Here is a 55,472-nt window from a genome sequence, read left to right on the forward strand (position 1 = left end):
CTTGTTGTTGTGTGGTGTGGGTGTTTTTTTTTATATTTTTAGCGAGTCTGCGTCATTTCAACAAACACTCCCATAACCCTCACCCCCCCCCGGCGGGGGGGGGGTGGGGGCCGCCCCGCCCGGGACCACGCGCTGCCGCGTTTGATGTCGGACGATGCGGACAGCGCAACCGAAAGGGGGCCGAATGAACTGGCTTGAAAACTTGCGGCGCAGTTTCCTTGACTGGCAAGCCATGGCGGACGTGCTGCCAAGCATGATCACCATCGGATTGAAGAACACCTTGATCCTCGCGGCCGCATCCACGGTGCTGGGTGTCGTGCTCGGCATGATCCTGGCAGTCATGGGCATCTCGCAATCGCGCTGGCTGCGCATTCCGGCCCGGGTCTACACGGACATTTTCCGTGGCCTTCCGGCGATCGTCACGATCCTTCTGATCGGCCAGGGCTTTGCGCGCATCGGCCGTGAAATCTTTGGGCCTTCGCCCTTTCCGCTCGGCATTCTGGCCCTCAGCCTGATCGCCGGCGCCTATATCGGCGAAATCTTCCGCTCGGGCATCCAGAGCGTCGAGCGCGGGCAAATGGAAGCCTGCCGGGCGCTCAGCATGAGCTACGGGCAGGGCATGCGCCTGATCGTCATCCCGCAGGGCATCCGCCGCGTCCTGCCGGCGCTGGTCAACCAGTTCATCGGCAACGTCAAGGATTCGAGCCTCGTCTACTTCCTCGGTCTGCTCGCATCGGAGCGCGAGATTTTCCGCGTCGGTCAGGACCAGGCGGTGGTCACCGGAAACCTGTCGCCATTGCTGCTGGCCGGCGTGTTCTATCTCGTGATCACCGTGCCGTTGACCCACGTGGTTAATTACATCGACAACTCGCTGCGGGTCGGAAAGCAAAAGGCAGGCCTCGTCACCAGCGGCCTTGCCGAGGTGAGCGAACTGGAGAGCGCCGTCGGCAGCCCGCTCTCCGAGGCCAGCCCTGAAGACAGCTCGGCGCTTTCACGCTTCAAGGGTGGTAGTCTCGCCGTCACCAATCTCGACATGGCCTATGGCGATCTCGATGTCCTGAAGGGCGTCAGCCTGACGGTCAAGCCGGGCACGGTCACCTGCGTCATCGGTCCGTCAGGGTCGGGCAAGTCGACCTTGCTGCGCTGCCTTAACCGCTTGGTCGAGCCCAAGGGCGGTGACGTGCTGCTCGATGGCGCGAGCATCCTGGCGATGAAGCCCGAAAAGCTGCGCCGGCGTGTCGGCATGGTGTTCCAGCAGTTCAACCTGTTTCCCGACCACACAGCCCTGGAAAACGTCATGCTGTCGCTGACCAAGGTCAAGGGCCTTCCGGTGCGGGAAGCCGAGCGCATCGCCGAGGCGCGCCTCGCCGATGTTGGCCTTGCCGCACGCAAACACCATCGTCCCGGCAGTCTTTCCGGTGGCCAGCAGCAGCGGGTGGCAATCGCCCGTGCACTGGCAATGGACCCTGAGGTGATCCTGTTCGACGAGGTGACGAGCGCTCTCGATCCGGAACTGGTGAAGGGCGTTCTCAACCTGATGGCTGACCTCGGCCGACGTGGCATGACAATGGTCGTGGTGACCCATGAAATGGGTTTTGCCCGCAAGGTCGCCGATCAGGTCATCTTCATGGATGAGGGCCGTGTCATCGAGGCCGGCACGCCCGCTGCGATCTTCGACACTCCCAAAAGCGCGCGCTTGAAGCACTTCCTCGCCGAAGTGCTGTGATCCGCATCGCCATCTGGCCGATATGCGTGGAACGCCTTCGGTCGCTCAATCCACTCTCTACACAGTGAAAGAACATCTCATGGTTACATCGCATCCGGTCTCGAAGGTCGTCGTTGTCGGAGGCGGCATTTTCGGTGTCTCCACAGCCGTTCATCTCGCGCGGCTTGGCATCGAAACGATCCTCGTCAACGATGGACCGCTTGCCAAGGGGGCGTCGGGCCGCTCGCTCTCCTGGCTCAATTCAGCGCGCAAGCGGTCGGCTGAGTATCATCGCTTGCGCATGATCGGTATCGACCGCTACCGGACGTTGTCGGCGAGATATCCGGATGCTGCGTGGCTGCGTTTCGATGGCGGCCTGACATGGGATGCGGACGACGCCTCGAACCAGATTGCTGATGTCTTCGCCCATGAAAAGGATCTCGGCTATGACGCACAGCACCTGACCGCGGCCGCCATAGCGGCGGTCACACCAGGCGTTGCCGCAGGCGCCGTCACGCCGCAGGGAGCCATTTTCAACCCAGGGGAAGGCTGGGTCGACCTGCCATCGCTGATCGATGCATTAATTGCGGAGTTCGTGGAGCGCGGCGGGCGACTGGTCACCGATGCCGGCAGGGCCACGGTCACGGTTGTCGATGGTCGTGCCACTGGCGCCACCACGACCAGCGGCATCGACTTTCCTGCCGATGCAGTCCTCCTGGCGACCGGCAGTGATGTGCCGCGAATGGTTGCGGCCACAGGCCACCATATCGAGGATGGGACGCCGATCGCGCTGCTGGTCAGGACCAAGCCGGTCGATTTGGCTCTTCGGGCCGTGCTCAACACGCCGCGCGTCGCCATCCGCCCGACGCCGGACGGAGCCCTCGCGCTCGATTCCGCCTGGTCGGAAGAAGAGGTAATCATCAATGCAGACGGCACCTATGGGGTGAAGGGCTCGACGATTGATGGACTTCTTGAACAAGCCGCGAAGGTCCTCGAGGGACATCCAAAGCTGGAATTGGAGAGTTATGGTGTCGGCCCCAAGCCGATTCCGGGCGACGGCGAGCCGGTCTTCGGCTTGTTGAAAGATATCCAGGGATACTACGTCGCCTTCAGCCACAGCGGCGCGACGCTTGGCCTGATCGCCGGTGAACTCATTGCCGACGAGATCGCCACCGGAAGAGAGCACCCGCTGCTTGCCAAGTTCCGCCCAAGCCGCTTTGCTTAGGCTTTCGGAATTGTTTCGTGTGGCCATCAGCGACATTTCTGCGGTCTGCCCTTTGAAAATCGGCGACCCGCTTGCCATATTAGCCCGATTGGGGCATAAGAGCGCCATAGCCGGGACGGAACGACTGGATGGTTCCGAGGCGGTGTTTGGTCATAAAGCGGAGACTTGCCACTTGCGTGGATCAAGAATCGGTTTTATGTAGACGAAACAGACACGCGACGCGTGGAGCTGGGAAACCGGCTTTACGCGTCTGATTTGCATGGGCGAAATGATTGCGCTGATTCGGCGCGAAATTCGCTCAGGCGGTACGTCCCGGCCAGCGGGATCATCCAGGAGACCCGGCCAACGGGTCTTGAAGACAGAGCGGCATATGGCTTCGAAAACCACAAATCCTTTCGTCTTTCTCCAGCAGGTCCGCGCGGAGACCGCCAAGGTGACTTGGCCGTCGCGGCGCGAAACGATGATCTCGACGGTGATGGTTCTGGCCTTCGCAGTGATCGCGATGATCTTTTTCTTCACCGCCGATCAGCTCATGGGCCTTGCGGTCGAACAGATTCTGGGCATCGGACGCTAAGTCCGGCGATTACGGAGAAGTCTTGAAATGACCGCGCGCTGGTACATCGTCCACGCCTATTCGAACTTTGAAAAGAAGGTCGCCGAGGATATCGAGAACAAGGCCAAGCAGAAGGGCCTGTCCGCCGACATCCACCAGATCGTGGTTCCGACCGAGAAGGTCGTCGAAGTTCGCCGCGGCCGCAAGGTCGATGCCGAGCGCAAGTTCTTCCCGGGCTATGTGCTGCTGAAGGCGAATTTGACCGACGCTGTGTTCTCGCTGGTCAAGAACACACCGAAGGTCACCGGCTTCCTGGGTGACTCCAAGCCGGTGCCGATCACCGAGGCGGAAGCGCAGCGCATCCTGAACCAGGTGCAGGAAGGCGTCGAGCGGCCCAAGCCCTCGGTCACGTTCGAGATCGGCGAAGCGATCCGCGTTTCGGATGGTCCCTTCGCGTCGTTCAACGGTTTCGTCCAGGAAGTGGACGAGGAGCGGGCGCGGCTCAAGGTGGAAGTTTCGATCTTCGGGCGCGCCGTGCCGGTCGATCTGGAATTCGGACAGGTCGAAAAGGGCTGATCCGAAATCCCTGACGCCGGTTTGGCGATCAGGGGAGGCGGCGCGGAAGCGCGGCCTGAGAACGGTGGGAGACGAATGCGGCTTTAGCCGGCCGCATGGATCGCACCACCAGACTGCAACCGCCGGCATGACCGGCATAGACAAAGGCAGGAAAAGAGATGGCTAAGAAAATTGCAGGCCAGCTCAAGCTCCAGGTGAAAGCGGGATCGGCTACGCCGTCTCCCCCGATCGGCCCGGCGCTTGGTCAGCGTGGCATCAACATCATGGAGTTCTGCAAGGCGTTCAACGCGCAGACCCAGGAAATGGAAAAGGGATCGCCGGTTCCGGTCGTCATCACCTACTATCAGGACAAGTCCTTCACCTTCGTCATGAAGACGGCGCCGGTGAGCTACTTCCTGAAGAAGGCAGCGAACCTGACGTCCGGTTCCAAGGAGCCGGGCAAGGTCAAGGCCGGTACGGTTTCGCGTGACAAGGTCCGCGAGATTGCCACCGCGAAGATGAAAGACCTGAACGCAAACGACGTCGAAGCGGCCATGCGCATGGTCGAGGGCTCCGCCCGCTCGATGGGTCTGGAAGTGGTGGGCTAAGATCATGGCAAAGATTGCAAAGCGTGTATCGAAGACCCGCGAAGGCATCGATCCCAACAAGGCTTATGCCCTGGGTGATGCGCTGAAGCTGCTCAAGGACCGTTCCTCGGTGAAGTTCGATGAGACCATCGAAGTCGCCATGAATCTCGGCGTCGACCCGCGCCATGCCGACCAGATGGTCCGCGGCGTGGTCAACCTGCCGAACGGCACCGGCCGCTCGGTGCGTGTCGCCGTGTTCGCCCGTGGCGACAAGGCCGACGAAGCGCGCGCCGCCGGCGCCGACATCGTTGGTGCCGAGGATCTGGTCGACATCGTCCAGAAGGGCACGATCGATTTCGATCGCTGCATCGCCACGCCGGACATGATGCCGCTGGTCGGTCGTCTGGGCAAAGTGCTCGGCCCGCGCGGCATGATGCCGAACCCGAAGGTCGGCACCGTCACCACCGACGTTGCCGCCGCCGTCAAGGCATCCAAGGGCGGCGCCGTCGAGTTCCGTGTCGAGAAGGCTGGCATCGTCCATGCCGGCGTCGGCAAGGTCTCGTTCGACGTCAAGGCGCTGGAAGAGAACATCCGCGCCTTCGCCGATGCGGTGACCAAGGCAAAGCCGACTGGCGCCAAGGGCAACTACGTCAAGAAGGTGTCGGTCACCTCGACGATGGGCCCGGGCCTCAAGCTCGACGTCGCGACGCTCAACGCGTCCTGATACGAACATTTGGATCGGCCGCTAAGCGGCTGATCCGCAAGTGAATTCCGGGCCTCCGACCTAGTTGGCGGCCCGGTGCCGGAAGTCGAAAGGCTTCCGGACATCCTGTCCGAGATTGCAGGCGGCCCAGAAGCCTTAATTCGATTTGGGCCTGCATGAGACGGGTGAAGACCGGACAACGGAGCGATTGCTCCAATGAAAGGTTCGAACCGTGTTTGCCTTTTGTCTGCGCATCGCCGGCTTGACTGTCGATGTGGCGAAAGGGGGCAGGATCCTCGAGCGTCGTTCGGGAGATCCGTTACTGGATGGCCCGGCCGACAAAAGGCAACCCGACGCCTGTCCTCGTCAATGGGATGTTCCCGTTAACAGGATTGGGGTCAACTGGAGATAGGCAGTGGACAGAGCGGAAAAACGCGAACTCGTCACGGGCCTGAACGGTGCGTTCTCGAACGCAGGTTCAGTGGTCGTGGCCCACTACGCCGGTATCACCGTCGCGCAAATGAACGACCTTCGGTCGAAAATGCGCGCCGCCGGTGGCACCGTCAAAGTCGCGAAGAACCGTCTCGCCAAAATCGCTCTTCAGGGCACGGACTCCGCATCGATCATCGAGCTGTTCAAGGGACAGACGCTGATTGCTTATTCGGAGGATCCGATTGCGGCGCCGAAGGTCGCGTCCGATTTCGCCAAGGGAAATGACAAGCTCGTCATTCTCGGCGGCGCAATGGGCACCACCTCGCTCAATGCCGACGGTGTGAAGGCACTCGCCACACTTCCGTCGCTCGATGAGCTGCGCGCCAGGCTGGTTGGCATGATCGCCACGCCGGCAACCCGGATCGCCCAGATCGTCAATGCGCCAGCGGCCTCGGTCGCGCGCGTCATCGGCGCTTACGCCCGGAAGGACGAGGCGGCATGAGGCCGTTCCTCGCTATCACAAACACACGTTCGAACCTTATGAAGGAACACAACAATGGCTGATCTCGCAAAGATCGTAGACGACCTTTCGAAGCTGACCGTCCTCGAGGCGGCCGAGCTGTCGAAGCTTCTGGAAGAAAAGTGGGGCGTTTCCGCCGCTGCTCCGGTGGCTGTTGCCGCCGCTGGCGGTGGTGCGGCCGCGGCTGCTCCGGTCGAGGAAAAGACGGAATTCGACGTCGTCCTCACCGAGGCAGGCGCTCAGAAGATCAACGTCATCAAGGAAGTCCGCGCCATCACCGGTCTTGGCCTCAAGGAAGCCAAGGATCTGGTCGAAGCGGCTCCGAAGCCGGTCAAGGAAGCCGTTTCCAAGGCCGACGCTGACAAGTTCAAGGCCCAGCTGGAAGCAGCCGGCGCCAAGGTCGAACTGAAGTAAGCGTTAAAGCGGCGGACGGCCTCGCGCCGTCCGCCACTCCCTTCGCCCGAAGGGAGAGCGCGTAACGCGAGATCTGCGAGAACCTCTTTCCTGAGGGCCGAAAACCGGCCTTCAGGAAACGGGTTTTCTCCCGTTCTAGCCGGCCGCCGACAGGCGCCGGGAAAACAGACAGAGGGTTGCCGCCAAGGTGGCCCAGCATGCAAGGCGAGCCGCGGCGAGGCTCGTCCCGAGTTTAGAGCTAAGGAGCGACGATGGCCCAGACCCAGACTTTCAATGGCCGCAGACGCGTACGCAAGTTCTTCGGAAAGATTCCGGAAGTTGCGGAGATGCCGAACCTGATCGAGGTTCAGAAGGCATCCTATGACCAGTTCCTGATGGTGGCGGAGCCCAAGGGTGGGCGTCCGGACGAGGGACTGCAGGCCGTTTTCAAGTCGGTCTTCCCGATCTCCGATTTTTCCGGCTCCTCGATGCTGGAGTTCGTGAAGTACGAGTTCGAAGGACCGAAATTCGACGTTGACGAATGCCGTCAGCGCGACCTCACCTATGCCGCGCCGCTCAAGGTGACGCTGCGCCTCATCGTGTTCGATATCGACGAGGATACCGGCGCCAAGTCCATCAAGGACATCAAGGAGCAGGACGTCTACATGGGCGACATGCCGCTCATGACGCTGAACGGCACCTTCATCGTCAACGGCACCGAGCGCGTGATCGTTTCGCAGATGCACCGTTCGCCGGGCGTTTTCTTCGACCATGACAAGGGCAAGTCGCACTCGTCGGGCAAGCTTCTGTTTGCCGCGCGCGTCATCCCCTATCGCGGCTCGTGGCTCGATATCGAGTTCGATTCCAAGGACGTCGTGCACGCCCGCATCGATCGTCGCCGCAAGATTCCGGTGACGTCGCTGCTGATGGCGCTCGGCATGGACGGCGAAGAGATCCTGTCGACCTTCTACAACAAGATCACCTACAAGCGCGCCGGCGACCATTGGCGCATTCCGTTCAACGTCGAGCGTTTCCGCGGCCTCAAGGCCGTCGGCGACCTGGTCGATGCCGATACCGGCGAAGTCGTCGTCGAAGCCGGCAAGAAGATCACGGCACGTCAGGCTCGGGCGCTTGGCGAAAAGGGTCTGAAGGCGATCAAGGCGACCGACGAGGATCTGCTCGGCAACTACCTGGCCGAGGACATCGTCAACTACGCCACCGGCGAGATATTCCTCGAAGCCGGGGACGAGATCGACGAGAAGACGCTGAAGGTTCTGCTCGGCACCGGCGAAGACGAGATCAAGGTTCTCGACATCGACCACGTCAATGTCGGCGCCTATATCCGCAACACGCTCAACGTCGACAAGAACGAGAGCCGCCAGGACGCGCTGTTCGACATCTATCGTGTCATGCGCCCCGGCGAGCCGCCGACGCTCGAAACCGCCGAAGCCATGTTCAACTCGCTGTTCTTCGACAGTGAGCGCTACGATCTGTCAGCCGTCGGCCGCGTCAAGATGAACATGCGCCTCGAACTCAAGGCCGAGGACACCGTGCGCGTGCTGCGCAAGGACGACATCCTGGCCGTGGTCAGGACGCTGGTCGAACTGCGCGACGGCAAGGGCGAGATCGACGACATCGACAATCTCGGCAACCGCCGCGTGCGTTCGGTCGGCGAGCTGATGGAAAACCAGTACCGCGTCGGCCTGCTGCGCATGGAGCGCGCGATCAAGGAGCGTATGTCCTCGATCGAGATCGACACGGTCATGCCGCAGGACCTGATCAACGCCAAGCCGGCGGCTGCCGCCGTGCGCGAGTTCTTCGGTTCCTCGCAGCTGTCGCAGTTCATGGATCAGACCAACCCGCTGTCGGAGATCACCCACAAGCGCCGCCTTTCGGCGCTTGGACCGGGCGGTCTGACCCGCGAGCGCGCCGGCTTCGAGGTGCGCGACGTGCACCCGACGCATTACGGCCGCATCTGCCCGATCGAGACGCCGGAAGGCCCGAATATCGGTCTGATCAACTCGCTGGCCACCTTCGCACGCGTCAACAAGTACGGCTTCATCGAGAGCCCGTACCGCAAGATCGTCGACGGCAAGCTGACCAATGACGTCGTCTATCTCTCGGCGATGGAAGAGGCCAAGCACCACGTCGCGCAGGCCAACGCCGAGCTCGACAAGAACGGTGGTTTCGTCGACGAATTTGTCATTTGCCGCAGTGCCGGCGAAGTGATGATGGCGCCGCGCGAAAACGTCGATCTGATGGACGTGTCGCCCAAGCAGATGGTGTCGGTGGCCGCGGCCCTGATCCCGTTCCTGGAAAACGACGACGCCAACCGCGCTCTGATGGGCTCGAACATGCAGCGTCAGGCCGTGCCGCTGGTGCGCGCCGAGGCGCCGTTCGTCGGCACCGGCATGGAGCCGATCGTCGCCCGTGACTCGGGCGCCGCCATCGGCGCCCGCCGCGGCGGCATCGTCGACCAGGTGGACGCGACGCGTATCGTTATCCGCGCCACCGAAGATCTCGATCCGGGCAAGTCCGGCGTCGATATCTACCGGTTGATGAAGTTCCAGCGTTCGAACCAGAACACCTGCATCAACCAGCGTCCGCTGGTTCGCATGGGTGACCTCGTCAACAAGGGCGACATCATCGCCGACGGTCCGTCGACCGAGCTCGGTGATCTGGCGCTCGGCCGCAACGTGCTGGTCGCGTTCATGCCGTGGAATGGCTACAACTACGAGGACTCGATCCTCCTGTCCGAACGCATCGTGGCCGATGACGTCTTCACCTCGATCCATATCGAGGAGTTTGAGGTCATGGCGCGCGATACCAAGCTCGGGCCGGAGGAAATCACGCGCGATATTCCGAACGTCTCGGAAGAAGCGCTGAAGAACCTCGACGAAGCCGGCATCGTCTACATCGGTGCGGAAGTTCAGCCGGGCGACATCCTGGTCGGCAAGATCACGCCGAAGGGCGAAAGCCCAATGACGCCGGAAGAGAAGCTTCTGCGCGCCATCTTCGGCGAAAAGGCATCCGATGTGCGCGACACCTCGATGCGCATGCCTCCTGGCACTTTCGGCACCGTCGTCGAGGTGCGCGTCTTCAATCGCCACGGTGTGGAGAAGGACGAGCGCGCCATGGCGATCGAGCGCGAGGAGATCGAACGCCTCGCCAAGGACCGCGACGACGAGCAGGCCATTCTGGACCGTAACGTCTACGCGCGTCTTTCCGACGTGCTCGTCGGCAAGGAAGCGATCGCCGGACCGAAGGGCTTCAAGAAGGGCTCGACGCTGTCCAAGGATACGCTCGACGAGTATCCGCGTTCGCAGTGGTGGCAGTTTGCCGTGGAGAACGAAAAGCTCCAGAGCGAACTGGAAGCCCTGCGTGGCCAGTACGACGATTCCAAGAAGGCGCTCGAACAGCGTTTCATGGACAAGGTCGAGAAGGTCCAGCGCGGCGACGAAATGCCTCCGGGCGTCATGAAGATGGTCAAGGTCTTCGTGGCCGTGAAGCGCAAGATGCAGCCCGGCGACAAGATGGCCGGCCGTCACGGCAACAAGGGTGTCGTGTCGCGGATCGTTCCGGTCGAGGACATGCCTTTCCTCGAGGACGGCACGCATGCCGATATCGTGCTCAACCCGCTGGGTGTGCCGAGCCGCATGAATGTCGGCCAGATCCTGGAAACGCATCTGGGCTGGGCATGCGCGGGCATGGGCAGGAAGATCGGCGAGCTGATCGACACGTACAAGGCAGCCGGCGACATCAAGCCGCTGCGCAAGACGCTCGAGAGCTTCATCCCGGCCAACGACCGCAACGAGCCGGTTCGTGACTATGACGACGAGAGCATCGTTCGCCTCAGCGAGCAGATGCGCCGCGGCGTCTCGATCGCGACCCCGGTGTTCGACGGCGCGCATGAGGCTGACATCAACATCATGCTGGAGCAGGCGGGCCTGCACACCAGCGGTCAGTCGCAGCTCTATGACGGACGCACGGGCGAGCCGTTCGATCGCAAGGTGACGATGGGCTACATATATATGCTCAAGCTTCACCATCTCGTGGACGACAAGATCCACGCGCGTTCGATCGGTCCGTACTCGCTCGTCACGCAGCAGCCGCTGGGCGGCAAGGCGCAGTTCGGTGGCCAGCGCTTCGGCGAGATGGAAGTCTGGGCGCTCGAAGCATACGGCGCCGCCTACACGCTGCAGGAAATGCTGACGGTGAAGTCCGACGACGTCGCCGGCCGTACCAAGGTCTACGAGGCGATCGTCCGTGGCGACGACACCTTCGAGGCCGGCATCCCCGAGAGCTTCAACGTTCTCGTCAAGGAAATGCGGTCTCTCGGCCTCAATGTCGAGCTGGAGAACACCAAGCTCGACGACAACCCTGTCCGGCTGCCCGACGCGGCCGAGTAAACAAGACGCTCGGTCGCGGAAATCGCGACCGAGCGCACCAAATTGTTCGGCCGGTGGCCGACACACGACGGCGGGCGTTTGGCTCGCGACTAGATGCAAGGGGTCTTCGAGGATCCCGAAAAGGAGAACGGCATGAACCAAGAGGTCATGAATCTCTTCAATCCGCAGGCGCCTGCGCAGGTGTTCGATTCCATCCGGATATCGCTTGCCAGCCCTGAGAAGATTCTGTCCTGGTCTTTCGGCGAGATCAAGAAGCCGGAGACCATCAACTACCGCACCTTCAAGCCGGAGCGTGACGGTCTGTTCTGCGCGCGCATTTTTGGCCCGATCAAGGACTATGAGTGCCTGTGCGGCAAGTACAAGCGCATGAAGTACAAGGGCGTCATCTGCGAGAAGTGCGGCGTTGAAGTCACGCTGTCGCGCGTTCGCCGCGAGCGCATGGGCCATATCGAGCTGGCGGCACCGGTCGCCCATATCTGGTTCCTGAAGTCGCTGCCGTCGCGCATCGGCACGCTGCTCGACATGACCCTGAAGGACATCGAGCGCGTCCTCTACTTCGAGAACTACATCGTCACCGAACCTGGCCTCACCGCGCTGAAGGAGCACCAGCTGCTCAGCGAGGAAGAGTACATGATCGCCGTCGACGAGTATGGCGAGGATTCGTTCACCGCCATGATCGGCGCCGAGGCCATTCACGACCTTCTGGCCGGCATGGACCTGGAGAAGATCGCCGGCGACCTGCGTTCGGAACTGGCTTCGACCACCTCCGAGCTGAAGCAGAAGAAGTATCTGAAGCGGCTCAAGGTCGTCGAGAACTTCATGGAATCCGGCAACCGTCCGGAATGGATGATCATGAAGGTGGTTCCGGTGATCCCGCCGGACTTGCGCCCGCTGGTTCCTCTGGATGGTGGACGCTTCGCCACGTCGGATCTGAACGACCTCTATCGCCGCGTCATCAACCGCAACAACCGTCTGAAGCGGCTGATCGAGCTGCGCGCTCCCGGCATCATCGTGCGCAATGAAAAGCGCATGCTGCAGGAAGCCGTCGATGCGCTGTTCGACAACGGCCGCCGCGGCCGCGTCATCACCGGCGCCAACAAGCGTCCGCTGAAGTCGCTGTCCGACATGCTCAAGGGCAAGCAGGGCCGGTTCCGTCAGAACCTGCTCGGCAAGCGCGTCGACTATTCCGGCCGCTCGGTCATCGTGACCGGTCCGGAGCTCAAGCTGCACCAGTGCGGCCTGCCCAAGAAGATGGCGCTCGAACTGTTCAAGCCCTTCATCTACGCCCGTCTCGACGCCAAGGGTTACTCCTCGACCGTCAAGCAGGCGAAGAAGCTGGTCGAAAAGGAGCGTCCGGAAGTCTGGGATATCCTCGACGAGGTCATCCGCGAGCATCCGGTGCTGCTGAACCGTGCGCCGACGCTGCACCGTCTCGGCATCCAGGCGTTCGAGCCGATCCTGATCGAGGGCAAGGCGATCCAGCTGCACCCGCTGGTCTGCACGGCCTTCAACGCCGACTTCGACGGCGACCAGATGGCCGTTCACGTGCCGCTGTCGCTGGAAGCGCAGCTTGAAGCCCGCGTGCTGATGATGTCGACCAACAACATCCTGCACCCGGCTTCCGGCGCGCCGATCATCGTGCCGTCGCAGGACATGGTTCTGGGTCTCTACTATCTCTCGATCGTCAACCAGAACGAGCCGGGCGAAGGCATGGTGTTTGCCGATATGGGCGAACTCCAGCACGCGCTCGAGACCAAGGCGGTGACGCTGCACTCCAAGATCAAGGGTCGTTTCCGTACGGTCGACGCCGAAGGCAAGGTCGTGTCGAAGATCCATGACACCACGCCTGGCCGCATGATCATCGGCGAGCTTCTGCCGAAGAACGTCAACGTGCCTTACGAGACCGCCAACCAGGAGATGACCAAGAAGAACATCTCCAAGATGATCGACACCGTCTACCGCCACTGCGGTCAGAAGGAGACGGTCATTTTCTGCGACCGCATCATGGCGCTCGGCTTCAGCCATGCCTGCCGTGCCGGCATTTCGTTCGGCAAGGACGACATGCTGATCCCGGATGCCAAGATCAAGCTGGTCTCCGACACCGAGGCTTTGGCCAAGGAATACGAGCAGCAGTACAATGACGGTCTGATCACGCAGGGCGAGAAGTACAACAAGGTCGTCGACGCCTGGGCCAAGTGCTCGGAAAAGGTCGCCGACGAAATGATGGCCCGCATCAAGGCGGTCGAGTTCGAGGACAATGGCCGTCAGAAGCCGATGAACTCGATCTACATGATGTCGCACTCCGGTGCGCGTGGCTCGCCCACCCAGATGCGTCAGCTCGCCGGCATGCGCGGCCTTATGGCCAAGCCGTCGGGTGAAATCATCGAGACGCCGATCATCTCGAACTTCAAGGAAGGCCTGACCGTGCTCGAGTACTTCAACTCGACCCACGGCGCCCGCAAGGGTCTGGCCGACACCGCCTTGAAGACGGCGAACTCGGGTTACCTCACCCGTCGTCTGGTCGACGTGGCGCAGGACTGCATCGTCAACTCCGTCGACTGCGGCACCGACAAGGGCCTCACCATGCAGCCGATCGTCGATGCCGGTCAGGTCGTCGCTTCGGTCGGCCAGCGCGTGCTGGGCCGTACGTCGCTCGACGACATCACACATCCGGTGTCGGGCGAGATCCTGGTCAAGGCCGGAACGCTGATGGACGAGCGTGACGTGGAACAGATCGAAAAGGCCGGCGTCCAGTCGGTCCGCATCCGCTCGGCACTGACTTGCGAAGTCAGGGTTGGCGTCTGCGCGGTCTGCTACGGTCGCGATCTTGCCCGCGGCACCCCGGTCAACCAGGGCGAAGCCGTCGGCGTCATCGCGGCGCAGTCGATCGGCGAGCCGGGCACGCAGCTCACCATGCGTACCTTCCACATGGGCGGTACCGCGCAGGTGGTGGACAGCTCGTTCCTTGAAGCCTCGTATGAGGGCAAGGTCGAGATCCGCAACCGCAACGTGGTGCGCAACTCCGACGGCCAGCAGATGGTCATGGGCCGCAACATGGCGGTGCTGATCCTCGACGAAGCCGGCAAGGAGCGCGCCTCGCACCGTCTCACCTATGGTTCGCGCATCTTCGTGGACGATGGTGACAAGGTGAAGCGCGGCCAGCGTATCGCCGAGTGGGATCCCTATACCCGTCCAGTCCTCACCGAAATCGAGGGCAGGGTGTCGTACGAGGATCTGGTCGACGGCATTTCCGTTCAGGAAACGGCCGACGAGTCGACCGGCATCACCAAGCGTGAGGTCATCGACTGGCGCTCGACGCCACGCGGTAACGACCTGAAGCCGGCGATCGCGATCCAGGACGCCAAGGGCAAGGTCGGCAAGCTGTCGAAGGGCGGCGACGCGCGCTTCCTGCTCTCGGTCGAGGCCATTCTTTCGGTCGAGCCGGGCTCGCAGGTTCGTCCCGGCGACGTGCTGGCGCGTATTCCGATGGAAAGCGCCAAGACCAAGGACATCACCGGCGGTCTGCCGCGTGTTGCCGAACTGTTCGAGGCACGTCGTCCGAAGGATCACGCCATCATCGCCGAGATCGACGGCACGATCCGCTTCGGCCGCGACTACAAGAACAAGCGTCGCATCATCATCGAGCCGCATGACTCGACGCTTGAGCCGGTCGAATACCTGATCCCGAAGGGCAAGCCGTTCCATCTCCAGGACGGCGACGTCATCGAGAAGGGCGACTACATCCTCGACGGCAATCCGGCGCCGCACGACATCCTGGCGATCAAGGGCGTGGAGGCACTTGCTTCCTACCTCGTCAACGAGATCCAGGAAGTCTATCGTCTGCAGGGCGTGCAGATCAACGACAAGCACATCGAGGTGATCGTTCGCCAGATGCTGCAGAAGGTCGAGATCACGGTGCAGGGCGACTCGACCTACATTCCGGGCGATCATGTCGACGTGATCGAACTGGAAGAGGTCAACGAGCGTCTGGTCGAGGACGGCAAGAAGCCGGCCGAAGGCCTGCCGGTGCTGCTCGGCATCACCAAGGCATCGCTGCAGACGCCATCCTTCATCTCGGCCGCCTCCTTCCAGGAGACGACCCGAGTGCTGACGGAAGCCGCGGTTGCCGGCAAGACCGACATGCTGCAGGGACTGAAGGAAAACGTCATCGTCGGCCGGCTTATCCCGGCCGGCACCGGCGGCACGATGAGCCAGATTCGGCGCATCGCCACCTCGCGCGACGAACTGATCATCGACGAGCGCCGCAAGGCCTCGGGTGTGGAAGTCGCCGAGCCGATGCTGGCCGACATGACAACCGCCGCGCAGTAAGCGGACGGAAAGGGAAGAGGAAAAGGGGCCGAATGGCCCCTTTTCGCGTTTAGGTCTCCAATTGGATCGGAGAAGAAAACGATGAGCAAAAGAAGCTGGGCGGCAGTCGACGACTACATCGTCGGTTCCCTGTTTGAGGCGGACCCCGTGCTTGATGCCGTTCTGGCGGCCAACCACGATCAGGGCCTGCCGGCGATCGACGTGTCGCCGGCGCAGGGCAAGCTGCTTTCCCTTCTTGCGCGGATGCGGGGAGCCAAAAAGGTTCTCGAAATCGGCACGCTGGGCGGCTATTCGACCATCTGGATGGCGCGCGCACTGCCTGCCGACGGCAAGATCGTGACACTTGGACTCGACCCGCATCACGCCAGCGTCGCGCGATCGAATTTCGAGCGGGCAGGCGTCTTGGAGCGGGTGGAACTGCGGGTCGGTCCGGCGCTTCAGTCGCTTGCAGCACTTGGCGCCGAGCATGCCGGTCCATTCGACTTCATCTTCATCGATGCCGACAAGCCGAACAATCCGCACTACCTATCCTGGGCCATGCGGTTGTCGCGGCCCGGAACCGTCATCGTCTGCGACAACGTCATCCGCGACGGCGCAGTGCTCGATCAGGGTGGCCGTGATCCCAATGTAGAAGGGGCACGCGCCGCATTCTCGTTCATCGGCAGCGAGAAGCGTCTGGACGGCACCGCCATCCAGACCGTCGGCGCCAAAGGCTATGATGGCTTTGCCATTGCGATTGTGGAGTGACGGCCGATCGGCGAACAGCCAAGCCGCCCCTGTTCAATCGAAAAAAGCCTCGACCACGTTGCGCTTGCCGAGCATGAAGGCGTCGGCCACATGCTGGAGGGGCGCGAGGTCGACATCGGAGGTGCCGGCGCGCACGATTTCGGCAAAGCGCTTGTAGAGCATCGGGTACTCGGCCTCCGGCTCGTCATGAACCACCTTGCCGTCGATGGCGAGCTTCGAGCCGCCGCCCGACAGCACCATGGCGCCCTTGTCGGTCTCGGCCAGGATGTCCCAGCTTTGCGGGCCGGTCTGCAGCCAGTCGAGATCCATCGTCACCGGCAATCCATTCGAGGTGCGGAAGGCGACGCGCGCGGCAACCGGGGAGGCGCGGTTTTCGGGAAAATCCAACACCGCCGAGGTGATGAACATCGCCGGCAGGATATGGGTGGCAATCGAGAGCGCGTTGATGCCGGGATCGAAGACGCCAAAACCGCCGGGAGCCCAGATCCATTCCTGGTTCGGGTGCCAGCGGCGCACATCTTCCTTCCAGTTGATGGCGGCCGACTTGATCTTGGACGTGTCGAGAAATGCGCGCGCGGCCTCGACCGCCGGCGCATAGCGCGAGTGCCAGCTGGCGAACAGCGAGACGCCGTTCTGCGCGGCCAATGTCTTGAGGTCCTCGACCTCGCTGACAGTGGCGCCAGGCGGCTTCTCCAGGAAGACATGCTTCTTCGCCATCAGCGCGGTGCGCGCCGCGTCGTAGCGGAACTGCGGCGGCATGCAGAGCGACACGGCCTCGAGTTCGGGAACGGCATCGAGCATGGCTTCGATATCAGTGAAATTGGGGATGTCTTCTACCTTGCCATGCCGGCTTGCGGCCGCGATGAGGCGATAGTCCTGGTCTTTCGCCAGAGCCGGCAGATGCTGGTCGTGGACGATCTTGCCGACGCCGACGATGCCTATCTTGATGGGCTGGGACACGGCCGCTCCGTCTGTTTGATGATGGTGATGGTTTCTTATCAGAACACTTGCCCCGGGCAAGCCGAAGCCGAGCAGGCAAGCTCAGCCTTCCTCGAGCGGCAGTGCACATTTTTGGCTGGGAAGGCCTCGGTCGCCGATTCGTCTCGGTAGCCGATTCGAAAGCTGGACCGGGAGGTCGGGGTCAGATCGGCACGTCGAAGGTGACGATCGACACTTCGCCTTCGAGCGCGCCCTGGAAGGCGGAGATATGCGGCTCTTCGTCGGGGATGCCGTCCATGTCGCCGATCTGGTCGAGCTCGGCCTCGGCGTACCCTTCGGCGGCAAGCGATTCGAGTGCCCGGCGCACCGCCGAATCGTCGTCGGGCGCAACCAGCATGACGTGGACGCCTTCCGGTTTGCCGCCTTTTTTCTTCCACACCCGGCCGGTGATGATGGTGACCGGGCGTTCTTCGTTGTCGTTCACGGGCCGATTCCTCTTGGCAGCGGGTGGGCGGGCGAGGGGGTTCTGACTGCTCATGCGGCCTTTTCGCATGAAGCAAGGCCGCGCAACAGCGCAAACCCATTCACTTTGCCTGAAGGCTTGTCACTTTCTTCCTCGCTCTTGCAAAAATGCGAAAGAAAATTACATGCGGTTTTCGCATGGCTGCCAAGCCTTGGTCGGCGCGCAATATTTGGTGCTCCGGGCTTGACGGTCCGCAGTCTTACGAGTAGAAGCCGCCCAGTCAGAACCGATGTGAGGCTCTCCCTTCCGAAGCGACACGCTTTGGAGTTTGCCTCAAACAGGGTTCGTTTTACGAGCGAAAAGACATTTCCGGCGTGCACGAAGCGGCTTCCGCTTCCTCTGCCTTTTGTTCGGGCAAGACCGCGAGGCGCGGTTTATGGCCCGAATTTGCGTATGGAAATGACGCTTTGAGCGGCCCTGACCGGGCGAGACACGGAATTGAGAGACAAGAGGGTTTAATGCCTACCGTCAACCAGCTGATCCGCAAGCCGCGCATTGCGCCGGTGAAGCGCAACAAGGTCCCGGCCATGCAGCAGAACCCGCAGAAGCGGGGCGTCTGCACGCGCGTCTATACAACGACGCCGAAGAAGCCGAACTCGGCGCTGCGCAAGGTGGCCAAGATCCGCCTGACCAATGGTTTTGAAGTGATCGGGTACATCCCCGGCGAAGGCCACAACCTTCAGGAACACTCCGTGGTCATGATCCGCGGCGGCCGCGTCAAGGATCTTCCGGGCGTTCGCTACCACATCATCCGCGGCGTGCTCGACACGCAGGGTGTGAAGAACCGCAAGCAGCGCCGTTCGAAGTACGGCGCCAAGCGTCCGAAGTAAGGGGCGTCCGAAGTAAGATTTTCCGGCCTTGGCGCTTCTTGAGTGCGTCGGGCTATGAGATTGAGAGACAAAAGCCATGTCGCGTCGTCACAGTGCAGAAAAGCGTGAGATCAATCCGGACCCGAAGTTCGGCGATCTGATCGTCACCAAGTTCATGAACGCCGTTATGTATGACGGCAAGAAGTCGGTCGCCGAGACCATCGTCTACGGCGCGCTCGACCAGGTTCAGTCGAAGACCAAGCAGGAGCCAGTCACCGTCTTCCATCAGGCGCTCGACAATGTCGCGCCGCATGTTGAAGTGCGTTCGCGTCGTGTCGGTGGCGCCACCTACCAGGTTCCGGTCGACGTGCGCCCCGAGCGCCGCCAGGCATTGGCCATTCGCTGGCTGATCGCGGCGGCCCGCAACCGCAACGAGACCACGATGGTCGACCGCCTCTCCGGCGAGCTGATGGATGCGGCCAACAACCGCGGCACGGCTGTCAAGAAGCGTGAAGACACCCACAAGATGGCTGAAGCCAACCGCGCTTTCGCGCACTACCGCTGGTAAAGCGCGAACGAGACTGAGAGGCAGCTACGATGGCCCGCGAATACAAAATCGAAGACTACCGCAATTTCGGTATCATGGCGCATATTGACGCCGGCAAGACGACGACCACCGAGCGCGTCCTCTATTACACGGGCAAGTCGCACAAGATCGGCGAAGTCCACGACGGCGCTGCCACCATGGATTGGATGGAGCAGGAGCAGGAGCGCGGCATCACGATCACGTCCGCCGCGACCACGACCTTCTGGAAGGCTCGTGACGGCAAGATGTATCGCTTCAACATCATCGACACCCCCGGCCACGTCGACTTCACCATCGAAGTCGAGCGTTCGCTGCGCGTTCTCGACGGCGCTATCGCGCTGCTCGATGCCAATGCCGGCGTTGAGCCGCAGACGGAGACCGTCTGGCGCCAGGCCGACAAGTATCGCGTTCCGCGCATGATCTTCTGCAACAAGATGGACAAGATCGGTGCCGACTTCTATCGCTCGGTCGAGATGATCGGTTCGCGCCTCGGCGCGCATGCCGTTGTCATGCAGCTGCCGATCGGCGCCGAGACCGAGTTCAAGGGCGTCGTCGACCTCGTCGAGATGAACGCGCTGGTCTGGCGCGACGAGACGCTGGGCGCTGCCTGGGATGTCGTCGAGATCCCGGACGACCTCAAGGCTCGTGCCGAAGAATACCGCGAGAAGATGATCGAGGCCGCCGTCGAAATGGACGAGACGGCGCTTGAGAATTACCTCGAAGGCAAGATGCCGTCGAATGACGAGATCCGCGCGCTGATCCGCAAGGGCACCATCGCGGTCAAGTTCTACCCGATGTTCTGTGGCTCGGCCTTCAAGAACAAGGGCGTGCAGCCGCTGCTCGACGCCGTCGTCGAATATCTGCCGTCGCCGGCCGATGTTCCCGCCATCAAGGGCGTCGATGCCAAGACCGACGCGGAGATCGAGCGTCATGCCGACGACAACGAGCCGCTGTCGATGCTCGCCTTCAAGATCATGAACGACCCGTTCGTCGGTTCGCTGACCTTTGCCCGCATCTATTCGGGCAAGCTCACCAAGGGCATCTCGGTCGACAACACCGTGAAGGGCAAGAAAGAGCGCATCGGCCGCATGCTGCAGATGCATGCGAACTCGCGCGCCGACGTCGAAGAGGCTTTTGCAGGCGACATCGTTGCTCTTGCCGGTCTCAAGGACACGACCACCGGTGACACGCTGAGCGATCCGCTGCATCCGGTCATTCTCGAGCGCATGGAATTCCCCGATCCGGTCATCCAGATCGCCATTGAGCCGAAGACCAAGAACGACCAGGAAAAGATGGGCCTCGCCCTTCACCGCCTGGCCGCCGAGGATCCGTCCTTCCGCGTCAAGACCGACGAGGAAAGCGGCCAGACCATCATTTCCGGCATGGGCGAACTTCACCTGGACATCATCGTCGACCGCATGCGTCGCGAGTTCAAGGTCGAGGCCAATGTCGGCGCACCGCAGGTGGCTTATCGCGAGACCATCACCCGCAGGCACGAGCAGGATTACACGCACAAGAAGCAGACCGGCGGTACCGGTCAGTTCGCTCGCGTCAAGATCGTCTTCGAGCCGAACCCGGACAGCAGCGAGTTCGAGTTCGAGACCAAGATCGTCGGCGGCGCCGTGCCGAAGGAATACATCCCGGGTGTCGAAAAGGGCATCAACAGCGTCATGACCTCGGGTCCGTTCGCGGGCTTCCCGATGATCGGCGTCAAGGCGACCCTGATCGACGGCGCTTACCACGATGTCGACTCCAGCGTTCTGGCCTTCGAAATCGCCGGCCGCGCCTGCTTCCGTGAAGCCGCACCCAAGCTTGGCGTGCAGCTGCTGGAGCCGATCATGAAGGTCGAAGTGGTGACACCGGAAGATTACGTCGGCAGCGTCATCGGCGATCTGAACGGTCGTCGTGGCCAGATCCAGGGCCAGGAAGCGCGCGGCGTGGCCGTCGTCATCAATGCGATGGTGCCGCTCGCCAACATGTTCAAGTATGTCGACAACCTGCGCTCGATGAGCCAGGGCCGTGCGGCCTACACCATGCAGTTCGATCACTATGAGCCGGTTCCGACCGCAGTGGCTCAGGAAGTCCAGAAGAAATACGCCTAAGGGTTTCTTAGCCACCGGGTCGCGCTCCTTGCGCGGTGCCGGATCTGAAGAGCGAATAACAATATCCCCTTAGCGGGTAGAATAGACGGAGAACGATTATGGCCAAAGGTAAATTCGAGCGTAACAAGCCTCACGTGAACATCGGCACGATTGGCCACGTCGACCATGGCAAGACGTCGCTGACGGCGGCGATCACCAAGTATTTTGGCGAATACAAGCGCTACGACCAGATCGACGCTGCCCCTGAAGAAAAGGCGCGCGGCATCACGATCTCGACGGCACACGTCGAATACGAGACGGCTGCCCGCCACTACGCTCACGTCGACTGCCCCGGCCACGCCGACTATGTGAAGAACATGATCACCGGTGCCGCGCAGATGGACGGCGCGATCCTGGTCGTGTCGGCCGCCGACGGCCCGATGCCGCAGACCCGCGAGCACATCCTGCTGGCCCGTCAGGTCGGCGTGCCGTCGATCGTGGTGTTCCTGAACAAGGTCGACCAGGTCGACGACGCCGAGCTGCTCGAACTGGTCGAGCTCGAGGTTCGCGAGCTTTTGACCAAGAACGAGTTCCCCGGCGACGACATTCCGATCGTCAAGGGTTCGGCGCTGGCTGCTCTGGAAGACAGCGACAAGAAGATCGGTGAAGACGCGATCCGCGAGCTGATGGCTGCGGTCGATGCCTACATCCCGACGCCGGTTCGTCCGCTCGACAAGCCGTTCCTGATGCCGATCGAAGACGTGTTCTCGATCTCTGGCCGCGGCACGGTCGTGACCGGCCGCGTCGAGCGCGGCATTGTCAAGGTCGGCGAGGAGCTGGAGATCATCGGCATCCGTCCGACGACCAAGACGACCTGCACGGGCGTCGAGATGTTCCGCAAGCTGCTCGATCAGGGCCAGGCCGGCGACAACATCGGCGCGCTGCTGCGCGGCGTTGATCGCGAAGGTGTCGAGCGCGGCCAGGTTCTGGCCAAGCCGGGCACGGTGAAGCCGCACAAGAAGTTCGTGGCCGAAGCCTACATCCTGACCAAGGACGAAGGTGGCCGTCACACGCCGTTCTTCACCAACTACCGTCCGCAGTTCTACTTCCGCACGACCGACGTGACCGGCATCGTGTCGCTGCCGGAAGGCACCGAGATGGTGATGCCGGGCGACAATATCACGGTCGATGTCGAGCTGATCGTGCCGATCGCCATGGAAGAGAAGCTGCGCTTCGCTATCCGTGAAGGCGGCCGCACCGTCGGTGCCGGCATCGTCGTCACCATCAAAGAGTAATTTGGACTTAAACCGATCTGTCGCGGGCGCGGGAGTTGCCCGCGCCGCGCCAGAACAAGGAAGTGACGCATGAACGGACAGAATATCCGCATCCGCCTTAAGGCGTTTGACCACCGCGTGCTCGACGCCTCGACGAAAGAAATCGTGTCGACGGCCAAGCGTACCGGTGCAAACGTCCGCGGCCCCATTCCGCTGCCGACGCGGATCGAAAAGTTCACGGTCAACCGGTCGCCTCACGTCGACAAGAAGAGCCGCGAGCAGTTCGAGATGCGCACGCACAAGCGTCTGCTCGACATCGTCGATCCGACCCCGCAGACGGTCGATGCTTTGATGAAGCTCGATCTGGCCGCCGGCGTCGACGTCGAGATCAAGCTCTAAGGGAATGAGAGCGCGGTAAGGGGCGGTGCCCCTGGCCCGGAACTCTAAAGGAATTGAACCGATGCGTTCAGGTGTGATTGCAAAGAAGGTGGGAATGACCCGCATCTACAACGATGCCGGGGAACATGTTCCCGTCACCGTTCTCCTGATGGAGAACTGCCAGGTCGTGGCCCAGCGCACGCAAGAGAAGAATGGCTACACCGCCGTTCAGCTCGGCGTTGGCCTTGCCAAGGTGAAGAACACGTCGAAGGCGATGCGCGGCCATTTCGCGACCGCTTCCGTCGAGCCGAAGGCGAAGGTCGCCGAGTTCCGCGTCTCCGCCGACAACATGATCGATGTCGGCGCCGAGATCACTGTCGAGCACTTCGTCGCCGGCCAGAAGGTCGATGTGACGGGCACGACGATCGGCAAGGGCTTTCAGGGCGTCATCAAGCGCCACCACATGGGCGGTGGCCGTGCAACGCACGGTAACTCGGTTTCGCACCGTACGCACGGTTCGACCGGCCAGCGCCAGGACCCGGGCAAGGTGTTCAAGGGCAAGCATATGGCTGGCCACATGGGCGACACCCGCGTCACCACGCAGAATGTCGAGATCGTATCGACCGACGCCGACCGCGGCCTGATCCTGATCCGCGGTGCGGTTCCCGGATCGAAGGGCGCCTGGATCCTGGTCCGCGATGCGGCCAAGGTGGCACTGCCGGCCAATGCGCCGAAGCCTGCCGCGATCCGCGCCGTTGCTGCCGAAAGTGGCGCCAAGAACGAGGCTCCGGCCACAGAGGGAGCGGAATAATGGATCTCAAGATCACAACGCTGGGCGGCAAGGACGCCGGCAAGGTGGAACTCTCCGACGAGATTTTCGGCCTTGATCCGCGCGAAGACATCCTGCAGCGCGTCGTGCGCTGGCAGCTTGCCAAGAAGCAGCAGGGCACGCACAAGACCAAGGGTCGCGCCGAGATCGCGCGCACCGGCGCCAAGATGTACAAGCAGAAGGGTACGGGCCGCGCCCGTCACCATTCGGCACGCGCTCCGCAGTTCCGTGGCGGCGGCAAGGCCCACGGCCCGGTCGTTCGCAGCCACGAGCACGAATTGCCGAAGAAGGTTCGTGCTCTCGGCCTCAAGCATGCTCTCTCGGCCAAGGCCAAGAGCGCGTCGATCATCATCATCGACGAGCTGAAGCTGACCGAGGCCAAGACGAAGGCGCTGATCGCGAATTTCGCGACGCTGGGCCTGACCAACGCTCTGCTGATCGGCGGCGCCGAGCTTGACAAGAACTTCAAGCTGGCGGCGACGAACATCCCCAACATCGACGTGCTGCCCATCCAGGGCATCAACGTCTACGACATTCTGCGCCGCGGCACGCTGGTCCTTTCGAAGGCCGCCGTCGAGGCTCTCGAGGAGCGCTTTAAATGACCGACCTTCGTCATTACGACGTGATCGTCTCGCCGGCGATCACCGAAAAGTCGACCATGGCCTCCGAGCAGAACAAGGTCGTCTTCAACGTCGCCAAGAAGGCGTCGAAGCCGGAAATCAAGGCCGCCGTCGAAGCGCTGTTCGGCGTCAAGGTGATGGCCGTGAACACGCTTGTCCGCAAGGGCAAGATCAAGCGCTTCCGTGGCACGGTTGGCCGCCAGAGCGACGTCAAGAAGGCGGTTGTGACGCTGGCCGATGGTCAGTCGATCGACGTCGCGACGGGTCTCTGAGTAAGGCCGCGAGGACAGAACAATGGCACTGAAAAAATTCAACCCGGTAACGCCCAGCACACGTCAGCTGGTCATCGTCGACCGCGCGGGCCTCTACAAGGGCAAGCCCGTCAAGGGTCTGACCGAAGGCCTGACCAAGTCGGGCGGCCGCAACAATCACGGTCGCATCACCGCCCGCTTCATCGGCGGTGGTCACAAGCGTTCGTACCGCATCATCGACTTCAAGCGCCGCAAGTTCGACGTCGTCGGCACGGTCGAGCGCATTGAGTACGATCCGAACCGCACCGCCTTCATCGCGCTGATCAAGTATGATGATGGCGAGCTGTCCTACATCATCGCTCCGCAGCGTCTGGCTCCCGGCGACAAGATCGTCTCCGGTGAATCGGTCGACGTGAAGCCGGGCAATGCGATGCCGCTGGCTTCGATGCCGGTCGGCACCATCGTCCACAACATCGAGCTGAAGCCGGGCAAGGGCGCTCAGGTCGCCCGTTCGGCAGGTGGTTACGGTCAGCTGGTCGGTCGTGACCAGGGCATGGCGATCCTGCGCCTCAATTCGGGCGAGCAGCGTGTCGTTCACGGCTCCTGCATGGCCACTGTCGGTGCGGTGTCCAATCCGGACCACGGCAACATCAATGACGGCAAGGCCGGTCGCACGGTCTGGCGTGGCAAGCGCCCGCACAATCGCGGCGTGACCATGAACCCGGTCGACCATCCGCACGGCGGCGGCGAAGGCCGCACCTCGGGTGGCCGCCATCCGGTTTCGCCCTGGGGCAAGCCGACCAAGGGCAAGAAGACGCGGTCCAACAAGGCGACCGACAAGTTCATCCTGCGCTCGCGCCATCAGCGCAAGAGCTAAGAAGAGGTAACGCCAAGTGACTCGTTCGATTTGGAAAGGCCCCTTCATTGACGGCTACCTTCTCAAGAAGGTGGACAAGGTTCGTGAAGGTGGTCGCAATGAGGTGATCAAGATGTGGAGCCGTCGCTCCACCATCCTGCCGCAGTTCGTCGGCTTCACCTTCGGTGTCTACAACGGCCAGAAGCATGTTCCCGTCTCGGTGAACGAGGACATGGTCGGTCACAAGTTCGGTGAATTCGCTCCGACCCGGACCTATTACGGTCACGGCGCGGATAAGAAGGCGAAGAGGAAATAATCATGGGCAAGGCCAAAGCTCCGCGCAGGCTTGCTGATAACGAAGCGCGCGCCGTATTGCGCACGATCCGTATCAGCCCGCAGAAGCTCAACCTCGTTGCCGCGCTGATCCGCGGCAAGAAGGTCGCGACAGCGCTTTCCGATCTCGAATTCTCGGCCAAGCGGATTTCCGGCACGGTCAAGAAGACGCTGGAATCGGCAATCGCCAACGCGGAAAACAACCACGACCTGGATGTCGATGCACTGATCGTGGCGGAAGCCTATGTCGGCAAGTCGATCGTCATGAAGCGGTTCCATGCCCGTGGTCGCGGTCGCGCCAGCCGTATCGAGAAGCCGTTCTCGCACCTCACGATCGTCGTTCGTGAAGTCGAAGAAAAAGGGGAGGCCGCATAATGGGCCAGAAAGTCAATCCGATCGGTCTTCGCCTCGGCATCAACCGCACCTGGGATTCGCGCTGGTTCGCGAACACCGGCGAGTACGGCAAGCTGCTGCATGAGGACATCAAGATCCGCAAGTATCTCGAGAAGGAGCTCAAGCAGGCTGCCATCTCGAAGGTCGTGATCGAGCGTCCGCACAAGAAGTGCCGCGTCACCATCCACGCCGCGCGCCCGGGTCTGATCATCGGCAAGAAGGGCGCCGACATCGAGAAGCTTCGCAAGAAGCTGATGGAGATGACGAAGTCCGAGACGCACCTCAACATCGTTGAAGTGCGCAAGCCGGAAATCGACGCGACCCTGGTCGCCCAGTCGATCGCCCAGCAGCTCGAGCGTCGTATCGCGTTCCGCCGCGCCATGAAGCGTGCCGTTCAATCGGCGATGCGCCTCGGTGCCGAAGGCATCCGCATCAACTGCGCCGGCCGCCTCGGCGGCGCCGAGATCGCGCGCATGGAATGGTATCGCGAAGGCCGCGTGCCGCTGCATACGCTGCGTGCGGACGTCGACTACGGTACGGCCGAAGCGCACACGGCTTATGGCATCTGCGGCGTCAAGGTCTGGGTGTTCAAGGGCGAAATCCTTGAGCATGACCCGATGGCTTCGGAGCGTCGGGCCAGCGAAAGCGATGCAGCGCATGGCGGTGGTGGTGATCGCGAACGCGGTCGTCGTCGCGAAAACGCCTGAGACATTTAGGAATTTGGAGTTAGAACGATGCTGCAGCCAAAGCGCACAAAGTTCCGCAAGCAGTTCAAGGGCCGTATCCATGGTACCGCAAAGGGCGGCACCAACCTGGATTTCGGTGGTTTCGGGCTGAAGGCGCTTGAGCCGAACCGCGTCACCGCACGTGAGATCGAGGCGGCCCGCCGCGCGATCACGCGTGAAATGAAGCGCGCTGGTCGCGTCTGGATCCGTATTTTCCCGGACGTGCCGGTCACTTCGAAGCCGACCGAAGTCCGCATGGGTAAGGGCAAGGGTGCGGTCGACTACTGGGCGGCGCGCGTCAAGCCGGGCCGTATCATGTTCGAGATCGACGGCGTCAATGAAGAAACCGCCCGTGAGGCACTGCGTCTCGGCGCGGCCAAGCTCTCGGTCAAGACGCGCTTCGTGCAGCGCATCGCAGAATAAGGACGGGCTGATCATGAAAGCCGAAGACATCCGGACCAAGACCCAGGACCAGCTGACCGACGACCTGGCCAGCCTGAAGAAGGAGCAGTTCAACCTGCGCTTCCAGAAGGCCACCGGCCAGCTCGAGAAGACCGCGCGCGTGAGACAGGTCCGTAAGGATATTGCGCGTATCAAGACCATCGCTGCGGAAAAGTCCGCGGCTAAGAAGGCTTAAGGACGAAAACCATGCCAAAGCGCATTCTGCAGGGCACCGTCGTCAGCGACAAGAACGAGAAGACGGTTGTCGTCAAGGTCGAACGGCGCTTCACGCATCCCGTGATGAAGAAGACCGTGCGCATGACCAAGAAGTACAAGGCGCACGACGAGAACAACGCCCACAAGGTAGGCGATCAGGTGTTCATCCAGGAATCGAAGCCGATTTCCAAGGACAAGCGCTGGATCGTCGTGTCTTCGGACCAAGCCTGACCTCGGGCGTAAACAACGAATTTTGGACAGACCGGGGAGGGGCTTTGAGCCCATCCCGTTAGAAGAGAAGAAGGCGGCCAGTCATGATTCAGATGCAAACAAACCTCGACGTCGCGGATAATTCCGGCGCCCGTCGTGTCATGTGCATCAAGGTGCTGGGCGGCTCGAAGCGGAAATACGCTTCCGTGGGCGACATCATCGTGGTGTCGATCAAGGAAGCCATTCCGCGCGGCCGCGTGAAGAAGGGCGATGTGATGAAGGCGGTCGTGGTTCGCACGGCCAAGGACATCCGCCGCCCGGACGGCAGCGTGATCCGTTTCGACAAGAACGCGGCCGTTCTCGTCGACAACAAGAAAGAGCCGATCGGCACGCGTATCTTCGGACCGGTTCCGCGCGAACTCCGCGCCAAGAACCACATGAAGATCATCTCGCTCGCGCCTGAAGTGCTGTAAGGAGCCGGACCAATGCAAAAGATTAGAAAAGGCGACAAGGTCGTCGTGCTGGCCGGCAAGGACAAGGGCCGTTCGGGCGAAGTCCTCTCGGTGCAGCCGAAGGAAGACACCGCGCTGGTGCGCGGCGTCAACATGATCCGCCGTCACCAGAAGCAGTCCCAGTCCCAAGAGGGCGGGATCATCACCAAGGAAGCGCCGATCCAGCTGTCGAACATCGCGCTGGCCGACCCCAAGGATGGCAAGCCGACCCGCGTCGGCTTCATCTTCCAGAAGGACGGCAAGAAGGTGCGCGTCGCCAAGCGCTCGGGAGAAGTCATCAATGGCTAAGGCTCAAACCACGAAGCCCAAGGCTGAAAGCAAACAGTCCAAGGCTCAGAACACGCCGCGCCTCAAGCAGGTCTACAACGAGACCATCCGCAAGGCGCTGCAGGAACAGTTCGGCTACGACAACGAGATGCAGGTTCCGCGCATCGACAAGATCGTGCTGAACATGGGCGTTGGCGAAGCGACCGCCGATTCGAAGAAGCCTTCGATCGCGGCCGAAGACCTGGCGATGATCGCCGGCCAGAAGGCCGTCGTCACCCGCGCCCGCAATTCGATCGCCGGCTTCAAGGTCCGCGAGAAGATGCCGATCGGTGCCAAGGTCACGTTGCGCAAGGAACGCATGTACGAGTTCCTCGACCGCCTCGTGAACATCGCACTGCCGCGCGTCCGCGACTTTCGCGGACTGAATCCGAAGAGCTTCGATGGCCGTGGCAACTACGCCATGGGCATCAAGGAACACATCGTGTTCCCGGAGATCAACTACGACAAGGTTGATCAGATCTGGGGCATGGACGTCATCGTTTGTACGACTGCGAAGACGGACGACGAAGCCAGGGCATTGCTCAAGGCCTTCAACTTCCCCTTCCGCCAGTAACGGCAGCGAGAAAAGGAAAAATCTGAAATGGCAAAGACCAGCTCAGTCGAGAAGAACAACAGGCGCCGCAAGCTTGCCGACCAGTACGGTCCCAAGCGGGCTGCGCTCAAGGCGATCATCATGGATCAGTCCAAGCCGATGGAAGAGCGCTTCCGCGCTCAGCTCAAGCTTGCCGCCATGCCGCGCAACTCGGCCAAGATCCGCATCCGCAACCGCTGCGAAGTCACCGGCCGTCCGCGCGCCTACTATCGCAAGCTCAAAGTATCGCGCATCGCGCTTCGTGATCTCGGCAATAACGGCCAGATCCCGGGCCTGGTCAAGTCGAGCTGGTAAGGAGGACATAACATGTCATTGAGCGATCCTCTCGGCGATATGCTGACCCGCATCCGCAACGCGTATGGCCGCAAGAAGTCGAGCGTTTCGACGCCGGCTTCGCGTCTGCGCACCCGCGTCCTCGACGTGCTGAAGGCTGAAGGCTATATCCGCGATTACAGCCAGACCGACTTCGACAACGGCAAGTCCGAAATCGAGATCGAGCTGAAGTATTTCGACGGCGCGCCGGTCGTGCGCGAAATCGCCCGCGTCTCGAAGCCAGGCCGCCGCGTCTATGTTTCGGCCAAGTCGATTCCGCAGGTCGCCAACGGCCTCGGCATCGCCATCCTTTCGACACCGAAGGGCGTGATGGCCGACCACGAAGCACGTGAACAGAACGTCGGCGGTGAGATCCTCTGCCAGATCTTCTGATCTGGCAGTTGACCGCAAAGTGGAATCCGGTCTTCGGATCGTTCCCGAAGACAGAGACCTGAAACAAGAGAAGTGACGAGGACAACAAAATGTCTCGTATTGGAAAGAAACCCGTTTCGCTGCCGCAGGGCGTGACCGCGACCGTCAACGGCCAGACCGTGACGGCGAAGGGCCCCAAGGGTGAGCTGAAGTTCGTGGTGAACGACGAAGTCCTGGTCAAGATGGAAGGCAGCGAGATCGCTGTCCAGCCGCGCGACCAGACCAAGACCGCCCGCTCCAAGTGGGGCATGTCGCGCACGCAGATCGTCAACATCCTGCAGGGCGTCAAGGACGGTTTCGAGAAGAAGCTCGAGATCACCGGCGTCGGTTATCGCGCGGCACTTCAGGGCAAGAACCTGCAGCTGGCGCTTGGCTTCAGCCATGACGTCGTCTATGAGACGCCGGCCGGCATCACCATCACGGTGCCGAAGCCGACCGAAATCACCGTGGCCGGCATCGACAAGCAGCAGGTCGGCCAGGTTGCGGCCGAGATCCGCGAGTATCGTGGTCCGGAGCCCTACAAGGGCAAGGGCGTCCGCTATGCTGGCGAGAAGATCGTCCGCAAGGAAGGCAAGAAGAAGTAGTGGGCCTGGCCTCGAAAAGTCCAAGACTTTTCGGAAAAGGCCAAGCTGGGAAGTGTAACGCCGCGGGGAGCGGTCGCGGGAGGCGCTTTCGCCTGCCGCATATGGCGGCCCCCGTTTTTTGAAGGCAAGGAAGACCATCATGGGTACCAAGGAATCCACGCAGCGCCGCGCGCAGCGCGTCCGCCGTCAGATCAAGAAGGTCGCCGGCGAGCGCCCGCGTCTGTCGGTCCACCGCACGTCGAAGAACATCTACGTGCAGGTCATCGACGACGCCAAGGGCCACACCATCGCTGCCGCTTCGACGCTCGAGAAGGACCTCAAGGGTTCGCTCAAGACCGGCGCCGACACCGCCGCCGCCGCAGCGATCGGCAAGCTGATCGCCGAGCGCGCCACCAAGGCCGGCGTCAAGGAAGTCGTCTTCGACCGCGGCGCCTACATTTATCACGGCCGCGTCAAGGCGCTCGCCGAGGCTGCCCGCGAAGGTGGCTTGAGCTTTTAAGCATAGTCCCGAAAAGTTGCAGACTTTTCGGATAGGGATTATGCGAAGAAATTGATTTCGCCCCCGGTGACCGTTTCCCGATTTATTCGGGGCGAGGCACCGGATCTTATTAGCAACCGTGCTTCCGGAAAAAAACAAGGAACAGGATATGGCACAGGAACGTAGGGATGGCGGCCGCGGCCGCGATCGTGAAGAACGCGATGACGGCATGGTGGACAAGCTCGTCCACATCAACCGCGTCGCCAAGGTCGTCAAGGGCGGCCGTCGCTTCGGTTTTGCAGCACTCGTCGTCGTCGGCGACCAGAAGGGCCGCGTCGGCTTTGGTCACGGCAAGGCGCGCGAAGTGCCGGAAGCCATCCGCAAGGCAACTGAATCGGCCAAGCGCGACATGATCTTCGTGCCGCTGCGCTCGGGCCGTACGCTGCACCATGACGTCGAAGGACGCTGGGGCGCCGGACGCGTGCTGCTGCGCGCCGCCAAGCAAGGTACCGGCATCATCGCCGGTGGCCCGATGCGCGCTGTCTTCGAGACGCTCGGCATGCATGACGTGGTCGCCAAGTCGATGGGTTCGTCGAACCCCTACAACATGGTTCGCGCCACCTTCGACGCGCTGAAGAGCCAGATGCATCCCAAGGATGTGGCTGCTGCTCGCGGCATCAAGTATTCGACCCTTCAGGCCCGCCGCGGCACCGCCGTTGCGGCTGAAGAATAGTCGATCTGACCAGGGATTTTGACCATGGCCAAGAAAGCAACCAAGACCATCACCGTTGAGCAGATCGGTTCGCCGATCCGCCGTCCGAAGGAACAGCGCGCAACGCTGGTCGGCCTCGGCCTCAACAAGATGCACAAGCAGCGCACGCTGGAAGATACGCCCTCCGTGCGCGGCATGATCGCTGCCGTCCAGCATCTCGTCCGCGTCGTGGACGAGGGCTGAGCCAGAGCGCAGGAGAACTCAGATGAAACTCAACGATCTGCGTGACAAGGACGGCGCGACGCACTCCAAGAAGCGTCTCGGCCGTGGTATCGGCTCCGGCTCGGGCAAGACCGGCGGTCGCGGCGTCAAGGGCCAGAAGGCGCGCTCCGGCGTCGCCGTCAACGGTTTCGAGGGTGGCCAGATGCCGCTCTACCGGCGCCTGCCGAAGCGTGGCTTTAACAACATCTTCGCCAAGAGCTTCACTGTCGTGTCGCTGGCCCGCATTCAGGTGGCCATCGACGCCAAGAAGCTCGATGCCAAGGCGACCGTGACGGCTGAATCGCTGGTTGCCGCCGGCGTCATCCGCCGCGTCAAGGACGGCGTGCGCATCCTCTCGGATGGCGAGATCAAGGCGAAGCTCGCCTTTGACGTCGCCGGCGCCTCCAAGGCCGCGATCGAGAAGATCGAAAAGGCCGGCGGTTCGGTCAAGCTGCCGCAGGAAAAGGCAGCTGCCGAGTAACGGCAATTTGAAGCGCGATCGGCAAGAGTGGGATCCGTTTTTGCTCACGATTGCGCTTTGATCTGCTCAACGAGGCGACCGCGTCAACGCGGCCGCTTGCATGTTTAGAGCCCGGAGCTTATCTCGTGAGCTTCGGTGAAACGCGCCGCCTGACCTCAGGGCCATCAAGCGTTACCAAGCGGAGAATCAGGCATGGCTTCGGCTGCTGAACAATTAGCCTCGAATCTGAATTTCTCGGCCTTCGCCAAGGCGGAGGATTTGAAGAAGCGCATCTGGTTCACGATCGGCGCGCTGCTCGTCTATCGCCTCGGCACCTACATCCCGCTTCCTGGTATCAATCCCGACGCCTTCGCCCAGGCATTCTCTTCGCAGAGCAAGGGCGTGCTTGGCATGTTCAACATGTTCGCCGGCGGCGCCGTGCAGCGCATGGCGATCTTTGCGCTCGGCATCATGCCTTACATCTCCGCGTCCATCATCATGCAGCTGATGACCTCGGTCATCCCGTCACTGGAAGCGCTGAAGAAGGAAGGCGAACAGGGCCGCAAGGTCATCAACCAATACACGCGCTACGGCACCGTGCTGCTTGCGCTGGTTCAGGCCTATGGCATTTCTGTCGGTCTGGAAGGCGGCAACGGCATCGTCAGCGATCCCGGCATGTTCTTCCGCATCTCGACCGTTGTCACGCTGGTCGGCGGCACCATGTTCCTGATGTGGCTGGGCGAGCAGATAACCGCGCGCGGCATCGGCAACGGCATTTCCCTGATCATCTTCTCCGGCATCGTCGCCGGCCTGCCGCACGCCATCTCCGGCACGCTGGAGCTTGGCCGCACCGGCGCGCTGTCGACCGGCCTGATCCTGGCGATCATCGTGCTGGCCGTCGTCGTCATCGCACTCATCGTGTTCTTCGAGCGCGCCCAGCGCCGCTTGCTGATCCAGTATCCGAAGCGCCAGGTCGGCAACCGCATGTTCCAGGGCGATACCTCGCATCTGCCGCTGAAGCTCAACACGTCGGGTGTCATTCCGCCGATCTTCGCCTCGTCGCTGCTGTTGCTGCCGGCCACCGTCGCGGGTTTCTCGCAGACGACCAACATGCCGGCCTGGGCAAGCACCATTCTGGCTGCACTCGGACATGGCCAGCCGCTCTACATGGCATTCTATGCGGCGATGATCGCGTTCTTCGCTTTCTTCTACACTGCGATTGTCTTCAACCCGAAGGACACCGCCGACCAGCTCAAGAAGCATTCAGGCTTCATCCCGGGTTATCGTCCGGGCGAGCGCACCGCCGATTACATCGATTACGTTCTCACCCGCATCACCGTCGTCGGCGCCATCTATCTGGTGCTGGTGTGCCTGCTGCCGGAGTTCCTGATCTCGGCGACTGGCGTACCATTCTACCTTGGTGGCACATCGCTTCTGATCGTGGTCAGTGTCACGCTCGATACGGTTGCGCAGATTCAGGGCCACCTGATTGCGCACCAGTATGAAGGCCTGATCAAGAAGTCGAAGCTGCGCGGGGGGAAGAAAGCCAGATGAGGTTGATATTGCTTGGGCCGCCAGGAGCGGGCAAGGGGACGCAAGCACAAAGACTGGTAGAAAAACACGGCATACCCCAGCTCTCGACGGGCGACATGCTGCGTGCTGCCGTCCAGGCAGGCACCGAAGTCGGCAAGCGCGCCAAGGCGGTGATGGATGCCGGTGAACTGGTGTCCGATGCGATCGTCAACGCGATCGTCGGCGAGCGTATCGATCAGCCCGACTGCGCCAAGGGGTTCATCCTCGACGGCTATCCGCGGACCCTGGTGCAGGCGGATGCGGTCGAGCAGATGCTGTTGGATCGCTCCCAGGCCCTCGACGCCGTCATTGAGCTCGTGGTCGACGACAAGGCTCTGGTTGGCCGGATCGTCAAGCGCGCCGACGAGGCGCAGGCAGCCGGCCTTCCCGTTCGCAAGGACGACAACCCGACGGTGTTCGAAGAGCGCCTGAGGGAATACTACAAGAAGACGTCGCCGCTGATTGGCTACTACTATGGCAAGGGCAAGCTCCGCAGTGTCGACGGCATGGCCGATATCGACGCCGTGACGGAACAGATCGAAGCGGTGCTCAAGGACGCAGTGCGGGGAAATTAACGATTGCACTTGACGGAAGCGGTTCGCTGCGGTATGGCGGCCCGTCTTCCTATCAGGCATGAGCTTTGCTTGTCCGCAAGGGCAAGGCAGCCGCATTGAACTGGAAACTCCCGCATGGGCCGGCCTCCACCGGACGCGGGGCAACTTAAGACAGCGCCGTGCCCGCCTCGTTTTTGAGGATTGGCCGGCCCACATGGAGAAGGGAAGAACATGGCTCGTATAGCCGGCGTCAACATTCCGACCAACAAGCGCGTTGTCATTGCGCTTCAGTACATTCACGGCATTGGCAAGCGGTTCGCCCAGGAGATCGTCGACAAGGTCGGCATCCCGGCCGAGCGCCGCGTCAACCAGCTGACCGACGCGGAAGTGCTGCAGATCCGCGAAACCATCGACCGCGATTACCAGGTTGAAGGCGACCTGCGCCGCGAAGTCTCTATGAACATCAAGCGGCTCATGGACCTCGGCTGCTACCGCGGCCTGCGTCACCGCCGCTCGCTGCCGGTCCGCGGCCAGCGCACGCATACCAATGCGCGCACCCGCAAGGGCCCGGCCAAGTCGATCGCCGGCAAGAAGAAGTAATTTGTTAGGGGAATAAGGGAGTAGGGGAATAAGGGAGTAGGGGAGTAAGGCAGTAGGGAATGCCCATCAATCGGGCCGCACTTTTCCCTACTCCCTTACTGCCCTATTCCCCTACTCCCTTACGAAGGTGGAGCCGCTGGCATTACGGCGGTGTAGAGATCAACTGAAAGGACTATCATGGCCAAGGAAGCCGCTCGTGTTCGCCGTCGCGAACGCAAGAATATCTCGTCGGGCGTTGCCCACGTCAATTCGACCTTCAACAACACGATGATCACCATCACCGACGCGCAGGGCAATTCGATTGCCTGGTCGTCGGCCGGTGCCCAGGGCTTCAAGGGTTCGCGCAAGTCGACCCCGTTCGCTGCCCAGATGGCTGCCGAGGATGTTGCCAAGAAGGCCCAGGAACACGGCATGCGCATGCTCGAAGTCGAGGTCTGCGGGCCCGGCTCCGGTCGTGAATCGGCATTGCGCGCCCTGCAGGCCGCCGGCTTCACCATCACGTCGATCCGTGATGTGACGCCGATCCCGCACAATGGCTGCCGCCCGCGCAAGAAGCGTCGCGTCTAAGCATTTATCGAACGCCGCGCGAGCGCCCTTGGGCGCTCCTCCGCGGCATTCCAGGTCGCCCGCCACGATTGGATGGTGGCGGGTCAACGGAAGGAAAGCATCATGATCCAGAAAAATTGGCAGGAACTGATCAAGCCGAACAAGATCGAGTTCTCGTCGAAGAAGAAGACGCTGACCACGCTGGTCGCCGAGCCTCTCGAGCGTGGCTTTGGCCTGACGCTGGGCAACGCGCTGCGCCGCGTGCTTCTGTCTTCGCTGCGCGGTGCGGCTGTTACCGCCGTGCAGATCGACGGCGTTCTGCATGAATTCTCGTCCATCGCCGGTGTGCGCGAGGACGTGACCGACATCGTCTTGAATATCAAGGAAATCGCCATCCGCATGGAAGGCGATGGTCCCAAGCGCATGGTCGTTCGCAAGCAGGGACCGGGTGCTGTTCTTGCCGGTGACATCCAGACGGTTGGCGACGTCGAGATCCTCAACCCCGACCACGTCATCTGCACGCTGGACGAAGGCGCTGAAATCCGCATGGAATTCACCGTCGACACCGGCAAGGGTTACGTGCCGGCCGACCGCAACCGCGCCGAAGACGCGCCGATCGGCTTGATCCCGGTCGACAGCCTTTATTCGCCGGTCAAGAAGGTCTCCTACAAGGTCGAGAACACCCGCGAGGGTCAGGTTCTCGACTATGACAAGCTGACCATGACGATCGACACCGACGGTTCGATCACCGGCGAGGACGCGGTGGCTTTCGCCGCCCGCATCCTGCAGGACCAGCTCGGCCTGTTCGTCAACTTCGACGAGCCGCAAAAGGAAGTCGCCGCCGAGGCCGTCACCGAGCTCGCCTTCAACCCGGCGCTGCTCAAGAAGGTCGACGAACTCGAGCTTTCGGTGCGTTCGGCCAACTGCCTGAAGAACGACAACATCGTCTATATCGGCGACCTGATCCAGAAGACCGAAGCCGAGATGCTCCGCACCCCGAACTTCGGCCGCAAGTCGCTGAACGAGATCAAGGAAGTCCTGGCGGCGATGGGCCTGCACCTCGGCATGGAAGTGCCGGACTGGCCGCCGGAAAATATCGAAGACCTCGCTAAGCGTTACGAAGACCAATATTGAGCATGAATTCCAAGGATCGGCGGCGTGGGCCGCTCGATCCGACGGTCATGCGGAAAACCATCAGAGGCCACGGCCTCTTGAACAACTGAAGAAGGAAAAGAGCCATGCGCCACGGTTTCAAAGGCCGTCGCTTCGCCCGAAGCATTAGCCATCGCAAGTCGATGTTCGCCAACCTCGCCGTGTCGCTGCTCGAGCACGAGCAGATCGTCACGACCTTGCCGAAGGCGAAGGACCTGCGTCCGATCGTCGAGAAGCTGGTGACGCTCGGCAAGCGCGGCGACCTGCACGCCCGCCGCCAGGTCATTGCGCAGATCGGCAATGAAGGCGTCGTCAAGCGTCTGTTCGATACCATCGCGCCGCGCTACGCCAACCGCAATGGCGGCTATCTGCGCATCATGAAGGCGGGCTTCCGTCACGGTGACAACGCCGCCATGGCTGTCATCGAGTTCGTCGATCGCGACGTCTCGGCCAAGGGCGCAGGCGACCGCGCTCGCATCGAAGCCGAAAGCGCTGACGCGGACGCCGCAGCCGCATAAGGCTCGGTTTTCCCAAATGACTTCAAAGGGGCCTGCGGGCCCCTTTTTTGTTTTCTGAAAGCAGCAAACCGCGGCGGAATCCGATTTCCTGGCTTGGCCCTGGGGTTTTGGCCCAAAATAGTCGGATTTCAGCGGCTTAGCCTTTCATTTTGCACAATCGTCGGGACAATGCCCCCGAACCTGCCTTGGAGGATTCGCGAATGCGCGCCAGAAGACTGCCCTTTGTTCTGCTTTTCGCCGTCATGGCGTTTGCGGCCGCACCGGTGGTCAGGCAAGCATTGGCCGAGGATACCAAGACGGATCCCGGCCTGTCCGATGTGCTGACCGAACTGCTGCATGGCGTGGAAGGCGAAAACGCCACGGCTGGGCCCGACAAGCGCGTACCCTTCGGCCGCGAGGAGGTGCAATTGTCCTTTGCGCCGCTGGTCAAGCAGACAGCCCCGGCGGTGGTCAACGTCTATGCCTCGCAGACCGCCAAGGTGACGTCGCCTTTCGACGGCGATCCGTTCTTCGAGGAATTCTTCGGCCGCTCGCAGCCGCGTGCGCAGTCTTCGCTCGGCTCCGGCGTGCTGGTCGATCCGACCGGCGTCGTGGTCACCAATTACCACGTCATCAAGGATGCCGACCGGGTCAAGGTGGCGACGGCGGACGGACGCGAGTTCGACAGCAAGGTGCTGCTCAAGGACGAGACACTCGACCTCGCCGTGCTCAAGATCACCTCGGACAAGCCGTTTCCGGTTATCGCCATCGGCGATTCCGACGCGCTTGAGGTCGGCGACCTGCTGCTGGCCATCGGCAACCCCTTCGGCGTCGGCCAAACCACCACCAGCGGCATCGTCTCGGCATTGGCCCGCAGCCATATCGGCGTCTCCGATTCCAGCTTCTTCATCCAGACCGACGCCGCCATCAATCCGGGCAATTCCGGCGGTGCGCTGATCAACATGGGCGGCCAGCTGGTGGGCATCAACACCGCCATCTACAGCCGCAGCGGTGGTTCGATCGGCATTGGCTTTGCCATTCCCTCGAATATGGTTCGCGCTTTTGCCGACGCGGCCAAGGCCGGGCTCGACTTCTTCGAGCGGCCCTATGTCGGCGCCGAGTTCGAAGCGGTGACGCCGCAGATCGCCGAATCGCTCGGCATGGAGAAGCCGACCGGTGCGCTGGTCTCGTCGGTCGAAGCGACCGGTCCGGCCGCCAAGGCAGGGCTCAAGCCCGGCGACGTGGTGCTGCAGCTCAACGGCAAGCCGGTCGAGAGCATCGAAGCGCTGGACTACCGGATGGCGACGCTGTCGATCGGTACCACCGCCAATTTCGCGGTTTTGACCAAGGGCCAGCAAGCGGCGATGGATATAGCGCTGGAGCGTGCTCCGGAAGGCATGAAGGCTGCCGAGGTGACGCTGCATGGCCGCAGCCCGTTTTCGGGCGCCAAGGTCGCGGAGCTGTCGCCCCGGCTCGCGCAGCGGCTTGGCCTGCGCACGGACATCAAGGGCGTCACCGTGGTCGACATCAACCGCGATTCTCCGGCCGCCGATTTCGGCTTCCAGCCGGGCGACATCGTGCGTGAGGTGAACGGCACCACCATCGATACCGCGGCGACCCTGGAGCTGGCGGCCAAGACGGATACGCGCTGGTGGCGCTTTACCGTCGAGCGCGGCGGGCAGATAATGCGTCAGGTGTTGCGTTATTAGGGCTGGGCTCCGTGCATTCGGGCTCATGCTCCAACGAAAAAGAAGTGCATGGCCGATCTGTTCAGCGTCGATGAACCGGAAAAGACCCCGCCCGGGCGGCCGCTGGCCGACAGGCTGCGGCCGAGAAACCTTGGCGAGGTCGTCGGCCAGGAGCATCTGACCGGCCCTGACGGCGCGCTGACCCGATTGATCGGTTCCGGCTCGCTCGGCTCGATGATCTTCTGGGGGCCGCCCGGCACCGGCAAGACCACCGTAGCGCGCCTGCTTGCCGGCGAAACCAGCCTGGCCTTCGAGCAGATATCGGCTGTCTTTTCCGGCGTCGCCGACCTGAAAAAGGTGTTCGAAGCGGCCAAATTGCGCCGCACCAATGGCCGCCAGACCTTGCTGTTCGTCGACGAGATCCATCGCTTCAACCGTGCCCAGCAAGACAGCTTTCTCCCGGTCATGGAGGACGGGACAGTCGTGCTGGTTGGCGCCACGACCGAAAACCCGTCCTTCGAACTGAATGCCGCTTTGTTGTCACGCGCGCGCGTTCTGGTCTTCCATTCGCTTGGCGAGGAGAGCATCTCCAAGCTGATGGTGCGGGCGGAGGAGACCGAGGGCAGGGCGCTGCCGCTCGACGACGAGGCGCGGGCCATGCTCATCCGCATGAGCGATGGCGACGGCCGGGCGTCGCTGACGCTCGCGGAAGAAGTCTGGCGGGCAGCCAAACCCGGCGAGGTCTTCGATCCCGAGGGTCTGCAGCGCATCGTCCAGCGCCGCGCTCCGATCTACGACAAGGGCCAGGACGGCCATTACAATCTGATCTCGGCGCTGCACAAATCGGTACGCGGTTCAGACCCTGACGCGGCTCTCTACTATCTCGCACGCATGTTCGATGCGGGCGAGGATCCACTCTATCTAGGCCGCCGGCTGGTGCGCATGGCCATGGAAGACATCGGCCTTGCCGACCCGCAGGCGCTTGTCGTCGCCAATGCCGCCAAGGATGCCTACGACTATCTCGGCTCGCCCGAGGGCGAGCTGGCTTTTGCCGAGGCCACCGTCTATCTCGCCACCGCGCCCAAATCCAACGCCGTCTACAATGCTTTCAAGGCCGCCACGCGGGCCGCCAAGGAACACGGCTCGCTGCTGCCGCCCAAGCACATCCTCAACGCGCCGACAAAGCTGATGAAAGCGGAGGATTACGGCGCCGGCTATCGTTACGACCATGACGAGCCGGACGCCTTTTCGGGGCAGGATTATTTTCCGGAGAAGATGGGCCGCCAGACCTTCTATGATCCGCCCGAGCGCGGCTTCGAGCGCGATATCAGGAAGCGGCTCGACTATTGGGCGAAGCTGCGCAAGGAGCGGGAATAGCGGGTTTGCGTGAGGCCGTTGACCAGATCCGCCAGGCAGCCAGCCGGCCACGATAGCAGGGCCGTTGTGTGGTAACCCAAAAAACCTTATCAAGGCGCACGGCCGGGCGGTGGCCGTTGCCTTGATTTGGGCACCTCATTCGCAACAGGATCGCGCTTCGCGCGTGGAAAAATGACAAAAACCCTTCGCAAATCCCTTCGCAAGTTCGCCATTGCCATCCCGCTTCTCGCCCTTGGCTTCTATTTCATTCCCATCCTGACGACGATCTTCATCATCTGCGGCCTGATCGACGTGCTGCGCAACGACCGCAAGGATCTGTCGCTGTTCTCAGGCTATTTTCTCGGCAACGGCCTGTTCACCTGGCTGCTTTCGCCGTTCAATCTGCTGGTCGACCTCATGTGCTACAGAAATCCGGGCGTCTGGAAGCTGGAGCAGTTTCCCGCCGACTATCAGCGCGAGGTCAACGAGGTCCTGGACATCTTCAAAGCGCGCAAGGATGAGATCATTGCCGACATCGACGCCAATTTCGGCGCCGGCCGGCGCGGCATGTATGTCTACCAGTGGTACGGCAAGCACAGGATCGATAATGTCGCCGAGTTCAACAAGGATTTCAAATATATCAAGACCATAGCCGTTTCCGTCTTCAGCAAGCGCGAATCGACGTCCTGGCATTTCGGCCCGCTGCGGCTCAGCCTGCGCATCCTCTACAATCTGATCCCGGTGAAGTCGGAGATTTTCGTCGAGTGCGGCAACGTCAAGAATTACTGGTACGACAATCCGCTGTTCATCTTCGACGACACGCTGCTGCATCGCTCGGTCAACGAGTATGACGGCCGCCGCTACTGCGTGTTCATGGACATTATCAGGCCGTCTCCGGTTCCCCGTCTCATCGCGGGCATGCTCGCCATCGTCTCGGTCAGCGTCGAGCGCATCAATTCCATGTTCTACAAGAACTGGAAGATGATCGGCTCGACCAAGCCGAAAAATGCCGGGACGACCTGAGCTTTAGAGAACCGGCGCTGCCGGCGGCATTTGGGTGCTCCGCATGTGAGATTTGGCCCATCCTTGTGGCCGCTCATGCGCCGGAACGGCTCCTGGCTGCATGAACGGCGGCCCCGGGCTGACTTTGACAGTTCTGCCTCTCCCCTCCTGGCGGCTTCAAGTGACGAAGAACAGATCTCTCGGATTTTGGGCAACGACCTATGTGTGCACCGCTCTGCTGGGAGTTGCTCTTGCTCTCACCTATGTAGGGCTTGAACAGCCTGTCTATTACTGGGACTTCGCTGCCTATTTCGACACGTTCAGCCAGCAAGGCACGCTCTTGGTTCAGAGCCCTCTCGAATGGCTCAGCCACCTGAGAACCTCGATAGCCACGGATGACTACAGTGCGGCGATCCTGGTGCCGCTGATGCCGTTTCACATCATTTTTGGCGATTCGAGGTTTTCCTACATCGCCGGAACAGTCGCTGTTTATCTGGTCCCGACCGCTCTTCTCATCGGCAGAATAAGCTATCTGGAGGCGGCGACCGGAACATCTTCATGCCGAAGCTGGCTCACCGTATGGATTGCGGCCTTTCTCTACACGCCCTTCTGGGCGGCGACGCTCCGTGGGTTGCCTGACATTGCCGGCTGTTTCGCGCTTTGCGCGGCAACCTATTTTCTCTGGAAATCGAGGTTCCTGACCCATGAACCGGTGATCAGCGGAATACGTGTCGGCGTATGCCTGTGGTTGGCATTCGTGCTGCGCCGCTGGTACGCCTATCCCGTCATCGGGGTCGGAATTTCCGCAGCCTTCTTCTGTTTTCTGCAGGCGAAAGACCGGGACTTTCCGGCACTCCGCAATGCCGCCGTCGGGAGCCTGTGTGCGATCCTCGTGGTATCGGAGCCGCGCTGACCTTCCAGCAACCCCTGATGCTCAAGATACTGGGAACCAGCTATGGCGACCTTTACAGCGGATACAAGACAAACTTCGGTTCACAGCTTGGCCAGGTAGGATCGCGGCTCAGCTATGTGAACTGGCTGTTGATCGTATTTGGCCTTTACATCTCCATCATACGCCGAAAAACAGATTTTCCCTGTTCTGTGCCGTTGCTTCGGCACTCACCTTCGTCCTCTTCACCCGCATGCAGGACCCGGATCGCCATCATTCGGTGCCAGTATTTCTTTGGCTCTTTCCTGCCTACGCCCAGGCAATCGTTGCGATCGTTTCGATGCCGGCACTGAGATCGCTATGGTCGAACGCCGCGATAGCCGTTGCCGCCGGGCTGGCGTTTTTCGGTACTTTTTTCCCGACTGGCCGCCAGGTGCTGTCACCGATCAGCTACGTCTTTGCCAGCGAAGCCACGCTCCCGCTGCACCTCGACAATCTTCCAGAATACAGGCGCCTTATCGATGACCTTCTTGGAAAGATGGGACCTGAGGACCGGTTGTCGGTGTTTGCATCCAGCGGGATGATGAGCGATTCATTGCTGTATGAAATGGACAAGGACCTTTACCCTCGCATCGAGTGGGCTTGTCAGGTCGATAGTCGCGATCGATTCAGACCGGCGACGTTGAAGTCCAAATACGTTGTCGTGACCGACCCGCCCGTTATCCATCTGCAGCCGGGCGCGCAGCTCTGTGTCTCGATACCGGACCAATACATTGTCGAGGGCAAAGGCATCGCCGCAGCATACAGGCGCATCGCGGCGTACCAGCTGTCCGGCGACGTCAAGGGCTACCTCTACGAACAGGTGCGCCCAATCGGCAAAGCGGAGATCGATGACCTCTATAACGAGTTCAGGAAAAAATATCCGAGATGGGCAACGCCTGAGTGGTGACGAACTCGGCCGATCCGTGCGGTTGCGCGCGCAACAAGGGATTGACCGGGCAGCCGTGCGGGGGCAGTAAACGGTCATGTTCAATCTGCTTCTCGTCGTCGTCGGTGGCGGCATCGGTGCCGGAATTCGTCACCTCACCAACATCGGCGCATTGCGCCTTGTCGGCCCAAACTATCCCTGGGGCACGATGGCCATCAACGTCATCGGCTCCTTCGCCATGGGGCTGTTCATCGCCTCCATGATGCGCCGTGGCGGATCGAACGAGGTCAGGCTGTTCGTTGCTACCGGCATTCTTGGCGGCTTCACCACCTTCTCCGCCTTTTCGCTCGATTTCGCGACGCTGTGGGAGCGGGGAGCCACGCTGCCTGCACTGGCTTATGCCCTTGCCAGCGTCGTTGGCGCCATTATCGCCCTGTTTCTGGGACTTTGGCTCGCAAGAAGCCTGCCTTAGTGCTATTGCCGCGCCAAGAACAGGCCGAGCTTCGCTCGGGAAACGGATAAGCGACAAAAAACATGGCAGGCGTTGAACAGATCACGGTGGAGGCCGGCGAGGCGGGCATGCGGCTCGACCGCTGGTTCAAGACCCATTTCCCGGGCCTTGGTTTCGGCCATTTGCAGAAGCTTCTGCGCTCCGGCCAGATCCGTGTCGACGGCGGCCGGGTCAAGGCCGACACCCGTGTCGAGCCCGGCCAGATGGTTCGCGTCCCACCGCTCGAGGTCGACAAGAAGGGCGAGAGTGCGCTGACCGGCCACTCGATCCGCAACCAGGGCGATGCCGATGTTCTCGCCAAGATGCTGATCCATGAGGACCCTAAGGTTTTCGTCTTCAACAAGCCGGCGGGCCTTGCGGTGCAGGGCGGCTCGGGCGTCACCCGCAATGTCGACGACATGCTGGAAGCCTGGCGCAACCAGAAGGGCGAGAAGCCCAGATTGGTTCACAGGCTCGACCGCGACACTTCGGGTGTTCTGGTCGTCGCCCGTAGCCGGCTGGCCGCCATGAAGCTCTCGGAAGCGTTTCGCGCCCGCGAGACCAAGAAGACCTATTGGGCGCTGGTTAAGGGCGTGCCGCCCAAGCGCGAGGACAAGATCTCGACCTGGCTGATCAAGGAGCCGACGCCGGACGGTGACCGCGTGCGGGTCGCCGCGCATGGTGAAAAGGGCGCCGACCACGCTGTGTCCTACTACCGCATCATCGAGCAGGCGGCGCAGACGATGACCTGGCTGGAGATGGAGCCTTATACCGGCCGCACCCACCAGCTTCGCGTTCATGCCGCCCACATCGGCTGTCCGATCCTGGGCGATCCGAAATATTTCGAGGCCGACACCAACTGGGACTTTCCCGGCGGCATTCAAAACCGCCTGCATCTGCATGCGCGCCGCATCATCATTCCGCATCCCGACAAGGGCGTCATCGATGTCACCGCGCCAATGCCGCCGCACATGCGACAGAGCTGGAACCTGATCGGCTTCGACGACGCCAGCGCGGAGGACTGATCGTGAGCGGCGCCACCGACGGGCTCGCCACCGATACGCTTGATCGTCGCGACACGGTCGACATGGCCGCCGCCGCCATCATGGTCGGGCTGACCTTTTCCTGGGGGCTGAATTACGTCGCCGCCAAGATCTCCTACGCTGGCTATGATCCGGTTTTCCTATCGATCGCGCGCTCGATCATCGGCGGCCTGTGTGTCTTTGCCTGGTGCCGGTGGCGCGGCATCGCGCTTTTCACGCGCGACGGGACCTTGCTCGCCGGCATCGTGGTTGGCGCGCTTTTCGGCATCGAGTTCCTTTGCCTTTATGTCGGCCTGGAGCATACGACCGTTGCCCGCAACACGCTGCTGGTCAACACGATGCCGTTCTGGATGCTGCTCGGCGGCCATTTCCTGCTTGGCGAGCAGATCACGTTGAGAAAATTCCTTGGCCTGCTGCTGGCCTTTGCCGGTCTTGCCGCGGTGTTTTCCGACAAGCTCGGCGGCGGCGGAGACATGCTGTTCGGCGATCTCCTGAGCCTCGGCTCCGGATTCTTCTGGGCTTTGACCAACATCCTCATCAAGCGGTCGAAGCTGGTCGAGGCGAGCGCCGAAAAGCTTCTGCTTTACCAGCTCGCCGGGGCAGCGATCGTAGGCGTCTTGGTGCTGCCTCTCGCCGGCCCGCCCGTTCGCGATCCGACCGTGCTGCCGACTTTGGCGCTGCTTTTCCAGGCTGTCTACATCGTCGCCTTCACCTATGTGCTGTGGTTCTGGCTGCTGCGGCGCTATCCGGCATCAGGCCTGTCCAGTTTCACCTTCCTGTCGCCGGTTTTCGGCGTGCTGTGCGGCGCCATGTTCTTGAATGAGCCGCTGACCATGCGCATTTTCCTGGCACTTGGCCTAATTGCCGCCGGCCTGATCATCGTCAACCGGCCGGCGCGCAAGCTGACGCCGGTGTAAGAGAGACCTTCATGCGTGATATCCTCAACGACCTCGAAGCGGGCAAATATCTTTCCCATCCCGATCCGGTGCGTCGCGCCCAGATCCAGATGAAGACGCATCTGCCGAAGCGCTTCTACAAGGCCGCCTCTGTCGCACCTGTCGACAATGGGTTTGCCGTGCATCTCGACGGCAAGCCGGTGCGCACCCCGAGCAAGGCGCTGCTGGCGCTGCCTACCGAGGCAGCAGCAGTGCTTGTCGCCGACGAATTCGCCGCCCAAAGCGAGACCATCGATCCGGTGACCATGCCGGTGATGCGTCTCGTCAACACCGCCATCGACGGTGTCGCCAGCGACCCCCAGGCGGTGCTGGAGGATATCCTGCGCTTTGCCTCATCCGATCTGCTCTGCTATCGCGCCGACGCACCGCAAGGGCTGGTGGAGCGGCAGAGCCAGCATTGGGACCCGGTGATAGACTGGGTGAGGGGAACACTCGGGGTCCGCTTCAATCTCGCCGAGGGCATCATCCATGTCGAGCAGCCGCGCGAGACCATCGCCGTGCTGGGCAGCCATCTTGCCCAGCGAACAGAGCCGCTGCGGCTCGCCGCCATCCATGTGATGACGTCGCTGACCGGTTCGGCTCTGCTGGCGCTGGCTGTCGATTTCGGCGAACTCGATGCCGATCCTGCCTGGGCCGCTGCCCATGTCGACGAGGACTGGCAGATCGAGCATTGGGGGCAGGATGCGGAGGCCGTTGCCCGCCGCGCGGCTCGCAAGCGCGACATGATGGCTGCTGTCGGCCTGCTGGAAGCGCTCAAGCGCTAAGGAGTTTTCCCAGCTCGCCCGGATTCATCCCGCAGTGCACCTAATACCAAAGTCATAATCCCAAAGACGCGCTGCCTTTGGCAGGCGCTTTCTGTCATTTTTCCGAATGGCTGTCGTTGAGTCCGTGCTCGGAGGAGAACGCGGACGGTGTCGCGCAGCATCGAGAACGGGTCTCACGGGAGGATAACGCAATGGCAATCGCATCGACCGCCGGCGGAGCAAGCCGCGGCATGACGCGGGAGGAGAAGAAAGTCATCTTCGCTTCCTCGCTCGGCACCGTTTTCGAATGGTATGATTTCTATCTCTACGGCGCATTGGCCGGAGCGATCGGCGCGGCATTCTTCGCCTCCTATCCAGAGGCGACTCGCAACATCTTCACGCTGCTGGTTTTCGCCGCCGGCTTCCTGGTGCGCCCGTTCGGCGCGCTGGTGTTCGGTCGCATTGGCGATCTCGTCGGCCGCAAATACACATTTCTTGTCACCATCCTGATCATGGGCCTGTCGACCTTCCTGGTCGGCCTGCTTCCCGGCTCGGCGAACTGGGGCATTGCGGCGCCCATCATCCTGGTCGGGCTGCGCATGCTGCAGGGCCTGGCGCTCGGCGGTGAGTATGGTGGTGCGGCGACCTATGTCGCCGAGCATGCTCCCGACGATCGCCGCGGCTTCTATACGTCGTGGATTCAGACGACGGCGACGCTCGGCCTGTTCCTGTCGCTGATCGTCATCCTGGTCGTGCAGAATTCGCTGAGCAAGGAGGATTTCGCGGCTTGGGGCTGGCGTATTCCGTTCCTGCTCTCGGCCATACTGCTCGGCATATCGGTCTGGATCCGCCTGTCGCTTGCCGAATCGCCGACTTTCCAGCGCATGAAGGACGAGGGCAAGGGCTCCAAGGCGCCGCTGACGGAAGCCTTCGGCCAGTGGAAGAATGCCAAGATCGCGTTGCTCGCGTTGTTCGGCCTCACCGCCGGCCAGGCTGTGGTCTGGTACAACGGCCAGTTCTACGCGCTGTTCTTCCTGGCGAATGTGCTCAAGGTCGACCCACAGTCGGTCAACATCATGATCGCGATTGCGCTGGCGCTCGGCGCGGTCTTCTTCGTCGTGTTCGGCTGGCTATCCGACAAGATCGGCCGCAAGCCGATCATCATGGCCGGTCTCGCGCTGGCGATCGTCACCACCTTCCCGCTGTTCAAGGCGCTGACATGGGCCGCCAACCCGGCGCTCGCCACCGCCCAGCAGAACACGCGTGCGACGGTGACCGCTGCTCCGGGGGACTGCAAGTTCCAGTTCAATCCAACCGGAACACGCAAGCCTCTCACCTCGTGCGATATTGCGACGGACTTCCTGGCCAAAAGCTCGGTGCCCTATGATATCGTCACGACAGCGGCAGCGGGAACAGCGGCCAGCGTCAAGATCGGCGCCGAGACCGTGACGTCTTACGACGCCGTGGCGGCCGCTGATAAGGCTGCTCCAAGCGATGCGGCTTTCAAGAAGGCGATCAACCTGGCGCTTCAGGACGGCGGTTACCCGCTGAAGCGTGCTGCCGCCAAGGTTGCTGACCAAAAGCTCGACGCCTTTGTCGCGGCCAATCCCGAACTGAAGCTCGACGCGGCAGCCATTCGCGCCGGTGAAAAGGCCACTGTCCCGCTCGCCCAGGCGGTCAAGGACAAGCTGCTGACGGCCGATGAGGCTGCCGGCGCCACGGACGTGACCGTCTACAGTGTTCCGGCGGCCGGTGCGTTCGCGATGTTTGCCGACCCGGCGGCGGTCAACTGGGCAAAGGTCATCGGCATCCTGTTCATCCTGGTCCTCTACGTGACCATGGTCTACGGGCCGATCGCGGCGATCCTGGTCGAGATGTTCCCGACCCGCATCCGCTATACCGGCATGTCGCTGCCCTATCACATCGGGAATGGCTGGTTCGGCGGCCTGCTGCCGGCGATCGTGTTCGCGCTCAGCGCCTCCAAGGGCGATATCTACTACGGCCTCTGGTATCCGGTGGTGATCGCGGCGATGTCGCTGATCATCGGCATGATCTTCGTCAGGGATACGCTGGGAACCAACCTGCACGACAAGCAGTAGCTGACAGCTCCAGCATACAAAGATAAAGCCCGGCGCGAGCAATCGCGCCGGGCTTCCTCTTTTCAGGCCAATTATCCGTTGACGAGGGCTGCTGCCCCTCTGTGTCAGCTCTTGCGGCCCCGGGCCTCATCCTCGATGGCTGCCTCATGGTACCAGCCGTCGCCGAAGTCTGCGCGGGCACCACGCAGCGAGGCAAGCTCTGCCGCAAACTTAGCCCTTCCGCTCAAATTTGAGGCAGAGAGGCGCGCTGCCGCCGGGAACATCAGAATTTTGGCCGACGGTCGTGTGGAAATGATTTCCATGCCGGATTCCTTTCTTCCGCCGAACCTTTTCGATTCAACTTGGTCCAAAGATAAGGTCTGCAATCAAGTTAGGCAATATGCCTATGAAAAGATCAGTATTTGCACACTATTTGTGCAAATAACGATTGTGATGGATCCGGGCGCATTGCTTAGGCGCTCACCGACTTTCGAGCGGATGCCGCGTCAATTTTGCCGCACCCTCCGGACCAAGAATGGCACACGAATTGCATTTTAAGTGTGCGGCAGGCCGTCTGCTGACGGCAGACGCATGTCGACGCCGTTCAGTGTTCGGTGATCAAGCAACGAGAGGCTAGAATGACGAAATACAAGCTCGAGTATATCTGGCTCGATGGATATACCCCGGTCCCCAACCTTCGCGGCAAGACGCAGATCAAGGAATTCGCCGAATTCCCTGATCTTGAGCAGCTGCCGCTGTGGGGCTTCGATGGTTCCTCGACCCAGCAGGCCGAAGGGCACAGCTCCGATTGCGTGCTGAAGCCGGTTGCGGTCTATCCGGATCCCGCCCGCACCAACGGCGTGCTGGTCATGTGCGAAGTCATGATGCCCGATGGCGTGACGCCGCACGCATCCAACAAGCGCGCCACCATCCTCGATGACGAGGGCGCCTGGTTCGGCTTCGAGCAGGAATATTTCTTCTACAAGGACGGCCGGCCGCTCGGCTTCCCCGAGAGCGGCTATCCCGCACCCCAGGGCCCGTACTACACCGGCGTCGGCTATTCCAATGTCGGCTCCATTGCGCGCCAGATCGTCGAGGAGCATCTCGACCTCTGCCTCGCCGCCGGCATCAACCACGAAGGCATCAACGCCGAAGTTGCCAAGGGCCAGTGGGAATTCCAGATTTTCGGCAAGGGCTCCAAGAAAGCCGCCGACCAGATGTGGATGGCCCGCTACCTCATGCAGCGCCTGACCGAGAAGTACGGCATCGACATCGAATACCACTGCAAGCCGCTTGGCGACACCGACTGGAACGGCTCTGGCATGCACGCCAACTTCTCGACCGCCTATATGCGCGAAGTCGGCGGCAAGGCCTATTTCGAAGCGCTGATGGCGGCCTTCGACAAGAACCTGATGGATCACATCGCCGTCTACGGCCCGGACAACGACAAGCGTTTGACCGGCAAGCACGAGACCGCGCCGTGGAACCGGTTCAGCTATGGCATTGCCGACCGTGGCGCCTCGATCCGCGTGCCGCATTCCTTCATCAAAAGCGACTACAAGGGTTATCTGGAAGACCGCCGTCCGAACTCGCAGGGCGACCCCTACCAGATCGCCTCGCAGATCCTGAAGACGATCGCCTCGGTTCCGGCAAGCGCCCAGGTTTCGGCCGCCGCGTAAGCGTTTCGGACTGCATGACAAGAAGACCCCGGCGTTTCGCGCCGGGGTTCTTTTTTGGCCGTTACCCGGCTGACGGCATTCCTGGGAAAACATACCCAGAAAAAGTCAGGGAATTCACGCGATCGCAAATCGCCCGGGAGTTCTTGCCGCAGCCATGTGAGCCTCCGGCGATCACTCGCTATAAAGCCCGGAAAAGCGCCTTTTCCAGCCCTTATCCGGGGCAAAGGGCCTTCCATAAGCATCTGTTCATACAGCAGAATCGGCCATTCGCGGCCCGGCTTGCGACGTTGACAGATCACGCTACGGCATGCGTATTCGCAGGCCTTGGGGTTACGTCACGCAATGCTGTTCGGACGGGCGGGGTTTTCTGAACGGCGGCATTGGCGTGGGCGCCGGACGAGCGGTCACTGTAGCCTGAGACAGTGCTCCGCTCGCTCCTGGCTCCAACGTTGGCGACCGAGCGGCCGCCTTGATCTTCACTGGACATCGCCGAGTAGTGATTGAAGTCACCGGACCGACGCTCAAGCCGGCCGCTCCGATGGACCGTAGGTCCAAGAATCCGGGCATCGTGCGATCGCCGAAGACGAAAGGCGGATACGGGCGCGCATGCGGCTGCCGCGCAGGCGAGACATGCCGGTCGGCTGGCAATTCCTATTGGAGCGCAGCAAAAAGCCCTTGAAAGAGGGAAGTCTTTCAAGGGCTTGGTTATGGCGAATCTTAGGCTGAGATTGAAGCCTCAGACGGAGTAGTACATGTCGTATTCGACCGGATGCGGGGTCATTTCGAAGCGCATCACTTCGGCCATCTTCAGCTCGATGTAGCTGTCGATCTGGTCGTCGTCGAAGACGCCGCCAGCCTTCAGGAAGCCACGGTCCTTGTCGAGGCTCTGCAGGGCTTCTCGCAGCGAACCGCAGACGGTCGGGATCTTTTTCAACTCCTTCGGCGGCAGGTCGTAGAGATCCTTGTCCATCGGCTGGCCGGGATGGATCTTGTTCTTGATGCCGTCGAGGCCGGCCATCAGCAGGGCGGAGAAGGCGAGGTAGGGATTCGCGCCCGGATCGGGAAAGCGGACCTCGACGCGCTTGGCCTTCGGCGACGAGCCGAACGGGATGCGGCAGGACGCCGAGCGGTTGCGCGCCGAATAGGCGAGCAGAACCGGCGCTTCGTAACCCGGCACCAGGCGCTTGTAGGAATTGGTCAGCGGGTTGGTAAAGGCGTTGATCGCCTTGGCATGCTTGATGACGCCGCCAATGAAGAAGAGGCAGTTTTCCGACAGACCTGCATATTCATTGCCGGCGAAGGTCGGCTTGCCGTTCTTCCAGATCGACATGTGGACGTGCATGCCCGAGCCGTTGTCGCCGAAGATCGGCTTCGGCATGAAGGTGGCCGTCTTGCCATAGGCGTTGGCGACCTGGTGGACGACATATTTGTAGATCAGCATCTTGTCGGCGTTGCGCACCAGTGCGTCGAACTTGATGCCGAGTTCGTGCTGGGCCGCCGCCACCTCATGGTGATGCTTTTCGACGCGCACGCCCATCTCGGCGAGCACGGTCAGCATTTCCGAGCGCATGTCCTGCGCGCTGTCGATCGGCGGCACCGGGAAGTAGCCGCCCTTGACGCGCGGCCGGTGGCCGAGATTGCCGGTCTCGTAGTCGGTGTCGTCGTTCGACGGCAGTTCCGTGGAGTCGAGCTTGAATCCGGTGTTGTAGGGATCGGCCTTGTACTTCACGTCGTCGAACACGAAGAACTCGGCTTCCGGGCCGACATAGATGGTGTCGCCGATGCCTTCGGCCTTCATGTAGGCCTCGGCCTTCTTGGCCGTACCGCGCGGATCGCGGTTGTAGGATTCACCCGAAACCGGATCGAGGATGTCGCACAGGATGACCATGGTCGACTGCGCGAAGAACGGGTCCATGTGGACAGTGTCCGGATCGGGCATCAGCACCATGTCGGACTCGTTGATGGCCTTCCAGCCGGCAATCGACGAGCCGTCGAACATCACGCCATCGGCGAACATGTCTTCCTCGACCTCGATGACATCCATCGTCACGTGTTGCAGCTTGCCCTTCGGGTCTGTGAAGCGCAGGTCGACGAATTTCACGTCGTTGTCCTTGATCTGCTTCATGATGTCTTTGGCTGTCGTCATGTCATGTATCCCTGTTTGATGACGTTTTTTGTTGATGACGTTTTCAGGAGGAGGGCCGGTCAGGTCAGACCGCGTCCATGCCCGTTTCGCCGGTGCGGATTCGCACAACTTCCTCGATATTGGAAACGAAGATCTTGCCGTCACCGATGCGGCCCGTCTGGGCCGCCTTGCGGATGGCCTCAATGGCGCCTTCGACCGCGTCGTCGCCAAGCACGACCTCGATCTTCACCTTGGGCAGGAAATCGACGACATATTCGGCGCCGCGATAGAGTTCGGTGTGGCCCTTCTGACGACCGAAGCCTTTTGCCTCGGTGACAGTGATGCCTTGCAGTCCGGCTTCCTGAAGCGCTTCCTTCACTTCGTCCAGCTTGAATGGCTTGATGATCGCTTCGATCTTTTTCATGTAAAAAGTGGCCTCCACTGCCAAAAAAACGGGTTGTGACCCCCCGCTTGCGCCTCCATCAAGCACGAACTGTGCCAATTCAGCGGATTCTAAGCGGTCTCATAAGATTTCAAAGCCGCGCCGCACCGGGATGCAAATTCGCGTCATTCACTGCACCGGAAGCGGCATGGGCTGCCAGAGCCTACACAGCGCCAACACCCGCGTCCGCACAAAAATCAGGCACATCGCCTATCCCGCAGGCAATTTTCTGCCCGCGATGCCTTCGTCCCGACGTTATGGCCGCAGATCTCGGCAACTCCCCCTTGTTTGCTTAGGATCGAAATTGGACAATGCTTGATAGCATGCGGATCGGCAATCCATGAGCAACGAACTTCTTGTCCCCGCCGAAATGACCGCGGCTGATCGGCTGACGATCGCGGCCGGTCCGGCCGATGGAATCAGCCTGATGCGGCGCGCGGGCGAAGCGGTCGCGGCCGAGGTTCTCAAGCGCTATCCCTCGGCAAAGCACATCCATGTGCTGTGCGGGCCCGGCAACAACGGCGGCGATGGCTATGTCGTCGCCCGCCTCCTGGCCGGCAGCGGCGTCGGCACAACGATCTGGTCATCCGGAGCGCCGAGGCCGGAAAGCGATGCGGCGCTCGCCGCCGCGGAATCACTGATCAAGTCCCGGCCGCTGTCCGATTTCGACGCCGAGTTCGGCTCGATCGTGATCGACGCGCTCTATGGGGCAGGGCTGTCCAAGCCGCTTTCCGGCGATGCCGCGAAGGCCGTCGATACCGTGACAGCCCTGCGCCTGCCTGTGGTCGCGATCGACCTGCCGTCGGGCGTCTCAGGTGCCAGCGGCGAAATATTGGGCAGGGCGTTTCGTGCCGAGGTCACCGTCACCTTCGCGCGGAAAAAGCCCGGCCACTTGCTGCTGCCGGGGCGCGGGCAATGCGGTGAAATCGTGCTCGCCGATATCGGCATCGATGACGGCATCATCGCCCAGCTCGCTGTCTCGACCTTCGAGAATGTGCCGGACCTGTGGTTGCGGGAATTTCCCCTGCCGGCGGTCGATGCGCACAAATACAAGCGCGGCCATGTCGGCGTCTTTTCCGGCGGTCCCAGTGCTACCGGCGCGGCGCGGCTGTCGGCGATGGCCGCCGCTAGATGCGGGGCAGGGGCGGTCACCGTGCTGTCGCCTGGCAATGCCATGCAGGTGAACGCGACACACCTGACCTCGATCATGCTGCGAGAGGCGGGGTCACTTGAGGAGGTGCAGGAATTTCTGACGGCGCGCCATCCCGAGGCGCTGGTGTTTGGACCGGGGCTCGGGCCAAAGCCCAAGGTCGGCGATTTCGCCCTGCAACTGATCAAGACCTTGGCGGAGGGTGCACGCGCATCGCAAACCGCAAACCACGGAGGAGCGATCGTGCTTGATGCTGACGCCATTACATCTATGGCCCATCAGCCGCAGTCGCTGTTCGAAGCCGCCCGTCACCTGAACGCGCCAGCGTTGGTGATCACGCCGCATGAGGGTGAATTCGGCCGCTTGTTCCCAGATATCGCCGGGGACAAAACCATGTCGAAATTGGACAAGGCGCGGGCGGCCGCAGCGCGGGCCAATGCCGTCATCGTCTACAAGGGCGCCGACACGGTCATAGCAGCGCCCGATGGCAAAGCGGCGATCAACTCCAACGGTGCACCGTGGCTGGCCACAGCCGGGTCAGGCGACGTGCTGTCGGGCATCATTGCCGGTTTGCTCGCACAAGGCATGCCGCCCTTGGAGGGCACCTGCGCGGCGGTGTGGCTGCATGCCGAAGCCGGCAGCCGGTTCGGACCCGGCTTGATCGCCGAGGATCTGCCGCTGGCGCTGCTGCCGGTGTTGCGTGAACTCTTCGACGCGCGCATGGCTGTTCCATGAACCGCGCCCTGGCTCTGCTGCTTGCCACAGTCTTTGCCGTCTTCGTGGCGTCGACGGCGCGCGCCGAGGGCCCTTTGATCATCGTCGACGATCCGGCGGTGCTCGCCGCACTCGATGCCAAGGGTTTCGGCTTCGTCGACGTTTTCGGCGTCGACGGCGAGGACGGTCTAAAGACGCTTTACGACGAGGCACCCGCCTATCACGCCATCGTCGACATCGTTGCCTCTGATGTTGCGGCATTGCGCGCCGAGATGAAAGCCGGTGGGCGGCCGCTCTACGAGATAACCGACGGCAATGTCGGCCGCATCATGGACATGCGCTGGCTGAAGACCGATGCCGCGCGCCTCCGGTTGGTCGGCATCGTCAACCGGCTCGACCGTCGCGATTTCACGCGGCTGCAAGGCGACAGGAACTGCGGCGAGGTGCGCTTCGTCTACCGCCTGGCCTACAGTTTTCGCAAGAACGGCAAGCTGCTGGCATCGCGCCTGCCGTTCAATTTCAATGCCGTCTACAGCGCCGCGCCCGATGCCGACGGCGGCTGCGTCGGTACTGCCGGACGCTGGACGCCACAGCTTGACGAGAGCGTCGATGCCGGCTGGCTGACCGGCGGGCCGCTGGAGAAGGCCGGGCTGACCTTCAAGCAGCTGGAGCTCAACGCGCAGGTGGTGCGCTTCCCCTCCGGACAGGAAACCGAGTTCGGTGGCCAAGCCGCCTATCTCATGCGGGTATTCGGCATCGATGGCGCTGCTATCAGCGAGAAGCCGCTGGAGAACACGCCCGACACCGCACGGCTCTCGCAGGACGCGGCGCTGAAAGCACGGCTTGCCGCCTATGTCGGCGCCAATCTGCCGGCGGTCGATGAAGGCGTTTATGAAATTCCCGACGAGTTCCTGGCCAGAAAGATTATTTCATGGTCGACCTTCGGCAGTGCGCGGCAGGCCAATCACCCGTTTAC

60 protein-coding genes (1 of these 60 running past the window's edge) are annotated in these 55,472 nt (G+C 61.8%); 55 read left to right on the top strand and 5 right to left on the bottom strand.

Features of this window, described 5'->3' with window-relative positions; genetic code table 11:
• The first annotated feature begins 184 nt into the window (after nucleotides 1-184).
• The 11 genes from NKI21_RS13170 to NKI21_RS13220 all read left to right on the top strand — a co-directional run bounded on the left by NKI21_RS13170 (nucleotide 185) and on the right by NKI21_RS13220 (nucleotide 16,158).
• Nucleotides 185-1,726: an amino acid ABC transporter permease/ATP-binding protein gene (locus NKI21_RS13170; RefSeq protein WP_023814286.1), complete on the top strand. Its 1,542-nt coding sequence runs from the start codon at nucleotides 185-187 to the stop codon at nucleotides 1,724-1,726.
• Nucleotides 1,727-1,805: 79 nt separating this feature from the next.
• A complete protein-coding gene (locus tag NKI21_RS13175) occupies nucleotides 1,806-2,930 on the top strand; it encodes an NAD(P)/FAD-dependent oxidoreductase (protein ID WP_023814287.1) in 1,125 nt (374 codons plus the stop codon).
• 370 nt (nucleotides 2,931-3,300) lie between these two features.
• The gene (gene secE / locus NKI21_RS13180; protein ID WP_013531408.1) at nucleotides 3,301-3,504 is read left to right on the top strand and encodes a preprotein translocase subunit SecE; all 204 of its coding nucleotides are present in this window, start codon (nucleotides 3,301-3,303) and stop codon (nucleotides 3,502-3,504) included.
• A gap of 27 nt (nucleotides 3,505-3,531) precedes the next feature.
• Nucleotides 3,532-4,059: a transcription termination/antitermination protein NusG gene (nusG, locus tag NKI21_RS13185; RefSeq protein ID WP_013531409.1), complete on the top strand. Its 528-nt coding sequence runs from the start codon at nucleotides 3,532-3,534 to the stop codon at nucleotides 4,057-4,059.
• 158 nt (nucleotides 4,060-4,217) lie between these two features.
• Entirely contained in the window at nucleotides 4,218-4,646 is a 429-nt protein-coding gene (gene rplK / locus NKI21_RS13190; protein ID WP_013531410.1) for a 50S ribosomal protein L11, read from the top strand.
• 4 nt (nucleotides 4,647-4,650) lie between these two features.
• Complete coding sequence (gene rplA / locus NKI21_RS13195) at nucleotides 4,651-5,349, top strand: 50S ribosomal protein L1 (protein ID WP_013531411.1); 699 nt, start codon at nucleotides 4,651-4,653, stop codon at nucleotides 5,347-5,349.
• Nucleotides 5,350-5,743: 394 nt separating this feature from the next.
• Nucleotides 5,744-6,262, top strand: coding sequence for a 50S ribosomal protein L10 (gene rplJ / locus NKI21_RS13200; RefSeq protein WP_013531412.1), 519 nt, complete (start codon nucleotides 5,744-5,746; stop codon nucleotides 6,260-6,262).
• 54 nt (nucleotides 6,263-6,316) lie between these two features.
• A complete protein-coding gene (rplL, locus tag NKI21_RS13205) occupies nucleotides 6,317-6,694 on the top strand; it encodes a 50S ribosomal protein L7/L12 (protein WP_027038853.1) in 378 nt (125 codons plus the stop codon).
• A 251-nt stretch (nucleotides 6,695-6,945) separates the two neighbouring features.
• Nucleotides 6,946-11,082, top strand: coding sequence for a DNA-directed RNA polymerase subunit beta (gene rpoB, locus NKI21_RS13210; RefSeq protein WP_023814288.1), 4,137 nt, complete (start codon nucleotides 6,946-6,948; stop codon nucleotides 11,080-11,082).
• Nucleotides 11,083-11,214: 132 nt separating this feature from the next.
• Nucleotides 11,215-15,411 (top strand): DNA-directed RNA polymerase subunit beta', encoded by a 4,197-nt coding sequence (gene rpoC, locus NKI21_RS13215; RefSeq protein ID WP_023814289.1) that lies wholly within the window; start codon nucleotides 11,215-11,217, stop codon nucleotides 15,409-15,411.
• An 81-nt stretch (nucleotides 15,412-15,492) separates the two neighbouring features.
• Nucleotides 15,493-16,158: an O-methyltransferase gene (locus NKI21_RS13220; protein WP_023814290.1), complete on the top strand. Its 666-nt coding sequence runs from the start codon at nucleotides 15,493-15,495 to the stop codon at nucleotides 16,156-16,158.
• 33 nt (nucleotides 16,159-16,191) lie between these two features.
• Here NKI21_RS13220 and NKI21_RS13225 read toward each other — a convergent pair whose 3' ends face one another.
• A complete protein-coding gene (locus tag NKI21_RS13225) occupies nucleotides 16,192-17,118 on the bottom strand; it encodes a Gfo/Idh/MocA family protein (RefSeq protein ID WP_352865908.1) in 927 nt (308 codons plus the stop codon).
• A gap of 181 nt (nucleotides 17,119-17,299) precedes the next feature.
• Complete coding sequence (locus NKI21_RS13230) at nucleotides 17,300-17,581, bottom strand: transcriptional regulator (RefSeq protein ID WP_013531420.1); 282 nt, start codon at nucleotides 17,579-17,581, stop codon at nucleotides 17,300-17,302.
• 497 nt (nucleotides 17,582-18,078) lie between these two features.
• Here NKI21_RS13230 and rpsL point away from each other — a divergent pair, with 497 nt between their 5' ends.
• The 41 genes from rpsL (at nucleotide 18,079) to NKI21_RS13435 (ending at nucleotide 48,407) form a co-directional block, all read left to right on the top strand.
• The gene (rpsL, locus tag NKI21_RS13235; protein ID WP_006333356.1) at nucleotides 18,079-18,450 is read left to right on the top strand and encodes a 30S ribosomal protein S12; all 372 of its coding nucleotides are present in this window, start codon (nucleotides 18,079-18,081) and stop codon (nucleotides 18,448-18,450) included.
• A gap of 76 nt (nucleotides 18,451-18,526) precedes the next feature.
• A complete protein-coding gene (rpsG, locus tag NKI21_RS13240; RefSeq protein WP_008875664.1) occupies nucleotides 18,527-18,997 on the top strand; it encodes a 30S ribosomal protein S7 in 471 nt (156 codons plus the stop codon).
• A gap of 29 nt (nucleotides 18,998-19,026) precedes the next feature.
• A complete protein-coding gene (fusA, locus tag NKI21_RS13245) occupies nucleotides 19,027-21,117 on the top strand; it encodes an elongation factor G (protein WP_352441556.1) in 2,091 nt (696 codons plus the stop codon).
• Nucleotides 21,118-21,215: 98 nt separating this feature from the next.
• Nucleotides 21,216-22,391, top strand: coding sequence for an elongation factor Tu (tuf, locus tag NKI21_RS13250; RefSeq protein WP_352441555.1), 1,176 nt, complete (start codon nucleotides 21,216-21,218; stop codon nucleotides 22,389-22,391).
• 69 nt (nucleotides 22,392-22,460) lie between these two features.
• A complete protein-coding gene (rpsJ, locus tag NKI21_RS13255; protein ID WP_010909272.1) occupies nucleotides 22,461-22,769 on the top strand; it encodes a 30S ribosomal protein S10 in 309 nt (102 codons plus the stop codon).
• A gap of 61 nt (nucleotides 22,770-22,830) precedes the next feature.
• The gene (gene rplC, locus NKI21_RS13260) at nucleotides 22,831-23,559 is read left to right on the top strand and encodes a 50S ribosomal protein L3 (RefSeq protein ID WP_013531422.1); all 729 of its coding nucleotides are present in this window, start codon (nucleotides 22,831-22,833) and stop codon (nucleotides 23,557-23,559) included.
• Nucleotides 23,559-24,179 carry a 50S ribosomal protein L4 gene (rplD, locus tag NKI21_RS13265; protein ID WP_013531423.1) on the top strand — a complete coding sequence of 207 codons (621 nt, stop codon included), beginning with the start codon at nucleotides 23,559-23,561 and terminating at the stop codon, nucleotides 24,177-24,179. The genes rplC and rplD overlap by 1 nt, the downstream gene beginning before the upstream one ends.
• On the top strand, nucleotides 24,176-24,469 hold the full coding sequence (locus NKI21_RS13270) for a 50S ribosomal protein L23 (protein ID WP_013531424.1): 294 nt from the start codon (nucleotides 24,176-24,178) through the stop codon (nucleotides 24,467-24,469). Before rplD ends, NKI21_RS13270 begins: the two co-directional genes overlap by 4 nt.
• 22 nt (nucleotides 24,470-24,491) lie before the next feature.
• Nucleotides 24,492-25,325 (top strand): 50S ribosomal protein L2, encoded by an 834-nt coding sequence (gene rplB / locus NKI21_RS13275; RefSeq protein WP_352441554.1) that lies wholly within the window; start codon nucleotides 24,492-24,494, stop codon nucleotides 25,323-25,325.
• Nucleotides 25,326-25,341: 16 nt separating this feature from the next.
• Nucleotides 25,342-25,620: a 30S ribosomal protein S19 gene (gene rpsS, locus NKI21_RS13280; RefSeq protein WP_006205463.1), complete on the top strand. Its 279-nt coding sequence runs from the start codon at nucleotides 25,342-25,344 to the stop codon at nucleotides 25,618-25,620.
• Between the two features lie 2 nt (nucleotides 25,621-25,622).
• Nucleotides 25,623-26,012 carry a 50S ribosomal protein L22 gene (gene rplV, locus NKI21_RS13285; protein ID WP_006205462.1) on the top strand — a complete coding sequence of 130 codons (390 nt, stop codon included), beginning with the start codon at nucleotides 25,623-25,625 and terminating at the stop codon, nucleotides 26,010-26,012.
• Complete coding sequence (gene rpsC, locus NKI21_RS13290; protein WP_013531426.1) at nucleotides 26,012-26,737, top strand: 30S ribosomal protein S3; 726 nt, start codon at nucleotides 26,012-26,014, stop codon at nucleotides 26,735-26,737. The genes rplV and rpsC overlap by 1 nt, the downstream gene beginning before the upstream one ends.
• Before the next feature lie 27 nt (nucleotides 26,738-26,764).
• Complete coding sequence (gene rplP, locus NKI21_RS13295; RefSeq protein ID WP_013531427.1) at nucleotides 26,765-27,178, top strand: 50S ribosomal protein L16; 414 nt, start codon at nucleotides 26,765-26,767, stop codon at nucleotides 27,176-27,178.
• Nucleotides 27,179-27,191: 13 nt separating this feature from the next.
• On the top strand, nucleotides 27,192-27,392 hold the full coding sequence (gene rpmC, locus NKI21_RS13300) for a 50S ribosomal protein L29 (protein ID WP_006205459.1): 201 nt from the start codon (nucleotides 27,192-27,194) through the stop codon (nucleotides 27,390-27,392).
• 11 nt (nucleotides 27,393-27,403) lie between these two features.
• On the top strand, nucleotides 27,404-27,643 hold the full coding sequence (rpsQ, locus tag NKI21_RS13305; RefSeq protein ID WP_010909280.1) for a 30S ribosomal protein S17: 240 nt from the start codon (nucleotides 27,404-27,406) through the stop codon (nucleotides 27,641-27,643).
• Between the two features lie 83 nt (nucleotides 27,644-27,726).
• Nucleotides 27,727-28,095, top strand: a complete 369-nt coding sequence (gene rplN / locus NKI21_RS13310) for a 50S ribosomal protein L14 (protein WP_006205457.1) — start codon at nucleotides 27,727-27,729, stop codon at nucleotides 28,093-28,095.
• A gap of 12 nt (nucleotides 28,096-28,107) precedes the next feature.
• On the top strand, nucleotides 28,108-28,422 hold the full coding sequence (gene rplX, locus NKI21_RS13315) for a 50S ribosomal protein L24 (RefSeq protein ID WP_013531428.1): 315 nt from the start codon (nucleotides 28,108-28,110) through the stop codon (nucleotides 28,420-28,422).
• Nucleotides 28,415-29,014 carry a 50S ribosomal protein L5 gene (rplE, locus tag NKI21_RS13320; RefSeq protein WP_013531429.1) on the top strand — a complete coding sequence of 200 codons (600 nt, stop codon included), beginning with the start codon at nucleotides 28,415-28,417 and terminating at the stop codon, nucleotides 29,012-29,014. The genes rplX and rplE overlap by 8 nt, the downstream gene beginning before the upstream one ends.
• 27 nt (nucleotides 29,015-29,041) lie before the next feature.
• Nucleotides 29,042-29,347, top strand: coding sequence for a 30S ribosomal protein S14 (gene rpsN, locus NKI21_RS13325; RefSeq protein WP_013895695.1), 306 nt, complete (start codon nucleotides 29,042-29,044; stop codon nucleotides 29,345-29,347).
• A 12-nt stretch (nucleotides 29,348-29,359) separates the two neighbouring features.
• A complete protein-coding gene (gene rpsH / locus NKI21_RS13330; RefSeq protein ID WP_013531431.1) occupies nucleotides 29,360-29,758 on the top strand; it encodes a 30S ribosomal protein S8 in 399 nt (132 codons plus the stop codon).
• Between the two features lie 89 nt (nucleotides 29,759-29,847).
• A complete protein-coding gene (gene rplF / locus NKI21_RS13335) occupies nucleotides 29,848-30,381 on the top strand; it encodes a 50S ribosomal protein L6 (protein WP_013895694.1) in 534 nt (177 codons plus the stop codon).
• Nucleotides 30,382-30,520: 139 nt separating this feature from the next.
• Nucleotides 30,521-30,880, top strand: a complete 360-nt coding sequence (gene rplR, locus NKI21_RS13340; RefSeq protein WP_027038735.1) for a 50S ribosomal protein L18 — start codon at nucleotides 30,521-30,523, stop codon at nucleotides 30,878-30,880.
• Nucleotides 30,881-31,028: 148 nt separating this feature from the next.
• Entirely contained in the window at nucleotides 31,029-31,592 is a 564-nt protein-coding gene (gene rpsE / locus NKI21_RS13345) for a 30S ribosomal protein S5 (RefSeq protein WP_006333394.1), read from the top strand.
• Between the two features lie 24 nt (nucleotides 31,593-31,616).
• Complete coding sequence (rpmD, locus tag NKI21_RS13350; RefSeq protein ID WP_006205449.1) at nucleotides 31,617-31,814, top strand: 50S ribosomal protein L30; 198 nt, start codon at nucleotides 31,617-31,619, stop codon at nucleotides 31,812-31,814.
• 22 nt (nucleotides 31,815-31,836) lie between these two features.
• Nucleotides 31,837-32,313 (top strand): 50S ribosomal protein L15, encoded by a 477-nt coding sequence (rplO, locus tag NKI21_RS13355; protein ID WP_352441553.1) that lies wholly within the window; start codon nucleotides 31,837-31,839, stop codon nucleotides 32,311-32,313.
• A 192-nt stretch (nucleotides 32,314-32,505) separates the two neighbouring features.
• Nucleotides 32,506-33,846, top strand: coding sequence for a preprotein translocase subunit SecY (secY, locus tag NKI21_RS13360; RefSeq protein WP_023812083.1), 1,341 nt, complete (start codon nucleotides 32,506-32,508; stop codon nucleotides 33,844-33,846).
• A complete protein-coding gene (locus NKI21_RS13365) occupies nucleotides 33,843-34,439 on the top strand; it encodes an adenylate kinase (protein ID WP_352441552.1) in 597 nt (198 codons plus the stop codon). The genes secY and NKI21_RS13365 overlap by 4 nt, the downstream gene beginning before the upstream one ends.
• A gap of 210 nt (nucleotides 34,440-34,649) precedes the next feature.
• Nucleotides 34,650-35,018 carry a 30S ribosomal protein S13 gene (gene rpsM / locus NKI21_RS13370; protein ID WP_013531437.1) on the top strand — a complete coding sequence of 123 codons (369 nt, stop codon included), beginning with the start codon at nucleotides 34,650-34,652 and terminating at the stop codon, nucleotides 35,016-35,018.
• Nucleotides 35,019-35,195: 177 nt separating this feature from the next.
• A complete protein-coding gene (rpsK, locus tag NKI21_RS13375) occupies nucleotides 35,196-35,585 on the top strand; it encodes a 30S ribosomal protein S11 (RefSeq protein WP_006205444.1) in 390 nt (129 codons plus the stop codon).
• Between the two features lie 102 nt (nucleotides 35,586-35,687).
• Nucleotides 35,688-36,698 carry a DNA-directed RNA polymerase subunit alpha gene (locus tag NKI21_RS13380; protein ID WP_023812081.1) on the top strand — a complete coding sequence of 337 codons (1,011 nt, stop codon included), beginning with the start codon at nucleotides 35,688-35,690 and terminating at the stop codon, nucleotides 36,696-36,698.
• Nucleotides 36,699-36,802: 104 nt separating this feature from the next.
• Nucleotides 36,803-37,234 carry a 50S ribosomal protein L17 gene (gene rplQ, locus NKI21_RS13385; RefSeq protein WP_013531439.1) on the top strand — a complete coding sequence of 144 codons (432 nt, stop codon included), beginning with the start codon at nucleotides 36,803-36,805 and terminating at the stop codon, nucleotides 37,232-37,234.
• A gap of 200 nt (nucleotides 37,235-37,434) precedes the next feature.
• Nucleotides 37,435-38,922 carry a DegQ family serine endoprotease gene (locus NKI21_RS13390; protein WP_352441551.1) on the top strand — a complete coding sequence of 496 codons (1,488 nt, stop codon included), beginning with the start codon at nucleotides 37,435-37,437 and terminating at the stop codon, nucleotides 38,920-38,922.
• A 48-nt stretch (nucleotides 38,923-38,970) separates the two neighbouring features.
• Nucleotides 38,971-40,278: a replication-associated recombination protein A gene (locus NKI21_RS13395; RefSeq protein ID WP_023812079.1), complete on the top strand. Its 1,308-nt coding sequence runs from the start codon at nucleotides 38,971-38,973 to the stop codon at nucleotides 40,276-40,278.
• A gap of 171 nt (nucleotides 40,279-40,449) precedes the next feature.
• Nucleotides 40,450-41,280, top strand: coding sequence for an aspartyl/asparaginyl beta-hydroxylase domain-containing protein (locus NKI21_RS13400; RefSeq protein ID WP_023812078.1), 831 nt, complete (start codon nucleotides 40,450-40,452; stop codon nucleotides 41,278-41,280).
• A gap of 160 nt (nucleotides 41,281-41,440) precedes the next feature.
• A complete protein-coding gene (locus NKI21_RS13405; RefSeq protein WP_352723005.1) occupies nucleotides 41,441-42,172 on the top strand; it encodes a hypothetical protein in 732 nt (243 codons plus the stop codon).
• Between the two features lie 256 nt (nucleotides 42,173-42,428).
• Nucleotides 42,429-43,097, top strand: a complete 669-nt coding sequence (locus NKI21_RS13410; protein WP_245273248.1) for a hypothetical protein — start codon at nucleotides 42,429-42,431, stop codon at nucleotides 43,095-43,097.
• Nucleotides 43,098-43,173: 76 nt separating this feature from the next.
• A complete protein-coding gene (gene crcB / locus NKI21_RS13415) occupies nucleotides 43,174-43,548 on the top strand; it encodes a fluoride efflux transporter CrcB (protein ID WP_023812077.1) in 375 nt (124 codons plus the stop codon).
• 62 nt (nucleotides 43,549-43,610) lie between these two features.
• A complete protein-coding gene (locus tag NKI21_RS13420) occupies nucleotides 43,611-44,591 on the top strand; it encodes an RluA family pseudouridine synthase (RefSeq protein WP_023812076.1) in 981 nt (326 codons plus the stop codon).
• Between the two features lie 62 nt (nucleotides 44,592-44,653).
• A complete protein-coding gene (locus NKI21_RS13425; RefSeq protein WP_352866038.1) occupies nucleotides 44,654-45,526 on the top strand; it encodes a DMT family transporter in 873 nt (290 codons plus the stop codon).
• Between the two features lie 11 nt (nucleotides 45,527-45,537).
• Entirely contained in the window at nucleotides 45,538-46,329 is a 792-nt protein-coding gene (locus tag NKI21_RS13430; protein WP_023812074.1) for an ATP12 family chaperone protein, read from the top strand.
• 191 nt (nucleotides 46,330-46,520) lie between these two features.
• Nucleotides 46,521-48,407 carry an MFS transporter gene (locus NKI21_RS13435; protein ID WP_023812073.1) on the top strand — a complete coding sequence of 629 codons (1,887 nt, stop codon included), beginning with the start codon at nucleotides 46,521-46,523 and terminating at the stop codon, nucleotides 48,405-48,407.
• 104 nt (nucleotides 48,408-48,511) lie between these two features.
• Here the strand turns inward: NKI21_RS13435 and NKI21_RS13440 are convergent, their stop codons facing one another.
• The gene (locus tag NKI21_RS13440; protein WP_023812072.1) at nucleotides 48,512-48,709 is read right to left on the bottom strand and encodes a DUF2735 domain-containing protein; all 198 of its coding nucleotides are present in this window, start codon (nucleotides 48,707-48,709) and stop codon (nucleotides 48,512-48,514) included.
• A gap of 315 nt (nucleotides 48,710-49,024) precedes the next feature.
• Between NKI21_RS13440 and NKI21_RS13445 the strand changes: the two genes are divergently transcribed.
• Nucleotides 49,025-50,065, top strand: a complete 1,041-nt coding sequence (locus NKI21_RS13445; RefSeq protein ID WP_023812071.1) for a glutamine synthetase beta-grasp domain-containing protein — start codon at nucleotides 49,025-49,027, stop codon at nucleotides 50,063-50,065.
• Between the two features lie 736 nt (nucleotides 50,066-50,801).
• Here NKI21_RS13445 and glnA read toward each other — a convergent pair.
• Nucleotides 50,802-52,211, bottom strand: a complete 1,410-nt coding sequence (gene glnA, locus NKI21_RS13450; protein ID WP_128306005.1) for a type I glutamate--ammonia ligase — start codon at nucleotides 52,209-52,211, stop codon at nucleotides 50,802-50,804.
• A 64-nt stretch (nucleotides 52,212-52,275) separates the two neighbouring features.
• Complete coding sequence (locus tag NKI21_RS13455; protein ID WP_006205430.1) at nucleotides 52,276-52,614, bottom strand: P-II family nitrogen regulator; 339 nt, start codon at nucleotides 52,612-52,614, stop codon at nucleotides 52,276-52,278.
• A gap of 358 nt (nucleotides 52,615-52,972) precedes the next feature.
• Here NKI21_RS13455 and NKI21_RS13460 point away from each other — a divergent pair, with 358 nt between their 5' ends.
• Both NKI21_RS13460 and NKI21_RS13465 read left to right on the top strand, forming a co-directional pair.
• Complete coding sequence (locus NKI21_RS13460; protein ID WP_352441549.1) at nucleotides 52,973-54,517, top strand: NAD(P)H-hydrate dehydratase; 1,545 nt, start codon at nucleotides 52,973-52,975, stop codon at nucleotides 54,515-54,517.
• Nucleotides 54,514-55,472: the start of a hypothetical protein gene (locus tag NKI21_RS13465; protein WP_352441548.1), read on the top strand. The gene runs 1,045 nt beyond the window's last position; 959 of the gene's 2,004 nt are visible here — the first part of the coding sequence; the start codon lies at nucleotides 54,514-54,516; the stop codon falls past the right edge of the window. The genes NKI21_RS13460 and NKI21_RS13465 overlap by 4 nt, the downstream gene beginning before the upstream one ends.

Source organism: Mesorhizobium sp. M0715 (assembly GCF_040320355.1).
Classification (GTDB): Bacteria; Pseudomonadota; Alphaproteobacteria; order Rhizobiales; family Rhizobiaceae; genus Mesorhizobium.

Excerpts from the sequence above, each read along its gene's own strand:
- NKI21_RS13170 (WP_023814286.1), top strand. The coding sequence starts at position 185 with ATGAACTGGCTTGAAAACTTGCGGCGCAGTTTCCTTGACTGGCAAGCC.
- NKI21_RS13175 (WP_023814287.1), top strand. The coding sequence starts at position 1,806 with ATGGTTACATCGCATCCGGTCTCGAAGGTCGTCGTTGTCGGAGGCGGC.
- secE (WP_013531408.1), top strand. The coding sequence starts at position 3,301 with ATGGCTTCGAAAACCACAAATCCTTTCGTCTTTCTCCAGCAGGTCCGC.
- nusG (WP_013531409.1), top strand. The coding sequence starts at position 3,532 with ATGACCGCGCGCTGGTACATCGTCCACGCCTATTCGAACTTTGAAAAG.
- rplK (WP_013531410.1), top strand. The coding sequence starts at position 4,218 with ATGGCTAAGAAAATTGCAGGCCAGCTCAAGCTCCAGGTGAAAGCGGGA.
- rplA (WP_013531411.1), top strand. The coding sequence starts at position 4,651 with ATGGCAAAGATTGCAAAGCGTGTATCGAAGACCCGCGAAGGCATCGAT.
- rplL (WP_027038853.1), top strand. The coding sequence starts at position 6,317 with ATGGCTGATCTCGCAAAGATCGTAGACGACCTTTCGAAGCTGACCGTC.
- rpoB (WP_023814288.1), top strand. The coding sequence starts at position 6,946 with ATGGCCCAGACCCAGACTTTCAATGGCCGCAGACGCGTACGCAAGTTC.
- rpoC (WP_023814289.1), top strand. The coding sequence starts at position 11,215 with ATGAACCAAGAGGTCATGAATCTCTTCAATCCGCAGGCGCCTGCGCAG.
- NKI21_RS13220 (WP_023814290.1), top strand. The coding sequence starts at position 15,493 with ATGAGCAAAAGAAGCTGGGCGGCAGTCGACGACTACATCGTCGGTTCC.
- rpsL (WP_006333356.1), top strand. The coding sequence starts at position 18,079 with ATGCCTACCGTCAACCAGCTGATCCGCAAGCCGCGCATTGCGCCGGTG.
- rpsG (WP_008875664.1), top strand. The coding sequence starts at position 18,527 with ATGTCGCGTCGTCACAGTGCAGAAAAGCGTGAGATCAATCCGGACCCG.
- fusA (WP_352441556.1), top strand. The coding sequence starts at position 19,027 with ATGGCCCGCGAATACAAAATCGAAGACTACCGCAATTTCGGTATCATG.
- tuf (WP_352441555.1), top strand. The coding sequence starts at position 21,216 with ATGGCCAAAGGTAAATTCGAGCGTAACAAGCCTCACGTGAACATCGGC.
- rpsJ (WP_010909272.1), top strand. The coding sequence starts at position 22,461 with ATGAACGGACAGAATATCCGCATCCGCCTTAAGGCGTTTGACCACCGC.
- rplC (WP_013531422.1), top strand. The coding sequence starts at position 22,831 with ATGCGTTCAGGTGTGATTGCAAAGAAGGTGGGAATGACCCGCATCTAC.
- rplD (WP_013531423.1), top strand. The coding sequence starts at position 23,559 with ATGGATCTCAAGATCACAACGCTGGGCGGCAAGGACGCCGGCAAGGTG.
- NKI21_RS13270 (WP_013531424.1), top strand. The coding sequence starts at position 24,176 with ATGACCGACCTTCGTCATTACGACGTGATCGTCTCGCCGGCGATCACC.
- rplB (WP_352441554.1), top strand. The coding sequence starts at position 24,492 with ATGGCACTGAAAAAATTCAACCCGGTAACGCCCAGCACACGTCAGCTG.
- rplV (WP_006205462.1), top strand. The coding sequence starts at position 25,623 with ATGGGCAAGGCCAAAGCTCCGCGCAGGCTTGCTGATAACGAAGCGCGC.
- rpsC (WP_013531426.1), top strand. The coding sequence starts at position 26,012 with ATGGGCCAGAAAGTCAATCCGATCGGTCTTCGCCTCGGCATCAACCGC.
- rplP (WP_013531427.1), top strand. The coding sequence starts at position 26,765 with ATGCTGCAGCCAAAGCGCACAAAGTTCCGCAAGCAGTTCAAGGGCCGT.
- rpmC (WP_006205459.1), top strand. The coding sequence starts at position 27,192 with ATGAAAGCCGAAGACATCCGGACCAAGACCCAGGACCAGCTGACCGAC.
- rpsQ (WP_010909280.1), top strand. The coding sequence starts at position 27,404 with ATGCCAAAGCGCATTCTGCAGGGCACCGTCGTCAGCGACAAGAACGAG.
- rplN (WP_006205457.1), top strand. The coding sequence starts at position 27,727 with ATGATTCAGATGCAAACAAACCTCGACGTCGCGGATAATTCCGGCGCC.
- rplX (WP_013531428.1), top strand. The coding sequence starts at position 28,108 with ATGCAAAAGATTAGAAAAGGCGACAAGGTCGTCGTGCTGGCCGGCAAG.
- rplE (WP_013531429.1), top strand. The coding sequence starts at position 28,415 with ATGGCTAAGGCTCAAACCACGAAGCCCAAGGCTGAAAGCAAACAGTCC.
- rpsN (WP_013895695.1), top strand. The coding sequence starts at position 29,042 with ATGGCAAAGACCAGCTCAGTCGAGAAGAACAACAGGCGCCGCAAGCTT.
- rpsH (WP_013531431.1), top strand. The coding sequence starts at position 29,360 with ATGTCATTGAGCGATCCTCTCGGCGATATGCTGACCCGCATCCGCAAC.
- rplF (WP_013895694.1), top strand. The coding sequence starts at position 29,848 with ATGTCTCGTATTGGAAAGAAACCCGTTTCGCTGCCGCAGGGCGTGACC.
- rplR (WP_027038735.1), top strand. The coding sequence starts at position 30,521 with ATGGGTACCAAGGAATCCACGCAGCGCCGCGCGCAGCGCGTCCGCCGT.
- rpsE (WP_006333394.1), top strand. The coding sequence starts at position 31,029 with ATGGCACAGGAACGTAGGGATGGCGGCCGCGGCCGCGATCGTGAAGAA.
- rpmD (WP_006205449.1), top strand. The coding sequence starts at position 31,617 with ATGGCCAAGAAAGCAACCAAGACCATCACCGTTGAGCAGATCGGTTCG.
- rplO (WP_352441553.1), top strand. The coding sequence starts at position 31,837 with ATGAAACTCAACGATCTGCGTGACAAGGACGGCGCGACGCACTCCAAG.
- secY (WP_023812083.1), top strand. The coding sequence starts at position 32,506 with ATGGCTTCGGCTGCTGAACAATTAGCCTCGAATCTGAATTTCTCGGCC.
- NKI21_RS13365 (WP_352441552.1), top strand. The coding sequence starts at position 33,843 with ATGAGGTTGATATTGCTTGGGCCGCCAGGAGCGGGCAAGGGGACGCAA.
- rpsM (WP_013531437.1), top strand. The coding sequence starts at position 34,650 with ATGGCTCGTATAGCCGGCGTCAACATTCCGACCAACAAGCGCGTTGTC.
- rpsK (WP_006205444.1), top strand. The coding sequence starts at position 35,196 with ATGGCCAAGGAAGCCGCTCGTGTTCGCCGTCGCGAACGCAAGAATATC.
- NKI21_RS13380 (WP_023812081.1), top strand. The coding sequence starts at position 35,688 with ATGATCCAGAAAAATTGGCAGGAACTGATCAAGCCGAACAAGATCGAG.
- rplQ (WP_013531439.1), top strand. The coding sequence starts at position 36,803 with ATGCGCCACGGTTTCAAAGGCCGTCGCTTCGCCCGAAGCATTAGCCAT.
- NKI21_RS13390 (WP_352441551.1), top strand. The coding sequence starts at position 37,435 with ATGCGCGCCAGAAGACTGCCCTTTGTTCTGCTTTTCGCCGTCATGGCG.
- NKI21_RS13395 (WP_023812079.1), top strand. The coding sequence starts at position 38,971 with ATGGCCGATCTGTTCAGCGTCGATGAACCGGAAAAGACCCCGCCCGGG.
- NKI21_RS13400 (WP_023812078.1), top strand. The coding sequence starts at position 40,450 with ATGACAAAAACCCTTCGCAAATCCCTTCGCAAGTTCGCCATTGCCATC.
- crcB (WP_023812077.1), top strand. The coding sequence starts at position 43,174 with ATGTTCAATCTGCTTCTCGTCGTCGTCGGTGGCGGCATCGGTGCCGGA.
- NKI21_RS13420 (WP_023812076.1), top strand. The coding sequence starts at position 43,611 with ATGGCAGGCGTTGAACAGATCACGGTGGAGGCCGGCGAGGCGGGCATG.
- NKI21_RS13425 (WP_352866038.1), top strand. The coding sequence starts at position 44,654 with ATGGCCGCCGCCGCCATCATGGTCGGGCTGACCTTTTCCTGGGGGCTG.
- NKI21_RS13430 (WP_023812074.1), top strand. The coding sequence starts at position 45,538 with ATGCGTGATATCCTCAACGACCTCGAAGCGGGCAAATATCTTTCCCAT.
- NKI21_RS13435 (WP_023812073.1), top strand. The coding sequence starts at position 46,521 with ATGGCAATCGCATCGACCGCCGGCGGAGCAAGCCGCGGCATGACGCGG.
- NKI21_RS13440 (WP_023812072.1), bottom strand. The coding sequence starts at position 48,709 with ATGGAAATCATTTCCACACGACCGTCGGCCAAAATTCTGATGTTCCCG.
- NKI21_RS13445 (WP_023812071.1), top strand. The coding sequence starts at position 49,025 with ATGACGAAATACAAGCTCGAGTATATCTGGCTCGATGGATATACCCCG.
- glnA (WP_128306005.1), bottom strand. The coding sequence starts at position 52,211 with ATGACGACAGCCAAAGACATCATGAAGCAGATCAAGGACAACGACGTG.
- NKI21_RS13455 (WP_006205430.1), bottom strand. The coding sequence starts at position 52,614 with ATGAAAAAGATCGAAGCGATCATCAAGCCATTCAAGCTGGACGAAGTG.
- NKI21_RS13460 (WP_352441549.1), top strand. The coding sequence starts at position 52,973 with ATGAGCAACGAACTTCTTGTCCCCGCCGAAATGACCGCGGCTGATCGG.